Source organism: Pyxidicoccus caerfyrddinensis, assembly GCF_010894405.1.
GTDB classification, from domain to species: domain Bacteria; phylum Myxococcota; class Myxococcia; order Myxococcales; family Myxococcaceae; genus Myxococcus; species Myxococcus caerfyrddinensis.
On the sequence record NZ_JAAIYA010000028.1, the window covers coordinates 57672 to 114204 of the forward strand.

Consider the following 56533-nt stretch of genomic DNA (forward strand, 5'->3'; position numbering starts at 1 on the left):
TTCACGCCGCCGCCGCCCGCCTTCGCGGTGCCCGCGTCGTGGGTTCCCGCATCCGCGGAGCCGGAGCCGCCCGTGCCCTCGGTGCTGCCGGAGCGGTCTTCATTGCTTTTATTGCCCTGGTTGCAGCCCGTGGCGCCTCCGACCAGCGCGCCGCCCATCACCAGCACCTGGAACAGCTTCCGGTAGTCCATGTCCCGACCGAACCTTTCCGGCGGCGGATGGCACCGCGCGCCGCTTGGAGGAGACACCACCCTACCCCGGAGGCGGAGCTCGCGGCGCCTGCCCTCGCGGGCGAAGCGCGGACTGGACACTCGACGTCACGGAAGTGTTCCCCCTGCCGTCCGGGGTGGCCATGCTGTCGGCACGATGAAGCTGACGAGGCTCGTGGTCCATCACTACCGAAGCGTCACCCCCGGCACCGAGCTGGTGTTCAGCCCATCGCTCAACCTGGTGCTGGGAGAGAACGGCACCGGGAGGACCACGCTGCTGGAGCTCATCTCCACCGTCGTCGGCTCGGACTTCTCCAGCCTCGTCCATGAGACCTTCTCACTGGAATACGACCTGACCTTTCCGGGGATGAAGCTCCACGTCTTCGTCCGCAACGAGCAGACCGCCGCAACGCCAGACCCGTCCGAGCCGCCGCGCAAGGGCTCTGAGTTGCTGCCGCTGCGCACGCCGCAGACGGGCACGTCGGGGCTCCACCCCCGCATCGAGGTGGACCTCAAGCTCACGTCCCCCGCTTCAAGGTTGGTGATGCGCGCGGACGAGGCGGGCATCGACTGCAAGGTGGACGGCGAGTCCGCATGGTCGCGCACCATGCACTGGTCGCTGCTGGACCGCTCGGTGTGGACGCTGCTCTTCATGACGGCGCAGTACATCGACCGGGACATGAAGGAGCGGCTCAAGGATTTGCTGCGCCGCACCTTCCTGCTGGCGCCGCAGCGGTTCGACGAGGCGCTCGGGATGTTCGAGCGCATCGGCGGCATCCGCTACGCCATGGAGGTGCGGGACGGAGAGGTCTTCCCCCTGGGGCTGATGGCGCTGCCCACGTGGATGCCGGGGTGGCTGCGAGAGCAGGTGGAGCGCGAGGCGCCGCCGGACGTGCTGGTGTTCCGGCACGACGCGATGGAGCGGAGCTTCCTCGCGCGCTTCGTGTCCCTGGCGGGCTTCAAGGCGGGGACGTTCCGCGTGGAGGTGCAGGAGAAGCGCTCGTTCGAGAACGGCGGGCGCGTGGGCTTCGGCGGGTTCGGCTTCCACTTCACGCGCGGCGACGGCGGAGGGCTGTCACACGCGGAGCTGGGCTTCGGGCAGAAGCGGCTGCTGTCCTTCCTCTACTACCTGGATGTGAATGAGGACTTCGCCATTGCGGACGAGCTCGCCAACGGCCTGCACCCGAAGTGGGTGGAGGCGTGCATGCGGGAGCTGGGGACGCGGCAGATGTTCCTCGCCAGCCAGAACCCGCTGCCCTTCGAGCACGCGCAGTTCGCTTCCGCGGAGGAGCTGAGGTCCTCGCTCCTCCTCTGCGGCGCGGGCACCTGGGCCAACCCCACGTGGGCGGCCGCCGGGCAGCTCTTCGACGCGTACCGGCTGGGAGCGCGGCCACTGGCGGCGCTCCTGCGGGAGCAGGGCTTCTGGTGAGCTAGAAGCGCCCCGCGCGCGCCTCGTCGAAGTCCACCCGGTGCTTCATGTACAGGGTGTCCAGCATGTGGTTGCTGATGGGGTTGAGGTTGCCGTCGGTGAAGCGGTGCACCACGGCGCCCTTGCCCGCGTCCTTGAGGAAGGCCGCCGGGTCGATGCTGCCGCCCAGGCCGGTGAGGGTGGGCACGGCGTCCGCGTTGTTGACGTAGTGGACGTACTTGGGGCCGTCCGGGTAGCGCGTGGACGCGGCGCCGAAGGTCTCCACGCTGAGCTTGCTCATGAGCTGCTCGACCTGGCCCTTGGACATGCCGTCCTCGATGCGCAGCCGGCGCTCCACGTCGAACAGGGCGCGCGCGGTGATGAGGCCGCCCTGGCTGTAGCCCATGAGGTGGACCTCGCGGCCCGCCTTCAGCTCGCCGTAGACGGTGTCCGCCAGCGTGTCCACGGCGGGGTTGGTACCCTTGTCGAGCTTGTCCGTCACGCACTGGGCAAGGTCCGCCACCAGTCCCTGGGTGGCGTTGTGGATGCCGATGACACGCGCGTCCGCGGTGTCGGCGATGGACTGCATCTCGTGCAGCTGGCCCGCCGTGGGGGTCATGATGCCGTTGACGTAGAGGATGGTCTTCGACGGGTTCGGATTGTCGAGCGGCGTGACGGCGGGGATGTCCTTGAGCGGCGTGCCGGGCGGGAAGGACTGCCCCTTGGCGCCGACGAACTTCCCGTCGCTCATGCGGTCCGGCTTCGCGTCGCCCCCGAAGATGCGGCGCAGCTCGCTGAGGTGCGAGGCCTCGAAGACGTCCGCGCCCATCTTCACGAAGCGGGGGAGGTCGGCCAGGCCCTGCTTCGCGGCGTCCAACACCGAGCCAATCGGGTTCTTCAGCGCCGTCGCGGTGCTGCGGGCCGGAGTGGGGCTCGTGGGGACGGAGAGGTTGCGGCTGCGGTCGATGGGGCTCATGGGAGACCTCCAGCCCACGGGGGCGATGGGCTTGCCCACCATTGTCTACAAATGTGAGACGGAAGTTGCGCGCCCGGGGGTGAAGGCCAGACGTGCCGGCAGTGAAGAGGAGGCGTCGAGGTGGAAGGTGCGCCTGTTAACGTCCGGCCCGAACACCCGGCGGTGAGGGGGCGCCAGAACCGGGAGCTCCTCCGATGACCTTTCGTGGCGCCGTGTCGCTGTGGCTGGTGTTGCTGACGGGCTGTTCCGCCCCGCGCGTGGTGCGGCTGGAGACGGGTCAGGGGCGCCCCATCGAATACGCCCCGCCTTCCTCGGACAGGTCCGTCCTGGTGGACGAGGACGCGTTCGAGGAGGCACTTGCGCGGCTGGTGCTGGAGGTGCCGCTGTCCATCCGCGCGTCTCACGCGGGATGGCTGGTGCGGACCTCGACCTCTGGCTCTTTCGCAACTGCGGACAGGGTGATGCAGCTGGCGCTGCGCAAGGGCTACGGGCGCTGGTGCCAGGCCCACGAGGCGCCGGGAGACTGTCTCTCGCTGCTGGAAGACGGCCTGGGCTTCACGCCCATGGACAGGCTGGCGATGGCCCTGGGGCTGTCGATGGACCCCATGCACGAGAGCATCGCCGATGCGCTGGAGGACACCTTCAATCCCGCGCTCTTCAAGGCCGTGGTGGTGTCCGCCCTGGTCACATGGGTGGTGCTGGCAGCGAACCCGGAGCCGGTGTTCACCAAGGCGGCGGCGGTGCTGTCGGCTGTCATGCTGGCGTACCTGGGAGTCGACTCCTTCCTGGCGGTGGTGCGGGCTTGCATCGAGTTGAAGATTGCGGCCGACAGAGCCACCACGTTCCAGGAGTTGAATGCCGCTGGCGAGCGCTTCGGCGGGGTGATGGGCAAGGAGGGCGCCCGCGTCTTCGTGCTGGCTGCGACGATGCTGATGAGCCGGGGCGCGGCTGGGGGCGCAACGGGGCTGGCGGCGAGGCTGCCCCAGCTGCCTCGCTTCGCCGAGGCGACGGCACTGGCCGCCAGACAGGTGGGCTTGAGGCTGGAGGCCGCGGGAGCGGTGACGTCCGTGGCCGTGGTGGAAGGACAGCTCGTCATCGCCCTGGCTCCCAACGCGGTCGCCATGGCGGCCATGGGCTCGGGCGGCGGAATCCCAGGAGTGAAGGTCCTGCCTTCTGGGGGTCCTGGAGAATGGGCGCAGGTGGATGAGTCGATGCCGGAGAGCGCCCGTGCCTTCCAGGAAAGAGTGACGGGTGCTCCCAGGGGTTATGCCTACCGGGTCAAGGTGGGCGGTGACGATGTTGACTTCGACGGCTTCGACCCGAAGGACGGGGTGCTGCTGGAGGCCAAGGGACCCAATCTGGCGAAGTTCTTCGACGGAGAACTGGATCCGAAGTGGTTCTTCAGTGGAGCAAACAGGTTCATTCTTCAGGCAAGTCGTCAGCTCAGGGCTGCCAATGGAATGCGGGTCCGGTGGGTCGTCGCAGAGAAGAAGTTCGCGGACGCGTTGCGCAAGTTGTTCAGCGAAGCAGGTGTCACAGGAGTCGAAATCAGTCACCTTCCGCAGTGAGGAATGCACGACGAATGACGGAGACCTACTACTCGGCCTGTTACTGGCCACCCCGCAGCGAAACCGTTGAAGCGTGCGCCCGACGCGCGGAGGACTTCTTTCATCGAATCGGCACGCTGGAACCGACCTGGAACCGGTGGCACGAGACAGGGAGCTCCTTCGCGAAAGCCCGCGAGCGCCAAGTCCAGACGGATGCCACGGCTTTCATGAAGCGGTTTCAGAAGAAGAAGAACCGGGTCGGTGACGATGAGTTCCACTATTGGCTGTGGGCAGGTGACAACGAGAAGGAAACGTCCGGTGTTAATGGTTCATGCGGCTCGGACAACCGCTGGTCGCGGCCCGCCTGCGTGCTCAGGTCTCCTAGCCGGGGAGCTGTCGCCGAGAGAGTCCTCACCGCGCCTGTGCTGACCGAGGTGGTGCGAGCCATGGCCCTGGCCTGGGCCCCGGAATGTGGCATCGCCACCTCCCACCTTCACCGTGACACAGCCTGGCAGGGCCTCGAAGCAGGCACCTTCACCGGCTGGGTGACGTACTTCTCCCGCCAGCGCGGCACGGTGCCTCCCCTCCCCGCGCCCGTGCGCATCGAGCCCGTGGAAGACAAGGGCACCCTCATCATCCTCACTCCGGAACGCTTCACCGCCGCCAACCCGGAGCACGTCGCCCTCGCCGCGCGCGTCCAGGAGCTGCTGGACCGCGCGGGCCTGCTCCGTCCGCTGGATCAACCCGTGGCGAAGTAGCGGGCAGGAGGCCCTGAGTCCTCCCACCCGATTCTCTTCAGTACCTCAGCACCCCGGCCCGACGATTCCAGACGCCTCGCACCCGAGCAGCCCGCCCTGGATGGGGATGGGCGTCACCGCGCCGTTGTATTCGAGCCGCGCCCGCTCGAACCACTGCGCGCGAATCCACCGGTTGTCCTTCGTCAGGAAGTCCAGCTCCTTGGAGATGGGATAGCCGAGCACGGCCACCCCCTTCGCGTTGTAGTAGTCCCGGAAGGCGCCGCACACGTACTTGCCGCCTCCGGCGAACGGGCCGATGAGCGAGCAGTTGGAACCGGGCGAGCTCTGCCCCGGGTTCCAGTCATCCGGGTTGATGCCATACCGCTCGCGCGCGAGCTGGCTGCCGATGGAGCCCAGCGCCACCTGCGAGCCCGAGGGCAGCTCCGGGTGGTACTCCAGCCGGTGCCGCTGGAACCACTGCTGCCAGAGGATGCGCCCGGTGCGCGTGTCCACGCCGCAGTCTTCCTCTGCGACGGGATAGCCGAACACGCCCAGCCCGCCCTTCGAGTCATACGTGCTCAGGAACAGCCCACGCACCGTCTTCCCCGTCTCCGGGAACAGGCGCGAGGGCGAGGTGCTCTGCCGCCAGCACGCGCCCCAGCCCGTGTTCGCGTCTCCCGCGTTGAACGTGTTGGAGTTGTTCGTGAACGCCTGCCGCAATGCCGGGTAGCGCGACAGCGACTGCTGCGGCCACGCGTCGTCGTGCCACGTGTACCAGACGGCGCCGATGAGGTCGTGATTCGAGCTGCCCCCGTTCCACGCGTTCATGTCGTTGAGCGCCGTGACGATGAAGCTCGCCACGTCGCTCTCGGTGGAGGAGCCCTCGACGTTCGCCGCCCACTCGGACAGCAGCACCGGCACCTGCGAGAAGCCCAGCGCGTCAATCCACTGGAGCGCGTTCTGGTAGCCCAGCCCCGCACCCGTGGTGCCCGTGCGGAACGACGTCAGGCCCGCGGCCGCATTGCTCACCCCACCCGCGTACGCGTGGATGGCGATGCCGTCCACGTCCACCGGGTGCAGGTTGTAGAGCATCCCGGTGAGGTAGTCCCTGCCGGACGTGTAGACGTCGGAGGTGAAGTCCGTCGCGTTGGGCGACACGCCGCCAACATAGACGACGTCATTCCCATGCCCCGCCGTGCCCCGGATGAGCGCCCGCGCGGAGCGGTACACGTCGCCGTAGACGTTGTAGGGAATCCGGCCGCCGGGGAAGCCCAGCGCCTCGCCCTTCATGTTCATCTCGTTGCCGATGATCCAGGTGTGCACCGCACCGTTGTTCGGCGCGGTGAGCACGCGGCGGAGGTAGTCGAGGTAGCACTCCTTGTGGGTACCGCCCGGCGTGGTGATGTCACCCGCTCGCGCGCTCAGGTCCGGGGAGAGGAAGCAGCGGCCCCAGGAGCCGTTGTTCGTCCCGCCCTCCCACGGAATGGTGGCGCCCGCCACCGCCGCGCCCTGCGGGTTGATGTTGCCGCCGTCGCGCGCGTAATCCACGCGCACCACCGGCGTGAAGCCCTGCCCCGCCGCGATGGCCATGCCGCTCAGCAGGCCCCCAATCCAGTTCACGTCGGTGCTGTACGTCTCCTTCACAATCCAGCCCTTGCGCCCGGGGAACATCGCCGTCAGCGCGCCCAGCTGGCCTGTGACGTCGGGCGAGTGGACGCCCAGCATCACCGGCGAGCGCGGCGCCGGGTAGCTGCCACGCGTCGCGCCAATGGCCGCTGACGAGACCGCCACGTCCGCCGCGGGCGGGACGTCATCGGCCGGAGACAGTGAACCGCACGCGCTCGTCGCCACCAGCGCCGCGCCCGCGAGCGCCTGCTGGAAGAATGGACCCGCTCTCATGTGAGTGCCCCCTGCGAGCGGACGCGCGTGAAGGGGCGTCCCGGCCCGCACGCGAAGTAGCCCCGCCCGGAACACGGAAGTCAAAGTTTACAGGGCTTACCTAAAATTAAAGGATGCGCCCCCGGAGACCTCTGCGCGCCGTCCGGGTCAGTGCGAGTCTGGCGCTGGAGGCTCGCTCCGCTCCTCCGGGGTGACCTTCTGCTCCGCGCGCTTGCGGATGAGACGCTTCGTCGCGGTCTCCTCTTCTTCCGTGCGCTGGCGCCGCTTCACCAGGCCCTGCGTCTCGTCCACGAACCAGAACACCACCCGGAAGAAGGCGGCGATGACGGTGATGAGCAACGAGGAGAGAAACCAGCTCAGCACCCTGCCCGGCCAGCCGCCGACGGTGACGTCGATGGCGTACGTCCCCGTCAGCGGCACCAGCGCGAACGCGGCGTAGTGCGACACGCAATAGGAACAGGACACCAGGTACCCGAAGAAGGTGTCCTTCCCTCCGAGCCGCTCCCGCAGCGGGGCGAAGATGCGCTCCCGGGCGATGGTCTGCGACACACCCATCACCACCGCGGAGACAGCGAAGAGCTGGAAGACGTCCACCATCTCCCCAAGGTGGAGATGACGCAGGAGGTAAGAAGGAGCACACCCGCCCTGCGAGGGCTCGTCCGCCTGCCTGCCCCTCGCGGCGCGTCCCGCGCAACCTCACGTTTGCCGGTAAACGTTCGGAAGAGACTTCCTTCCGGCCCCCTGTAAAAACGACCGACTACCGCCCCTAAGCACCCTGGGGCGTTTGTGCAAACCCGCGTATCCACTCGGGAACGCTGCAGATCGGCCGTGGCACACGCATTGCGATAGGCCACCCCCGTCCGCAGTCGAGCGAACCCCCAAGTTTCGATCTCTTTACCCCGAGAGACACCATGCAGACCTCCAACTCCTTCTCTGCCTCCCCCGACTCGCTCTCCACGTACCTCTCGGAGATCAACCGCTACCCGCTGCTCACGCAGCCGCAGGAGCAGGAACTTTCCCGCCGCTTCCGCGCGGGGGACCTGGCCGCGGGCCACCAGCTCGTCACGGCCAACCTGCGCTTCGTGGTGAAGGTGTCCTACGAGTACCGCTCCTACGGCCTGAAGATGTCGGACCTCATCCAGGAGGCGAACATCGGCCTGATGAAGGCCGTGCAGAAGTTCGACCCGGACAAGGGCATCCGCCTCATCTCCTACGCGGTGTGGTGGATTCGCGCGTACATCCAGAACTGCATCCTCAAGAACTGGAGCCTGGTGAAGCTCGGCACCACGCAGGCGCAGCGCCGGCTGTTCTTCAGCCTGGCCCGCACGCGCCGCGAGCTGGAGAAGATGGGCGCCGGCAATGGCAACATCGTCAACGCCGAGGAGATTGCCCGGAAGCTGAACGTGAAGGCCTCCGAGGTGCGCGAGATGGAGCAGCGCATGGGCGGCCGTGACTTGTCGCTCGACGCGCCCATGGGCGAGGACGGTGACGCCACGCACCTGGACTTCGTCGAGTCCGAGTCCGCCTCCGCGGTGGACGAGGTCGCCGACAAGCAGCAGGCGGACCTCACCCGCGAGCTGGTGCAGCGCGCCCTGCGCCGCCTGGACCCGCGCGAGCGCTTCATCATCGAGCAGCGCGTCATGGGCGACGCGGAGATGACCCTCAGCGAGCTGGGCGAGCACTTCGGCTTCTCCCGCGAGCGCGCCCGCCAGCTGGAGATTCGCGCCAAGGACAAGCTCAAGGCCGCGCTCGCCACGCTGATGGCCGAGGCCGGCGTGGACGAGGCCACCCTCGCCGCCTGATCCACGGGCGACATGATTTCCCGGCGGTAGACCCGAGCCAGCGTGCCCATGAGAGTGGGCGCCCTGGCTCGCGGTGTTTCCAGGCCGCCTTCGCTTCACAACCGTTGATGCTACGCCGTCTCTCCGGCTGCACCCCACAGCACCTCGCGCGAGCGCGAGGTAGGAGAGATGTCCCATGGCCTCGAGTTCCGGTACTCCGCTGCACCTGGCATTGCGCGCCGTCCACCTCCACGGCGAGTCGTTTCTGAAGGACCCCAACGTCCTGGGCGTGGCCGCGGGCTACAAGCTGGCGGGCGGTCAGAACACCGGCGACCACGCGGTGACCGTCTTCGTGGCGCGGAAGGTGGCGCGCTCGATGCTCCCCTCGAGCGTGCTGCTGCCCGCCAAGCTGTCCATCTCCGGCCAGGACGTCCTCACGGACGTCGTCGAGGCGGCCGGCCCCTTCTACCAGCACACCAACATCTCCAGCGTGCTGCCGGCCCACCCGGGCACCAGCATCGGCGAGGTGAGCGTCACCGCGGGCACGTTCGGCGCGGTGGTCTACGACAACAAGGACGGCTCCAAGCGCATCCTCTCGAACAACCACGTGCTCGCCAACAACAACGCCGCGCCCATCGGCTCGCCCATCGTCTACCCGGGCTACGCGGATGGTGGCCGGGCGCCCGCGAACACCATCGCCAAGCTCTCCAAGTTCATCACCATCGTCCCCGAGGCCCAGGGCTTCAACGCGGTGGACGCGGCGGTGGCGACGCCCCTCGACTCCTCCGCCATCGACGACACGCCGCTCAACGGCGTGCCCGCGCCCAGCAAGGCGAATCCCGCCGTCGGCCTGCTGTGGGGCGGTGACAGCAAGACGCAGAGCTTCTACTCGCCCATCGACGTCGTGCTGAGCCTGCTCGACGTGCGCTTCGCGAGCGCCGACTGCAGCACGGCCGCCAGCCTCGGCCTGGAGGTGCAGAAGACGGGGCGCACCACCGAGAAGACGACGGGCAAGATCACCCACCTGAACGCCATTCTCAAGGTGGGCATCCAGGGCCTCGGCACGGCGGTGTTCAAGAACCAGTTCATCACCACCCTCATGTCCCAGGGCGGCGACAGCGGCTCGGTCGCGGTCAAGGTCTAGACTCGGAGCGCCCGCCCGGCCACCGCCGGGCGCATCCGCGAAGCGGAAGAGGAGCCACGATGGCAGACCAGGACCTGCGGGACATCATCGAGCGGCACGGCCCCGGGCTGCTGCGAAGGTCCGACGTCACCGGGCTCGCCCAGGGCAACGCACGCGAGCACGGAGGGGCTGACGCTCCCTGTCTCGTGCTCTTCGTCACCGAGGACGCGGACACCCATGGCCTTCCGGACCAGTTGGAAGGCATTCCGGTGTACGTGGTCCGGAAGCCCGTCCCCCGGCAGCAGTGACTGTCACCGCGGAGCAGACCCAGGGCCGCCCCGGCTGAACCGCGGGGCGGCCCTTCGCATTCACTCGAGTCACGACGCACGCCTGGCGCCGCACCCCTCCCCTTCCTACCGCGACGCCGCCTCCAACCTGCGCAGCGCCTGCGCCGCCGCCCGGCGCGAGCCGCACCTGTCACCGCCGCCATCACCGGGCCCGCGCTCGGCCAGCTCCCGCAGCGGCTCGCGCGCCCCGTCCACGGAGAGCCCGCCGAGCACCCGCGCGGCGGCGGCACGCACCGGACACTCCGCGTGGCCCAGCATCTCCACCAGGCGCTCCGCCGCGGCGCCATGTCCCGCCTCCGTGGCCTGGCGGTAGTCCTCCACCGCCAGGCGCGGCTCGCCCAGCAGCTCGCGCAGCTGTCCCTGATGGAAGGCGCGCACGCCCTCGTCCTCCTCCGCGCCCAGCAGCTCCTGCGCTTCGCGCGCCCTCGCGGCCCGCTCCGCCTCCGGCGCACGCGCCACGGCCTCGAGCGCGGACTCCAGGCGTGAAGGCCAGTGCCACGCCACCACCGGCACCGCCACCAACCCCACCACCAGCGCCACCCGCCTCGCCTGCTTCCACGTCACGTCGCGCACGCGGCGCACGAGTCGGTGGCACACCAGGGTCAACCGCGCCACCCCGCGCCGGGCCTCGCCGCTCCAGCCGGGGCCCCGCCCCAGCCCGCTCGCCGGCGCTCGCGCACGGAACACGCGCACGCCGCCGGGGACGACGTCGCGCAGGAAGACGCCCACCTGCTCCGTGGGGATGCGCGCCTTGTCCATCACCAGCCAGGTGGACTCGGTGAGGAACACGCCATCGCCGGTGAGCGCCTCCAGCAGCCGCTCCGCCAGGTCCGCTGGCTCACCGCCGACGTCGTCCGACTCCAGCCACACCTCGCCTGTGCTCACCACCTGCCGCAGCTCGAACCGCCCAGGTCTTGGCGCGTGCATGTCATCACGCGCACGCCGCGTCTGTATTTCCAGGGCACAGAGGACGGCCACGGTAGGGGACGCAAAGGCAACCAGGAACGAGCCACCGCGCGCGCTGAACATCCGACCTCCGCGGGCGCGACACGCCGGCACCACGCGCCACGCGTGCGCATCGCGCAGCCGTCGCTCCTCGTCGAACGTGCGAGGGTGTTCTCGCGCCGTGTCATGCACGACGCGCGTGAGAAGGATGGCGAGGTTGGCGGTCTTCACGTCATGGGGTGACGCGTGGCGCGACGCAACTGTGATGCGAATCACCGCGGCAGCGCATGTCAGCCCCTGGATCAATATTGAACATGCGGCCCCATGACCCTTCTGCTTCGGGTCAAGCGTTGAAGTGCCTTCCGTACGGCAACTCACACATTCAGGTTCCTCGCCTTCCAGTCAGCACCGGACCTGCTGATCGGATTCGCGTTGGGCCCCGCGGGCCGCGATGTCCATTTCAAGGGATAGCTTCTGGAGTGTCTGGCAATGCCATAGCGAGTACCTCTACCGGCAGAGCCTCTGCATGATGAACGGCAACCGCGCGGACGCCGAGGAGGCGTTCAGCGCGGCCATGCTCCGCGCGTGTGAAGCCGTCCACGTGCAGGAGCTCCGCGTCACCAACGAGAAGGCCTGGCTGGGCGCGGTGCTGCGCAACGTCTGCGTGGACGCGCATCGCCGTCGCCAGCGCTTTCATGACGACTCCGGCGACGACGAGGAGCCGGTAGATCGCATCGGCACCCTCGAGTCGACCGCGCCCTCCCCCGAGACGCTGGTGCTGCGCGACGAGGTGGAGAGCTGCGTCTGGGAGCGCGTCCTGGCGCTGCCACCGACGCTGCGCGAGCCCTTCATCATGCGCTTCCAGCACGACATGTCCTATGGAGACATCGCCCACCGGCTCGGGCTGACGAACTGCAACGTGCGCAAGCGCGTCCAGCTCGCGTACCGCGCCCTGCGCGACGTGCTGGCGGACCTGAAGCCGGATTCACGCCGTGAAACCCGCGCCATTCACAACGGGATGGCTCGGGCGTCCTGAAATCGTTGCCGCCGCAGCACGCAGCACGCGGCACACGCTGAAAGCCAGACACACCCTGCTTCATGTCTCACGTGTGGGGGCGCTTTTACAGGCCGGCCTCTCACGCGATTGCAGCCCCCGGCCTTCACCCCACAACGCAGGAGTCGTCATGTCCGCCATCAAGCTCGTCAACGCCGTCCCCGCCGCCAACTCCCCCACCGTGGAGTTCCGCCTGTCCCAGGGCACCAACCAGGTTGCCCGCATCGGCGTCCACGCCGGTGGGCAGGCCTCCATCCCCACCACGACCAACTACCAGGTGAAGGCCTTCACGACGATGGGCGACTTCTCGCTCACGTCCAACACGCTCTCCTTCAACAACACGTCCGCCACGCTGCTGGCGCAGGTGCTGACGGAGGACGGCTTCTACGACTTCCAGCTCGTGCAGTCCCCCGGTACCCAGCCCTCCGCGCTGGTGTGCGAGAACACCTGGCGCAACCCGGTGCAGTTCACCATCAGCCAGCCGGGCTCGCCGGTGCAGATCGTCACCGTGGTGGACGAGCACAACAACACCACCGTGAGCACCGCGCAGCAGTGGCAGTGCTACGCCATCGCCGACGGCATCACCACGGCGACGGTGACCATCACGGACCCGAACGCGACCATCACCATCACCCCGGACAACGACGACGAGAGCTACACCCTCACGGTGAGCTGAAGGCCGGTGCGCGCGGGGACGGGCGGAAGATTCCCAGCTACCGCCGTCCGCCTGTCCCCGCCTCACGGCTGCCTCTCCGGCTTCCCATTCGAAGGCGCTCGAGACGACGATGACCCTGCTCCTCATCAACGACACATCCCTGCGCGTCCAGTTCCGGCTCCGCCAGCAGGCGGGACTGTCGGGCAGCTTCACGCTCGACAAGGGGGGCAGGTACCGACAGAAGGTGGACGAGCAGTACCGCGTCCGCGTGTTCAACAGCGCGCCGGAGGCGCGGTACGACCTGCTGCTCGACGTGCTCAACGGGCCGTCCATCCGCCTCTTCGCCTTCCGCCGGAACGACGACCAGAGTCCCCTCTTCGAGGTGGTACAGGAGCCCCCGCTCCAGCCCCATCAACTGCGGTGCGAGAACAGCACCCTGCTGCCGCTGTGCTTCCAGGTGGAGCGGCTCAACCCCCATCTGGAGGGCCTGCTCCAGCTCCCGCCCCAGCACTCCGGCACGCTCGGACTGGCGGACGAGTACGAGCTGGATGCCGTCATCGGCGGCTGCATGTCCAACCGCCTGAGCCTGAAGACCCTGAACTGCACGGTGACCGCCTACCACGACAAGGAGACCGGGAAGACCGGTCTGCGCGCTACCTGACCCCATCGCGAAGAAAGACCCCATGACCAGCCCATCGACGCAGTCCTCTTCCTCCTCCATCCGGCCCCTGAATACCGGGGACACCGCAGCCGCCTCGGGAAGCTGGGAGTACTACGGCTTCTCCCTGTCCTGGGAGGCCTCGGACCCGTACTCCGTCACCCTCACCAGCAAGTGCGGAAGCAGCTCCGGCAGCTACACGCTGCAGGCCTCCGCCACCGCCTCCAGCCCTTCGAGCCAGATCGCCGAGGCGCCACTGAAGACCGAGGCCCGCCTGGACCTGGCCTCCCAGGTCCAGATGGGTTCGTCAGGGCCCATCTCCATCATCCTGAGCATCCAGCTCTCGCCGGACATCGTCCTGCGGACGAACATCGGCGGCTGGACCGTCAACAAGTCGCCCGACCATCCCGACAGCATCAGCTCCTGGTGGCCCATGCAGGCCTCGAGCGGCAGCGGCAGCGGCGGCAGCAGCGGGAGCGGCAGCGGCAGCGGCAGCGGCAGCGGCGGCAGCAGCGGGAGCGGCAGCGGCAGCGGCAGCAGCGGCGGCTACCACATTCCCTGAAAGGATGATGACAGATGGCTCTGCGCACTCCTGGACGTCCCCCGGCTCCGCTCCCCGGCACGCCCGCGTTGCCCGCGGCGCCATCTCCTTCGGCGACCCCCGCGCCCCGGGTCTCTCCGCAGCCCGCCGCCCCATCCGCAAACACCGCGGTTTCCGGCCCGGCGCCCGCGCACGTCGCGCAGTCGCCGGGCCACCTCCCCCCACCGCTTGAGCGTGGCCGGGTGGGGCGGGTGGAGCTGCCGGGAATGGGCCGCTTCACCGTGTCCTGGCATGCCAGTCCGGACGGGCTCGCCGTCGGTGGGACGGTGCGCTCCGCGACCAACGGCCAGGAGGAGCACTTCCAGCTGGACTCCGTGAATCGCCGCAAGTGGATGCAGCTCGGTCAGCCTCCCGCCACGCTGGAGCTGGAGCTGCACTTCCAGCAACTGCCGCGCGTGGACTTTCGCGCGGAGGTGCAGCTCAGCGCCTCGATGGTGCAGGAGCTCAGCATCTCCGAGTGGTGGACCGACCAGCCTGCCCCGCCCTTCCACCCCAACCACGACGAGCCCGCCGGCGTCATCATCGACAATCCGGCGGAGTCGATCGAGATCCTCTCCTACCTGGTGATGCAGTACGTGAAGAAGGGCGGCGCACCCGAGCAGGACGGCCGCTTCATCTTCCACCCCGACGACACCACCTCCTCCGCGCCGACGACGTCCCCTCCGCCCGCCGAGACTCCCCCGGCCCCGGAGGCGAGCACCGCCGCGAGCGCGCCGCCGGCCACCGCGGCCCCCGCCTCGCAGCCCTCCGAGCCGCTCCCGCCTCCACCGCCCCCAGTCACCACGGGCACGCTCGCCGGACTGCATCCCGTGCTCTCCGCCATCAAGGGCGTCTGCGAGCTCTCGAAGCTGGTGAAGACGGCGTGGGACGCGCTGATGCAGTCGCCGGGCACCTGGCTGTCCTCGCAGGAGGCGACGGACCTGCGGACGACGCTGTGGAATCAAATCATCGACCACGCCGCGAACAGCCCCGGACGCACGCAGGAAGGAGACGCCCTCATCCAGGCACTCCGAGTCTTCGCCTTCCTCCAGCGGCTCCACGGCGGCGACGCGACATTGAAGGAAGAACAGCCGCGCAAGCAGGCGCTGTCGGCGCTCGTCGTCCTGCCCCGCGCGCAGCTCCCGGACAGCGTGCCGCTGGCGGACAGCGCCATGGGCTCGCCGCTGTCCCCCCCGGGCGACGACACGGGCTGGACGCAGCTGCTCGGCTTCGGACTGCTGAAGCTCGTCCGCCAGCAGCTCCGGGGCTACGAGCCGGGAGAGATTGCCTACACCCTCAACGTGATGCCGGGTGAGAAGCGCGTCCTCTCCGAGCGCCACCAGTCCCACGCCGAGCAGCACTCCCGCCGCGAGCGCGAGTCGAAGGACGAGGAGTCGAAGTCCAACCAGACGCAGACGGACCAGGACCTGCGGCACGAGGTGGAGGCGCTGGCCGCCACGGACACCCTCACCCGCGACTTCAGCAACGTCACCTACAGCTACGGCAGCAACGGCCTGACGCTCACGCTGGGCGGCACCGCCACCGACACGCTGAAGGACCAGGACACGCTCACCACCGACGACACCCGCACCGTCCAGAAGACCCTCCAGCTCGCGGCGAACCGCCTGGAAGCGCGGCTGGGCACGCAGCGCGAGCGGCGCCTCGTGGAGGAGTCCGAGCGCGTCTCCCGCGCCGTGCACGACAACCGCGGCAAGGACCTGCGCCAGGTGGGCATCTACCAGTGGCTGAAGAAAATCTACCGGATGAGCCTCGACGAGCGGGGCGCGCGCCTCATCGTGGAGATTCTCGTCCCGCAGCCCGCCAGCGCGCTGCAGGAGCTGCTGGAGCCCTCGGGCCGCCTGCCCACTCCGCCGCTCCCGCCGGAGCGCTTCTGGATGCCCATCACCTCGCACCGCGACATCGACGACACGAACTACCAGCTGCTCGAGGCCTACTACCGCGCCGAGGGCGTGACGCCGCCTCCCGGCGGGGACACATCGCTGTCTCCACCCTCGCCGCCGTGGACCTCCATGCTGTGGGAGGTGTGGCAGCTGCGCGTCTACGAGGCCATCCTCGCCGGCTACCGGCGCTGCTGCCGCCTCTGGTACGAGGGCTGCTGGCAGCGGCTGCGGGAGTCTCCGTGGACATTGCGCGAGCTGGAGCACGAGGCGCTCAAGAGCAAGGGCCTCGCCGCGCTGCAGGCGCTCCACCCGCGCCCGGAGGACCAGCAGCCGCCCTACCTGCGATTCTTCGACGCGGCCTTCGAGTGGAAGGACATGGCCTACCGCTTCTACCCGTGGGGCACGGGGAGCAAGCCCGCGGAGCCGACCTTCGACTGGATGGGGCTGGCCACGCACGCGCAGGACTCCGACGCGCGCTTCCTGCGCTTCCTGCGGGCCGGCTCGGCGCGGATGCTCGTCCCGGTGGCGCCGAGCTACTGGCTGCCGGTGGCGTACTACTTCGCCTACGGCCAGCTCCCGCCCTGGGGGCCCGGCGAGGTGCCCGTCCCCGAGGTGCTGGTGGACCTGCTCACCGCGATGCTGGAGGCGATGGACCGCAAACACACGAGTGAGCCCCACTCCTGGCGCGTCGAGGTCCCCACGTCCCTCCTCTATCTAAGGGAGGGCTCCACCCTTCCGGAGATACGCCGATGATTCCCTTTCCTCCCCCTTCCGGCAGCGCCCCCACGGTGGTCCCCACCGCCGTCGTGTCCCCCGTGGGCTCGGTGCTGCCCTACGCGGGTCCCATCAACGCGTGCACCCAAGCCAACCTCATGGCGCAGGGCTGGCTCTTCTGCGACGGCGCCGTCGTGGACAACGCAACGTACCCCGAGCTCTACAACATCATCGGCACGCTGTATGGGGCGCCGCCCAAGTCAGGAAACGACACGGCCCCCATCCAGTTCTACCTGCCGGACTACCGGGGCTCGTTCCTGCGCGGCGTCAACCGGGACGCCACCCGCAACTTCCCCGGCGTCAGCAACACCAGCCAGCCGAGGGACCCCGACACCGACAGCCGGCTGAACGCGCGCTATTCGGCGTCGGGGAGCGACGGACAGGGCAACAGCGGAAACAGCGTCGGCTCGGTGCAGCTCGACGCCTTCCTCACGCACCAGCACGACGCCCAGCAGCCCATCAGCCCGCCACAGCCGCCGCCCACCCTGTGCGAGGAGATCCCCGCGGAAATCCTCCAGTTCCAGTCGAGCCCCACGACAAACGTGCTCGTCGGGCCGAACAACTCGACGCCCACCTACCAGGTGTCCGACAACGAGACGCGGGCCCTGAACGTCTACGTGAACTTCATCATCAAGGCCCAGTCCGCGGTGCTGCCCAACCCCGGCTTCAACTACCAGTGCCCTTCCAAGCAGGACTGCTGGGGTCCGCCCTCCGGCTCCCAGACGTGCAAGGGCGGCGGCTCGTGAGCGACGTCTTCCCACCGCGCAGTCCCTGAAAGCGACACACCCATGTCCATCCCGCTCATCTGCGGCCTCGGCGCGCTCCTGCTCGCCATCATCCATGCCATCAACGGCCGCTCGTCGCTGTGGCTGGCCATCACCCTGCTGGCGCTGGGCATGGTGCTGCCCTCCGTCGTCCGCTGGCGGTAGGAGGGCAGCACCCGGCTACTGCTGCCACTGGTAGACGCGCACCCAGTCGACTTCCATCTGCTGGGGCGCCTGGCGGATGAGGTCCAGCGTGGACTGCGGCACGCCGTAGTAGGGCGTGCTCGCGCCGTTCATCCCGAAGGGGTAGCTGCCACCGACCGCCAGGTTGAGGATGATGAAGAAGGGCTTGTCGTAGACCCACGCGCCGTACCGCTCCACCTCGCCGCGCGTCACCGTCTTCACCAGCGCGCCGTCGATGAACCACTTGATGTCCGCGGTGGAGAACTCCGTGCGGTACACGTGCCAGTCGCTGACGGGAGAGCTCGGGTAGAACTGGCCGGTGATGGGCGTGTTGCCCGAGTAGCCCGGGCCATGCAGCGCGCCGGACGTCCAGTTGCCGAAGCCGACGTTCTCCATGATGTCCAGCTCGCCGCACGCGGGCCAGCCGGCCTGGTTGATGTTGTTGCCGAGCATCCAGAACGCCGGCCACAGGCCCGGGCCCACCGGCATCTTGATGCGCGCCTCGACGCGGCCGTGGCCGAACTCCCGCTTGCCCGCACTCTCCAGCCGACCGGAGGTGAAGGGGTAGCCGTTGGACCACTCGTTGCGCGCGATGAGCTTCAGCGTGCCGTTGCTGACCTGCACGTTGCCAGGCGAGCTGGAGTACTGCTGCTGCTCGCTGTTCACATGCACGCCGGTGTTGTGGACCCAGTTGGAGGCGTTGACGGTGGTGCCGTCGAACTCGTCACTCCAGACTTGAACCCAGTTGCCGCTACCGCCCACCGAGCCCCAGGTGAAGGCCTCCCAGCACCCGCCGATGGACGCGCGGCTGGCGTACAGCGGCGCGGACGCGTTGCGGCCCAGGTCGGCGGACACATACAGCCCGTTGCTCCGCGCCTTGAGGCCGATGGAGCCGTTGCCCAGCTCCACCCACTCGAACCGCTCCCAGTCCTGGATGGTGGGACGGTTGGCGGTGAGCTGCCCGCCCACGTTGGTGTCCGCCGACACGTACAGGCCCGAACCGGTGGCACGCAGCGCGATGGTGCCGCCTCCCGCGTCGACGACCTGGAACTGCTCCCAGCCCTGCACCGTCGCGCGGTTGGCCACCAGCGGCGCGGTGGCGCCCAGGTTCTGGTCCGCCGACACGAACTGCTGCGTCGAGCACGCCTTCAGCCAGATGGTCTGCCCGACCGGCGCCGCCACTGCCTCCGCGCCCAGCAACAGACTCCCGACGGCGAGCGCCAGCATCCAGCGCTTCGCCACACTTCCGAGCTCCCAGGCCATTCAGTCCTCCCCGTGGGTCCGCAATCGCGGAACTCCGTTACCACGGGGAAAGCCTGAATTGGTGAACTTTATTCACTCACTGGAGAAACTCAGGTGCCGGGTGTCCGCGGCTCAGCGGCGCGTCAATCCGTAGATGGACATCACCATCTGCTCGAAGGTGCGCGAGGGCAGCAGCGTCTTCGCCATCAGCGCGGCGCGCTGGGACAGGTGGCCCACGGTGTAGCGCACGCGCACGCCGCGCTTCTCCGTCAGCGCCAGCACCTTGCGCGCGACGGCCTCCGGGGCGATGCCCTCACCCTCCTCCACCTCCACTGCCTGGAGCACCTTCATGAAGGCCTCGCGGTACGCGGAGCCGGGGCCGGACTGGCTCGCCTTCACGCGGTTCTCCCGCACGCGCGTGCGCACGTCGCCGGGCTGCACCAGCGTGGCCTCGATGCCGAAGGGCGCCACCTCCTGGCGGAGGCTCTCCGTGAGCCCCTCGAGCGCGAACTTGCTGGCGCTGTAGAGCCCCTGGAAGGGCAGGCCCGCCGCGCCGCCCAGCGAGCTGATGTTGACGAGGAGCCCGGACTGCTGCGCCCGCATCGACGGCAGCACCGCCTTGCACACGCGCATCACTCCGAAGAAGTTGGTGTCCAATTGCCGCCGGGCCTCGTCGATGGAGACGTCCTCCACCGCGCCCGCCATGACGAAGCCGGCGTTGTTCACCACCACGTCGATGCGCCCCTCCGCCGCCAGCACCGCCTCCACCGCGCGCTGGACGGAGTCATCCTGCGTGACGTCCATCTCCAGCATCTTGTGGTGCGCGCCATCAGGCGAGGGCCGGCGGCTGGTGCCGTACACCGTGTGACCACTCGCGCCCAGCAGCTCCGCGCAGGCCTGCCCGATTCCGGAGGACGCGCCGGTGATGAGTACCACCCTGCCTCGTGAGTCGCTCATGCATGCTCCTACTCAGGGGTGATGTCTCTATTAACGCCCTGACTCAGGAACTTGTGCACTTCCCGGCCGAAAAACAGACATTGACTGTCTTTGATGCCGGAGCACTGAAGCTTTTCACTGACGCGCGTGAAGGTTTGCGCGTGCACTGAAATGACTCAGCGCTTCACGGGGGCGGGAGCCGGGAGCTGCTCCGGGAAGCGGTTGCGCAGCGCCGCCGCCACCACCAGCGACAGCGCGGCGGAGACGACGCCGCTCACGAAGGGCGCACCGGGAGCGACTGTTGAATAGAGGAAGCCGCTCCACACCGGGCCCACCACGCGCGCGAGCCCGCCCGCGGACTGAGCGATGCCGAGCACTCCGCCCTGCAGCTCGGGGCCTGCCAGCGCGGAGGCCAGGCTGGCGAGCACCGGCTGGAGCATGCCCATGCCCGTGCCCACCAGCATCATGGCGACGACCAGCATGGCCGGGTGCGACGCCGCGGCGATGAAGGCCAGGCCCGCGCCCATCAGCGTGGCGCCCATCAGCACCAGCGTGATTCCGCGCAGCCGGCGCGTCAGCCAGCCGATGGCGAAGCCCTGCAGCACGAAGGTCATCAGCCCCAGCAGCGCGAACAGGCGCCCCACCTCGCGCTCACCCCAGCCGAACCGCGCCTGGGCGAGCAGGCCGAAGGAGACTTGAAGGTTCGTGATGCCGATGAAGGTGAGGAAGAAGAGCGCGAGCATCGGGGCGATGCCCGGCCGGGCCAGCGCCTCCGCCAGCCGCACCTTCTTCCGGCCCGGCGTGCCGCTCGCGCTCGCGCTCGCGGAGCCATGGTCGGGGTGCGTCTCGGGGAAGAGGAAGAAGACGCCCAGCATCGCCGCCGCCGCGAGCACCGCCGCCGCCATCGGTGGCGCCCACTCGCCCAGGACGTGGAGCTGGCTGCCGATGACGGGCCCCAGCACCATGCCCAGACCGATGCCGGCGCCCACGCGGCCCAGCCCGGCGGCCCGCGCCTCCGGGGCCGTCACATCCGCCACGGCGGCCTGGCACGCGGCCAGGTTGCCCGCGGTGGCGCCCGCGAGCAGCCGCGAGGTGAAGAGCACGGGCAGCAGGTGCACGTGGGTGGCGTACGCGAAGAGGGCCATGGATATCGCGTTGCCCAGCAGGCTCAGCAGGATGACGGGGCGCCGGCCCACGCGGTCCGACAGCCGCCCGAGCAGGGGCGTGGCCAGCAGCTGCGCGGAGGAGAAGAGCGCGAGCAGCACGCCCGCCGTCGTCGCCGTGCCGCCCATGGACTCCACGTAGAAGGGCAGCAGCGGGATGATGAGCCCGAAGCCCACCAGGTCCAGGAACACGGTGATGAAGACGAGCGCCCGCACGCGGCGCTGGACGAAGAGGGGCACGGGCTGCGCTGGCGAGGGCACGTCCATTGCCGGATGATTGACGGCGACGCGCGTGTAGGGAACCTCAATCGCGCGGGAGTGACGGAGCGATGAACCTCATCGAGCCCATCATCCTCGGTGAAGCGGTGTTGGGCGGCGTGGTGGGCGCGACGCTGGGCTTCTCCGCGGGCGTGCTGTGGGGCCTCGGCGGGCTGCTCGCTGGCGTCGTCCTGGGGGCCCTGGTGGGCCCCTTCGTCTTCCTCTTCCTGGGGCTGCTCTTCATCACCCTGCGCTACGGGCCGCGCCGCGGCTGGGGCCTGGTGCGCGAGCTGTTCGGCCCGCGCCCGGGGAACTAGCTCGGACGGCTCCAGATTTTCGGCCAGTCGTCGAAGTCGCTGACCGCCTGGCCGTCGATGAGGAGCGAGTACATGGACTCCTCGGGGAAGTCATTCAGGCGGATGGTCAGCGTGTGCCCATCCACCTGCGTGCGGAAGGGGTGGAGCGGATCACTGGCCTTCGCCCAGCTCAGCTTTCGAGTCATCAGCTCTTCGGCGGTCATGAATTTGTCCCCGTCTGTCCGAGGAGGTGCTGGTTCACGGTCTGATTGGTCCGGTTCGAGCTGCCGATGAGCTCCTTGAAGACGTCATCTCCGCGGAGCCCCTTGCCCTCGGCCTTCTTCACCAGCTGGTCGAAGCTCGGACCGTTGATGCTCCCGTAGGTGAAGAAGTCCCGGGCGCGCAGCATCGCGACTTCCAGCGGGCTGCTCATCATCTTCCGCGCCTCGAGCCGGGCGTCGTGACGGATGGCCACCGCGCGCTTGGCCCGCTCCTCCATGGAGACGCCCTGGGCGGCCCACTGCTTGTCGAGCTCGGGGATGGTCGCCACCTTGTCCACGTACCACTTGCGGATGTCCGCGTTGGTGGTCGGCTTCTTCGCCCCGCTCGCGTCCGGGCCGTGCACCTGCTCGGTGCTGGCGTTGGACGGACGGCGCGAGCGCGGCTTCGGAGACCCGGTGTCGAAGTCGTCGTGCTTCTTCGGCGCGGACGTGGACGGAGAAGAGACCGAGTTCGTCCGCGACGGGCCGGGCGAGGAGCCGCCCTTGACGGACGAGGTGGGCGACTTCGGCGGGGAGGCCGTCTCGATTTTGGGGGAAGGAGGGGGCGTCTTCCGGTTGAGCTTCATGGGGGAGTGCCTTCGCGGGGGCGGCGAGAAAGCCTACAAATGAGTTATCGCGGACGGCGAAGAAAGGTTGCGGACCTTTACCTACCTTCGCGCACTTTTCACTTCCTGGGAACGCGAGAGCTACCCGGAGTGCGCCTGGAGCGCCAACGCGCCAGGCCAAGGGCCAGCGCGAGCAGCGTAGCGCAGGTCTCCGCCCCGGCGGTGCCCCCCGCCAGCGAGCAGCCCCCTCCCGCGACCGTCTCCTCCGCGCAGGGCAGCCACAGCCGGCACGCGTCGCCCGCCTTCACGCAGGGCCGCGCGCCATCCGACTCGGAGCAGGGTGCGCCGAAGCGGCCCGCCTCCAGGCCCGCCACCGCGCAGGTCCGCCCTCCCCCAGGTCCGTCGACACAGGCCATGCCCAGCGGGCAGTCGGCGTGGGTCTCGCAGCGCCCCGTGCACGCATCCACCGTCGCGTCGAGCGGAGGCCGCGTGGGCGGCGCAAGGGCGACCTCTTCCATCACCTCCCGGAGGAAGTCCGCATGCACGTCCACGCGCGTGTTGGTGCCCGTCGTGCAGGCGAGGTCTCCGAACGAGGTGACGCCGACGAGGTGCTCGATGCCGTCGACCTCCAGGAATGACGGGCCGCCGCTGTCGCCACCGCATGACATGGCGGGGGCGAGCGCGATGGAAAAGGCCCCCGGGTCCACCGCCGTCACGCGCGCGGTGCCGCTGCGGCGCAGGCCCGTCCTTCCGTCGTCGTCCAGGCCGAAGCCCACCACCCGCGTCGTCCTTCCCACCACGTCCGCCGGCAGCGGGGCTCCGCGCAGGGGCACCGGCGGGACGGGCGCGTCCTCGGCCAGGATGAGCACCCCGATGTCGTGCGCCCCCGCCCGCCAGTCGGGATGGAGCCGGCCCGCGACGGCGCGCACGCGCTCCCTGCCGAGCGCCCGCGCGGTCTCCGAAGCGAACACCACCGAGAGGACCTGTGGCGCGTCGGTGTTCTCCACGCAGTGCGCCGCCGTCAGGACGACGCGAGGGGCCACCAGCGTTCCGGTGCAGGTGACGGGCGACGCCGCGTCCGGCTCGCCGCAGGTCGGTGACACCGGGACGATGGCGCCCACCGCCGGGAAGCCGGGCTCGGGTGCGCCACCCACCACCGCCTGCCGCGTCGCCGCCAGTGCGGAGACGGGCGCGTGCGGTCCATCACACGCGCCCGATGCCGCGAGGAGCAGCGCGAGGAGGAGCCCGCCCGGGTGGACGGGCCTCACTCGCGCCACCGGCTCAATCCCTCGCGAAGTCACCCTGCGGTGACTCCGAGGCCTGGCCGTCGGGGTTGAAGTACTTCCACTCCCCCGCCTTCGCGCCGTTCGCGTAGTTACCCGTCACGGCGAGCTTTCCGTTCGGGTGCCACTCCGAATAGGGGCCCTGCGCCTGGTGCCCGACGAGCGTACCCTCCGCCCACTTCTGGCCGTCGGAGCGCCACGCCGTCCACTTCAGCTCCTTCGAGCCGGCGGTGTGGACCTCCTCGCGGTTCTTCTGTCCCTCCTCGTAGTAGAGGGTCCACAGGCCCTGCTTGAGGCCGCCGCGGTACTCGCCCTCGAGCTGCTTCACGCCATCCTCGAAGTAGCTCACCCAGCGGCCTTCCATCTTCCCGTCGACGTACTGGCCTTCCGTCTTCAGCTTGCCGTTGGGGTGCCACTCCGCCCAGCGGCCATGCTTCACGCCGTCGGACTTCGCGCACCACTGCACGGTGCCGTCCGGCGGCGCGTGGCCGTGAAGCCGCGCGCCATCGGGACAGGGACCGGAGGAGGACCGGCTACAGCCTGACGCCATGCCGATGACAACGGCCAGCGCCACCCATGTCTTGAAGGAAGCCATCAGCCGCAGGTGCCCACGCCGCTGCAGCTGCAGTTGTTGCTGGCAAACGAGTAGTCATCGGACGCCGCCGCGAAGCTGCCCAGGCCGTAGTCGTGCTTGGCGCAGTCCTGCGTGTACGCCGTGGTGCCCACGCACGGAGGCGTGCTGGTGATGCCGCAGCCCTGGCCGCAGCGGCCCTTGCAACCACCACCCGAGCCGCCGGTGCAGCCGCAGCCCCGGCCCGCCTGACGGTAGTAGCCGGAGCCGATGTACTGGTTGCCGCACGTGCAGGAGAGGTGGGTCCAGCCGCGCTCGGAGACGAACTCGTAGCCCGTGAGCAGCTCGCCCACCGGGACGATCTGCATGAAGCTCGTCTGGCGCATCGCCACGTCCTCGACGCGCGTGCGCTGGGCCTCGTCCGTCTCGGCCACCAGCTTCGTGACACCCTCCAGCAGCGGCCCCATCAGCTCGGACTGCGCCGCGTCCAACGCGCCACCGCTGGGGATGAAGCTGCCCGTGCCCTGGTTGAAGTCGATGTGGAACCCGATGACCGGCTCACCGAAGTCGTACGTCACCTCGACGACCTTGGACTCGGTCTCCACCACCAGCATCCGCACCGACGCGCCACCCGCGCTGTACGTGGCCTCGAGCGTCGTCTCGTCACGCTGGAGGAGCGTGAAGCCCTGCGTCTCTTCCGCCTGCGGCTGGGGCTCGTCCGAACAGCCCGCCAACGACATCGCCAGGACCACCGTCATTCCGCACAACCACTGCGCCTTCATCTCGTTCTCGTTTCCGCGCGTCGGCTTCACACACGAACAGCGAGAAAGTAGGAAAGCACAGGAGCAGCGGTCAAACCGAAAACCCAGAAACCGAGAAACAGCGCCAACCATTGCCGCGAGGGCAGTCACGACCCATGGGCCCGGGTCCGGCGCGACTGGCGGCAAGGCCAGACGCGCACACCGGAAGCTGAGGCCGCGGCCCGGGGGCTGGCGAGGGGGAAGTGAAGCGCCCCCGGGCCGCGGTGCCTCGGGGAGGCCTTAGTGGCGTCCCCCACCTCGCTCGCCGCGCTCGGGCAGGTCCACGGCGGTGCCGTCGAGCGTCGCGTCGCCGCACTCGGGGCCGAAGGCCAGCACGTGCGTCTCACCATCGGCGGTGGCGCGCGTCAGCGTCCCGGACGTGGGCCACGGGCAGACATCGCGCGACGGCCGGACGATGGCCGCGAGCGTGACGGTGCCCTCCGAGCCATCGAGGAACGCCTCGGTGTACGCGCCGTCGATGGTGCGCACCGGCGGCGTGTCGCTGGAGAACGCGACGGACAGCGAGCCCGTCAGGTGCACCGAGCTCACCACCGCGCCCGACGCGTCCGTCCGCGTGCGCGTCACATCCGCCTGCGTGGCCTTCTGGCGCGGCGGGGCGCCCAGCGTCAGCTCCGCCGAGGAGGTGGTGGTGCCCTGCACCGTGGAGACCTCACCGTCGGAGTTCGTGCGGGAAATCAGGAAGGTGACGGACTGCTCCTGCGTCACCGCGCCCTCGCAGTTCTCCGGCGCTGTGTACGTGGTCGCGATGTCCACCGTGCCCGTGGAAGGTCCGCCGTGCGGACCGCGTCCACCCGGCGCGCCGCCATCAGCCCCTCCGGTGGAATGGGCGCGCACCGTGCCCTCGCCGCCCTCGGGCGGGGGCGCGCCACCGCCGCCACCGGGGCCACCACGGCCGCCGCCGCCACCGGGGCCACGGCCACCGGGACGCTCGGGCGCGGCGCAGTCCGTCCACTCGAGGTGAACGGTGGCCGGAAGGCTCTGGCCGCAGACCTCCACGGTGGTGATGTCCGGGCTGGCATCACAGTGGAAGCCCTCCACCGCCTGCGGGCGCAGCTTGTCCAGACCGTGCAGCAAGCTCGAGACTTCCACCGCGTCGCTCGAATCCGAGACGGCCTCCACGGCCTGCGACACATCCGAGGTGGCCTCGTCGGCCGTCTTGTCCGAGCTGCAACCCACCGTCATCGCGCCCGCGGCGAGTGCGAGTGCTCCAAGCCACTGACTGCCCCTGTTCCTGCGCATCGTTCGTGCTCCTTGGTGTTTCCGGTGCCCGGCCCGCTTCCCACTGCGCCCATGGGACGAAAGGAATTATTTTCGTGTTCCCGGCACTCGTCGCTTCCGTGCTTGCGGAGCGCGCCACGCGCACCGCTACACTGGTGGCTTGACCGGGAACGACGAGCTGCGCGCACTCATCACCGAGGCCCAGGACGGCAGCGTGCGCGCCTTCGAGCTCCTCATCGCTTCGCACATGCCGCAGGTGCGCCGCTTCGCGCGAGCCTTCGCCGCCTCGGACGCGGACGTGGACGACCTGGCGCAAGAAGCGCTGGTGAAGGTCTACAAGAGCCTGCGCTCGTTCCGCTTCCAGTCCGCCTTCAAGACGTGGCTCTACTCGGTGGTGCGCAACGTCTTCTTCGACGCCACGCGCAGCCGGGCCGGCCGGGAGCGCGCCATGGAGGAGCCGCTGGAGGTGGAGCACGTCCGGGCCCCGTCGGGCGCCGAGCCCGCCGACGAGGGAATCGCGCGGGCGGAGGAGAAGGAGCGGCTGTGGCGCGCACTGCGGGCGCTGCCGGCGGAGTTCCGCACGGCGGTGGTGCTCTTCGACGTCGAGGGGTACAGCTATGACGAGGTGGCCGCCATCGAAGGGGTACCGGTGGGCACGGTGAAGTCGCGCCTGTCACGGGGCCGGACGCAGCTTCGCACCCTGCTGGCGGGCGGGCAGGCCCCCGGGAGCCAGGATGGGGGTGGGTCGATGGGAACATTCGATGGAGATGTTTCGTCCCATGGTTCGAGGAGCGGTAAATGAGTGAGCCCGAAGAGACCGAGGGCCGCGCGCTGCGCGAGCGCCTGGGAGCACTGCGGGACGAGTCGCCCTCCTTCGACTTCCAATCCGCGCTCCATCGGCGCCTGGTGGATGCCGGACCGCCGGACCCCTCCCCCGGGTGGGATTGGGTGCGCTGGCTCTTCCGGCACCGGGCTCCCCTGGTCTGGCCCTCCGTGGGTGTCGCGGCCGGCGTCGCCGCGTTCCTGGTGCTGGGCGCGGTGTGGGAGCCCCCTGCCCCGCCGCCCTCCGTGGCGTCCCGGCCGCTCGCGGTGCCGGGCACCCAGGTGCCCGTGAGCAAGGTGGCGGTCATCAAGCTGGACTTCACGGCGGACGTGGCGGTGGCCCAGGCGGACTTCCAGGTGAGCCTTCCGGAGGGGCTCTCCTTCTGGGCGGACGGCGAGGAGCTGCCGCTGCGCTCCTTCCAGTGGACCCAGGCGCTCAGTGCGGGTAGCAACGTCATCCCCATCGCGGTGCGCGGGCAGCGGCCGGGCCGCTACCTCGTGACGGCCGAGGCTCGCGCCGGTGGCCAGCGCATCGAGCATGACGTGGTGCTGGAGGTGACGGACGGATGAACAGGTATTCGCCAGGGATTGCCGCGGCGGTCGCGGCGCTCGTCCTGTTCGTCTCCGGTGCTGCTCGGGCACAGGAGCAGGCCGCTCCCGCGCCCGCGACTCCGCCTCCTTCCACGGAGACGGGTGCGGCGCGGGCTCCGGAGGCTCCGACGAAGAACGCGCCTGCTCCGGCGCCGCCGTCCGCCGAGTATGGGGCGCGCGTGCACAGCTCCCATACGGTGGACGTCATCGCGCCTGGAGAGAAGGTCGACACCATCTTCGGCCGCATGCGGATGGAGCGCCCGGCGCCGCCTCCGCGTGGCGGGGATGCGGTGCGTCCGCCGCCCGGCTCGGAGTCCCGTGACAACAAGCCGTCGCCAGGACCGGGACGGACCGGCGGCGGGCATCCGCATCCGGAAGGTGACGGGCGTGCGCGGCCTCCTTCGTCCCCACGGACCGACGGCGCGCCGCCTCCTCCTTCGTCGCAACCCCCGCCACCGTCGCCCACTCAGCCGCGACCATGACGGTCGCCTCGGTGTTCGCGCTCGTGGCCCTGGTGGCCACGGCAGCTCCGCTTGCCTCGGCGCAGGAGGCTTCCGCTCACGGTGAGGCAGTGCCCGTGGCCCAGGGGGCCACGGCAGCTCCGCTTGCCTCGACGCAGGAGGCGTTCGCTCACGGTGAGGCAGTGCCCGTGGCCCAGGCAGCCACGGCCGACCCGCTCGTCTCCGCGCAGGAGGCGTTCGCCCGTGGGGCCTACGCAGAAGCGGAGCGACTTGCGCAGGAAGGGGCGCAGCCTCCGCGACTCGGTGCCGCGCTCTACCTCGTAGGGCTCGCCCGCTTTCGCGCGGGCCGGCCCGCCGAGGCCCTGGAGGCGCTCGATGCCGCGGGGCGCGCGGAGGACGCACCGGAGCCCGCCCTCTGGAACTTCAACCGGGGCGCCTGTCTCTACGCGCTGGGCCGCTTCGAGGAAGCCGAGCGGGTCTTCGCCGACGCGGGGACTGATGCGACGCTCGCTCGGGTCGCCTGGCTGAACGCGGGCTTCGCCGCACTCGATGCCGGCTCGCCCGAGCGCGCCGCCACGTGGGCGGACCGCGCGGCCCCCGGTGCCTCCGAGCGCGAAGCCGTCCAGGTGGAGGAGCTGCGAGCCCTCGTCGCCCAGGCCCAGGGACGCACCGTGAGCGGGAGCGACGAGGCGTACCGGCAGGGCCTGGTGTCCTTCGATGCGGGGCAGTTCGACGAAGCACGCGCGCACTTCCTCCGGGCGGCGGCCGAGGACCCGAGCTCGGGCCGCGCGCGCCTCATGGCCGGAGCCTCCGCCTGGCGGACAGGAGCACGCTCCGTCGCACGAGAAGACCTCACCGCGGCCCTCGCGCTCTCACTCGACCCGGCGGACCGGAGCACCGCGCACCAGTACTTCGACCGGCTCTCCTTCGGACTGCGCGCGAGCGGCCCGGGCCTGCAGCTGTCCGCCGGAGCCAGCGGAGGCTTCGACAGCAACGTGCTGCAAGTGGGAGTGGCGGCGCGCGACGTGTCCGGAGCGAGCAGCACCGTGGAGACCGCCAGCGCCTTCCTGGAGGCGGGAGTGGGGCTCGCGGCCCGCCTCCGTCTCTCCGATACGCTGTTCGCCCACCTCTCCTACGGTGGAAGCCAGCGCATCTACACGCTCGAGGCCGTGCGCGACTACTCCCTACAACTGCACCGCGCGGCGGCCACCGTGGAGTGGGAAGCCGCCCGCCGGGTGCGCATGGGCCTCTCCGCCGGAGGCGACCTGTTCTTCACCGGCCTCGCGGACTTCCGTGGGCTGCAGGGCTCCGTGAATGGCTGGGGCTGGCTCGCGGTGGACGAGAGCGAGCTGACCAGCACCCGCCTGGACCTGACCTTCGCCCGGAAGTCGGGACTGGCCAGCGAGTTCGACTACCTCACCGGGCCGCGCCTGGATGTGACGCTGTCCCAGGACTTCCGCCTGCCGTCGCAGAGCCTCACGGCGTGGTACCGCTATCGCGAGGACCGCATCGGCACGCTGGAGCAGGAGACCACCGCCGACACCACGGGCGCCTCGCGCGAGTACGTCATCCCCTTCGGCTGGACGGGAAGCGCGGTGGGCGCCTCCACGCGCCGGGTGTTCGGCCCGACGTTCGACGCGAGCCTCGACGCCGAGCTGGAGCGGCGCGGCTACCTGCGCGACAGCTACCTGCGCGTCACACCCTTGAATGGGAGCGAGGAGGCCTGGAACCTGCGGCGACGCCGAGACTGGCGCTTCACGCTCGGCGCCAGCGTGAGCGCGCGCCTGTCGCGGTGGCTGCAGCTCACCGCGCGCTACGAGCTGCTCGTGAATCGCTCCAACATGGACACCCGGCTCGAGGATGAGGTCGGGGCCTGCACCGCGCCGGACTACCTCTGCCATGTCTACGACTACACGAATGGCAACTACGAGAAGCACGTGCTGATGCTCGAGCTGGGCGCCTCGTGGTGAGCAGTGGTTCACGGATGTCTGACGAAACCCCTCGCATCCTTGTTCCCGGCCCCGGCACTTCGTTGAGAAGCCGAAATTGTCGCCGTGAACGTTACAGAGCGGTTTGAAGAACGGTGGAGGGCTTCTGTAACGATGGGGTCGAGAGGAGCATTCGACATTGGCCCCATCCGATGATGACTCCGACCCCAAGCCCCTGCTGCCCAAGCTCAGCCGCCGCGCCTTCTTCACCGGCGCGGGTGCCTCCGCGCTGACCGCCACCCTGGTGCAGACGGCCGCGCAGGCGGCGACCCAGGCCGGGCCCGCGGTCCTCGGCCCCGAGCCCTCCACCCTTCAGCTCGACCTCAACGGCCGCACCGTCATCGTCCAGGCCGACCCCGGCACCACGCTGGCCGAGCTGCTGCGCAACCAGCTCGGGATGACGGGGACGAAGGTGGGCTGTGACCGCGGCGCCTGCTCGGCGTGCACGGTGTGGCTCGACAGCGAGGTGGCCGCGAGCTGCATGACGCTGGCCTTCGACGCGCGCGGCCGGAAGGTCACCACCATCGAAGGGCTCGCGCGCGGGGACGAGCTGCACCCGGTGCAGCGCGCCTTCGTGGAGAACGACGCGCTCCAGTGCGGCTTCTGCACGCCCGGCATGGTGATGAGCTGCGCCGCGCTGGTGGAGCGCAACCCGAAGTGCACGCTCGACGACGTGAAGCAGGCCGTCAGCGGGCACCTGTGCCGGTGCGGCACCTATCCCAACGTCTTCAAGGCCACCCTCGCGGCTGCCCAGGCGAGCGGCAAGGGCAAGGGGAAGAGCTGATGCAGGACGTCAAGGACACCACCGGAACGCAGGGCACCGCGAAGCCTTCCGACGGCCAGAAGGCCCAGGCGGCGGGCCCACAGAAGCCGCCCCCTCCCAACCCGGGCCCCTCGCGCGAGCAGGCGATGCAGTACGGCATCGTCGGCGCCGGCATGAAGGAAGTCACGCGGCGGGTGCCGCTCGACGAGCCGCCGCCCCTGCCGGAGAACGCGAAGCTGAAGTCCATCGGCAAGCCCGTCTCCCGCCTGGACGGCGTCGAGAAGGTCACCGGCCGCGCCCGCTACACCTTCGACGTCCAGCTCCCGGGGATGCTCTGGGGCCAGCGCGTCCTCTCGCCACTGCCGCACGCGCGCATCAAGTCCATCGACACCTCGGCGGCCGAGCGCTACCCGGGCGTGCGCGCCGTCCACATCGTGGAGCGCCTGCTCGCCACGGCGAAGCTGAGGGACCCGAAGGCGGAGCAGGGCCGCTACCCCACCGTGCGCTACGCGGGCCAGCCCGTCGCCGCGGTGGCAGCGGACTCGCCCCGCGCCGCCGAGGCCGCGGCCCGCCTCATCAAGGTGGAGTACGAGCCCCTCCCGCACGTCACCACCATCGCGGAGGCGATGAAGGAGAACGCGCCGCGCGTCTTCCCCGGCCCCACCGAGCAGCCCGCCACCGCGGGAGGCGGCGGCGCACCGCCGGGCCTGCCACAGAAGGGCAACGTGCGCGGCCCCGACACGAAGCCGCGAGGCATGGGCCCGCGCGGAGACGTGGAGAAGGGCTTCCGTGAGTCCGAGGTCGTCGTCGAAGCGGAGTACCGCACCCAGGTGCAGACGCACGTGCCCATGGAGCCGCACGGGCTCGTCGCGGACTGGAAGGACGACATGCTCACCCTCTACGCGTCCACCCAGTGGGTGGCCAGCGTGCGGGACGAGGCCGCCGAGCTCTTCGAGCTTCCGAAGAACAAGGTGCGCGTCATCAGCGACTTCACCGGAGGTGGCTTCGGCGCGAAGTACGGCATCGGCAACTACGGCCTGCTCGCCATCCACCTCTCGCGCAAGGCCCGGGCCCCGGTGCGGATGGTGCTGGACCGCCGCGAGGAGCATGTATCGGGCGGCAACCGGCCCAACAGCATCCAACGGCTCAAGGTGGGCGCGAAGCGGGACGGCTCACTCGTCGCGATCCAGCTCCAGGCCTACGGCAGCGGCGGCGTGGCCGGAGGCGCGGGCGTGGGCTTCTGCCACTCCACGCTCTACGAGTGCCCCAACGTGCACGTGGAGCAGTACGACGTCTTCACCAACGCCGGCCCCTGCGCGGCCTTCCGCGCGCCCGGCCAGGTTCAGGGCATCTTCGCCCTCGAGCAGACCATCGACGAACTGGCCGAGCGCATCGGCATGGACGCGCTCGCGCTCCGCGCGAAGATTGACGTCTCCGGCACGGACGACGCACTGGCGCGTGCCCAGGAGCGCAAGCTGGGCGCCGACAAGGTCGGCTGGAGCAAGCGGCGGCCCGCGGGCTCGGACAAGGGGCCCATCAAGCGAGGCCTGGGCGTCGCCCAGTCCCAGTGGGTCTACCTCGTCCACCGCAACACCTCGTGTGAGGTGCGCGTGTCCGGGGACGGCTCCGTCGAGGCCTTCAGCGCCACGCAGGACATCGGCACGGGGACGCGCACCATCCTCGCGCAGGTGGTGGCGGAGGAGTTCGGCCTGCGGCCCGAGGACATCGGCGCGTACGTCGGTGACTCGCGCTACCCGCAGGGGCCGGCCTCGGGCGGCAGCCGCGTCACCAGCTCGCTGACGCCCGCCGCGCGCAACGCCGCCCACCGCTGTGCCCGCGAGCTGGCCGCGCGAATCGCGCCCCTGTTCGAGGCGAGCGCGGACGACATCGTCTTCGCGGACGGCAAGGTGTCGGTGAAGGGCAAGGCGTCCTCCGCGATGCCCTTCCGCGACGCGGTGAAGAAGTCCGGCGTGCGCGAGCTGTCCCACCGCGCCGACCGCCGCGACGACTACGAGGGCTACGCCATGTCCACCCCGGACATGAGCATCAGCCGGCACGGCATCGGCGGCGTGCAGTTCGCCGAAGTCGAGGTCGACACGGAGACGGGCATCGTCAAGGTGGAGCGCGTGGTCGCCGTGCACGACTGCGGGCGCCCCATCAACCCCAAGCTCACCGAGAGCCAGATTTTCGGCGGCGTGATTCAGGGCGTCAGCTACGCGCTCTACGAGGAGCGCCACCTGGACCCGGGCAGCGGCCACCAGCTCAACGCCAACGTGGACCAGTACAAGATTGTCGGCTCGCGCGAGGTGCCGAAAATCGAGGTCATCCTCCTGGAGCAGCTCGGCGCGCAGTCCTCCACGGATGCGCGCGGAGTCGCCGAGCCCGCCAACGTGGCGACGGCGGCGGCGGTGGCCAATGCCTTCTACAACGCGACGGGCAAGCGCATCCGCACGCTCCCGATGACGCCGGCGAACGTGCTCGCGGCGCTGCGCACCACCTGAGACGGATTCGGAGGAAGCATGCAGAGCTTCGAGTGGGTCGACGCGGAATCCGTGGAGCAGGCCGTCTCCCTGCTGGGAGAGTCGAGTGAGCGCCAGCCCGTCATGGCGAAGGCCGGCGGCATGGACCTGCTGGACTTGATGAAGAACGGCGTCGTCTCGCCGCACCGGGTGGTGAACCTCAAGTCCATCAAGGGCCTGGACGGCCTGCGCTTCGACGCGAAGCAGGGCCTGGAATTGGGCGCCCTGGTGACGCTGGCGCGCATTGCCCGCGAGCCCGAGGTGCGCGGGCGCTACGTGGCGCTCGCGGACGCGGCCGAGCACGCGGCCACGCCCCAGGTGCGCAACGCCGCCACCGTGGGAGGCAACCTGCTCCAGCGGCCCCGCTGCTGGTACTTCCGGAGCGAGCACTTCCACCAGACGGGCGGCAACGACGTCGAGCGGGTGCGCGAGGGCGAGAACCAGTACCACGCCATCTTCGACAACCAGCGCACGGTGATGGTGCACGCCTCCACGCCGGCCACGGCGCTGGTGGCCTACGGGGCGTCGGTGGAGCTCACCGGCCCGGGAGGCAAGACGCGGATGGTGCCCGTGTCCGAGCTGCTGCTGCCGCCAGACATGAAGCGCGCGCGCGACACCGTCATCGCCCCCAACGAGGTGCTGACGCGCGTGCGCCTCCCCGCGCTCGCGGCGGGAACGAAGGCCGCGTACCACAAGCAGGGCGAGCGCGAGAGCTACGACTGGCCCATCTGCGACGTCGCGGTGGTGCTGCGCATGGACGGCAAGGTGGTGCGCGAGGCAGCGATTGCCATGGGCTGGGTGGCGCCCACGCCCCGGCGCGCGACGGAGGCGGAGAAGCTGCTGGTGGGCAAGCCGCTGGACGAGGAGCTGGCGCGCCAGGCCGCGAAGGCGGCGGTGAGCGGCGCGACGCCACTGTCGAAGAACGCCTACAAGGTCCCCGTCCTGGAAGCCGTGGTCCGCAGGACGGTCCTCGCCGCGTCGAAGGCCTGAGGGAGGCACGCATGGACTCGAGCAGCGAGCCGAAGCCTCCCACCGTCTGCCGGCGCCTGCGCTCCAAGGGGACGCCGGGCTACCGGTACGACTCGGCGGTGGACTGGGACACGGGCTACGTGTCGACGGCGACGTTCTGGTGTGCCGCCACCGGAGAGAGTGTGGGGCCGGATGACGACCTCGTGCACCCGCACTCGTGTGGCGGAGCCCGGGCCTGCTTCCGCGAGCCCACGGAAGACTCGGAGCCTCCGCTTCTGGAGTGAGCCGGCCGAGCGGGGGTTCCCCCGACGGACTCCAGGGCCCTGGCCCCACGGACGAGACCTGCCGGGCCAGCTCAGCGCCCGGCAAGTCCCCACCGCTTCAGCTCAGCGCCTCGGCGGCGTCACGGCCCGCGTGCGGGGACGCCGCATCGCGAGACCGAGCGCCGCGAGCAGCATGACCGCGGCTCCCGGCACGGAGCCCTCCGGACCCGACGAGCAGCCCCAGCCCGGAGCCGACACCGTCACCGGCCCGCTGTCCCCGGTGACGCTCGCCGCGTCCTCCGCGCCGAGCTCGGGGGTGGGCTTGTCCAGCGGCACGGGGAAGCCCCCGGGAACGTTCCGCACCCGCACCGTCACCGACGACGGGGCGCTCACATTCACACCGTCATGGACGCGCAGCTGGAAGGTGAGGTCCGTGTCCTTCGTCACCGTCGGCGCGCGGAAGAAGGGTCGCGGCGAGTTCGAGCTGGCGAGCACCACCGCCGGCCCCGCCGTCTGCGTCCACGCGTAGGTCAGCGCGGCGAACTCGGGGTCCGTGCCGCTGCCAGCGAGCTGGACGATGAGGCCCTCATAGCGCGCCTGAGCGGGCCCCGCGTTCGCCACCGGCGGCTGGTTGATGTTGGTGCACAGGCCGCGGTGGGTGGCCAGGGTCGTGAAGGGGGTGTTCGTCAGGCCCTCGAACTGGAGGTCATCCACGTCCCAGCCCGCTGCGCCGACGCTCACGTCCGTGCCGACGCGGAAGCGGAGGCGCACCGTCTTCCCGGCGTAGGCCGTGCCGAGGTCGGCGACGCCCTGGAGGAACGCCGGGTAGTCCGCGCTCTGGCCGCTGTAGGCCATGCGGGCGGCGAGGGGGTTGTCCGAGGCCGGCTCGATTTGGGTGGTGTAGCCCGGCGACAGGGACGAGCCGATGTCCGTCCACGTCATGCCGTCGTCCTCGCTCAGCTCGATGACGGCGCCGTCGTAGAACTCCTCCAGGGCGTAGCGGTACTGGTAGGTGAAGCGGAACGGGCCCGACGCCGCCACGTGCAGTGGCGGCGACACGAGGTACACATCGGAGGTGCTGTCGTTGTCCGGGCCACGGAAGTACCAGTCCACGTCAGCCGGGGCGTGCTCCCGGGTCCACGGGAAGGTGCCCTCGTACTGCGGCTCCTCCAGGAGCCACGGGTGGTTGGCCGCGTCCACCGTCTCCACGATGCCCGTGCCCGGCACCTCGTCCGTGTTCACCCGCAGCGTCAGGGTCCGCGTCTGCACCCCGGGGACGGTCTGCTCCGCGTCCCGGTAGGTCATCGTCAGGGTGATGACGCCCGGGGTGGCCGGGCCGGAGAGCCGGACCGGCGCTTCCACGGTGACGAGCTGGAGCGGGTCGGTGGGCGGAACCGGCACCGTCGCCCCCATCGGGAAGACGACGTTCGGGGAGCTGCTGGAGAGCGTCACGCTCGTCTGCGTCAGCCGCTCGATGCCGCTGTTGCGCAGCGACATGCGCAGGAGCACCGCCTCGCCCGTGTCGAGCGTCCCGTCGTCGTCGCACGACGCCCCCGTCCCCGTCAGCTCGACCACTTCCACGCCGGACATCAGCACGTCCTTGCCGACCTCGAAGCTCTCCACCAGGCCGACATGGTCCGCGGAGTCACGCGGGGGCGCGACGGCGCGCGTCCCGGCGCCGCGCTTGGCGAAGGCCTTCGCGAAGAGGACGTAGTCCGCCCGGTCATTGGCATAGGCCGCGGCGAGCAGCGCGTCGCGCGCCTCGAGGAAGGTGGGAGCGTTGGGGGTGAGCTTCATCGACGCGACGAGGTAGTCCTTCATCCGCTGCTGGGCCTGGGCGAAGGTGAGGCGCTGCGTGTCCCGCAGCAGCGCCGCGTAGCACTCCCACAGCGTCACCGCCCACCACTCGCCCGAGGAGTGGACCTCCGCGTTGTTCACGCCGGAGCTGCCGAAGTTCACCGGGATGCCGGCGGGCAGCGGCAGGCCGTTCTGGGTGTAGCGCAGGGTGAGCGGGTTCTTCGTCAGGTCGGTGGTGTACGGGTAGCGCCGGCTGCCCCAGTAGTAGCCCTGGTTGGCCCCGCCGCTGTTGACGTAGGCGCCGCGCGCGTAGACGCCGCCGAAGTTCGCGTTGGAGGGCACCTGGTCGTCGCCCTCACGCACCACCATCAGCAGGCCCGCGAAGTCGCCCCAGCCCTCGCCCATGCTGCGGCCCTGGTTGTTCGTCAGGCCGTTGGCGTCGCCGATGAGGCGGTGGGACATGTAGTGCGTCCACTCGTGGGCGATGATGGTGTTGTCGAGCGTGCCGTCGCGGTCCGCCCCCTGCCGCTGGAGCGTCAGGCTGACGGGAAGCTGGATGCGGAACCAGGCGCCCATGTACTGCTCCACCGAGACGACGGGGATGGTGACGGAGGGCGCCCGGCCGGGCACGGGGAAGAACGGGTCTCCCTCGAACTCGGGGATGAGGACCAACCCCACGGCGCCGGCGGCCTGCGCACGCCCGGCCTTGACGGTGAAGTCGCAGCCCTGCGCGTCCACGAGGGCAATCTTCCCGGCCAGCTCAGCCGCATTCGTCAGCGGCTCGCACGCATCCGCCACGGTGCCGCCCGGGCCCGCCACGCCATCCGCGGCGAAGGCGACAGCGGCGGTGACGTCATACTGCTGGGGCCCGAAGGCGGAGACGCCCACCACCCAGCGCCCCGCGTAGGGGTGCTCCGGCGATACCTCGATGATGCGGAGCCCGCGCGTGTCGTAGACGTACATCTGCATCCGGGGCCGCGCGCCGTCCGAGGGCGTGGACATGTTCGCGTTGTTGCGGCCGACGTAGTCCTGCCCCTCGGCGCGGAGGTAGTCCCCGCCCAGGCCGCCGCGGCCGTAGTTGTCGGCCTGCGCGTTGCCCGCGGCCTCGTCGAAGCCGGAGTCGTAGTACCAGTCATGGAGGAAGTTGGTGACGAAGAAGATTTGAGCCACCGAGCTCATCTGCTGCGCGTCCGAGAAGCTCGGCGCGAGCGACAGGTCATAGCCGTCGCCGAAGATGCCCGACGGGCCGAGGCTGCCGCGCACGTCCCCCACCCCGAAGCCGCTGGGCGCGACGAGGTCGACGTACGCGTCCACGTTGTTGCCCGTCGTCTGCGTGGCGCCCACGGGCAGCCACGGGTCATTGCGGCTGTAGGGCGAGTTCTGCAGCGTCAGCACGTTGGGCGCGACGAAGGGCGCCTGGTAGCCGTCCGGCAGGCCCGTGGGGTGCGGCGTGGCCGCGTTGCCCTGGGGGCCGTCATAGGGAATGTGCGGGCTCTGCGTGTTCGCCCACACGCGGTACGAATAGCTCTGGTGGGAGGACTGGTCATGCCGGTAGAGCAGCTGGCCGTCCGCCGCGGAGATGACGTAGGCGTACTGGTCGCCGTCCGTCCCGGTGACGGGCGTGGTGTCGAGCTCCACGTACCAGGCGGGCACCAGCGCGTCGGGCAGCGGGAAGAAGACCTTCTTCACGCGCGCGGGCGAGGAGAACACCGTCCGACGAGGCCCCGGGGTGAGCGCGTAGTGGCTGTACGCGCCCTGGGCTTGCCCGGTGAGCGACAGGCTCACCGCGGGCAGCGGGTCTCCGTGCAGGTCCCTCCATGCGAGGGCAATCGCCTCGCGAGGCTCCAGCCTGAAGGCCGAAGCCTCCTTTTCCAGCCGGGGATTGGAGGCCACCGGGCTCAGATGGCCAGACATGGCGACGAGCTGGTTGTCCGAGTCCAGCAGCACCTTCAGCGACTGGCGGAAGACCTCGATGCCTTCCACCTCCTGCCCGAAGGTGACGATGCTCGCGCCGTTGCGCGTGCGGTGGACACCCCGCACGGGGATGTGCGGCGCGTCGGTGCGGCCCAGCCGATACAGTCCGGCCTGCTCGCCCAGGTACGTCCGCGCCACCTGCTCGGGCGGCACCGGCCGGAGGCTCTTCGCGCCGGGCTGCGCGGCGTGCACCCCCCAGACGAAGGTGGGGACGCCCAGCCGGGGCTCCTCGTGTGCAACGTCCACGCCCTTCGCCCGCTCACGGGCGCTCGGCTCGCTCCCGGACGGTGGGATGCGCGCAAATGCATCCACCACGGGGAGCTCCCGGGCCGCATGGGCGGGCCATCCCCCTACCGCCACAAAGATTGTCGTAGCTACCAGCAGACTGCGCATCACCTTGCACGCTCCCGTTTCCAGAGTCCGGCCCCCTCCAACTCTAGGAGAAACGGCACAATGCAAGCTCATGTCGCAATCAAACTGCAAATACCCCCGGGCTTTTACGGGGCGTACGCCTGAAATGGAGGGAGCCCCGGTTGCTTTTCGGCTGAAGACGCGCCCAAGACCTGCTCCGGCTCGACGTACGGATTGTCGTGGACCTCCACTCCGGCCAGCATGAGCCTTCCACCGCGAACGACCTGACACCTTCCGGATGAAACGCCTGTTCCGCGCCTCCCGCCTCCTCGCACTGCTCACGGTCCTGGCGGTCCTGAACCCCGTGGGCTGCCTGTTGCTGGTGGCAGTGTTCTTCGCGCCGCCCTGGGCACCCTCGCTGGTGAATCTGCTCAAGGGCATCCTGCGGGAGTACAGCCTCCTGCTGCTGCTGCCGGTGCTCGTGTCCGCGCTGCTCACCGCCTCCGTGATTCAGTCCGGGAAGTGGGGCTGGCTGCGCTGGGGCTCGGCGGCCGCCGTGCTGCTCCTGCTCTACGCAGCGTTGATGCCCGCCGCCTCCTCGTGGTGGATGGCGCGGACCCACGGCATTTCACTCAGCCTCCGCGAGTACTTCCGCCCCCTCGTGGCACAACGGCCGCTCCCGAGTCAGACGGTGCGCTTCGCCACCGTCGACGGCGTCGAGCTGCAGGCCGACCTGTTCCTCCCCGACGCCCCGTCCTCCGCCGCCCGGCCCGCGGTGCTCTACGTCCACGGAGGAGGCTGGAGCGGAGGAGAGCGCGGCTACGCCCGTGCCTGGGCCGGCTTCCTCACTTCGCTGGGCTACCCGGTCATCAGCCTCGACTACCGGCTCTTCCCGCCCGCGGCCGGACTGAAGGCCCCGGGAGACCTCCAGTGCGGCATCGCCTGGGTGAAGGCCCACGCGGCCACCTACGGCATCGACCCGAACCAGCTCGTCCTGTTCGGCGAGTCCGCGGGCGGTCACCTCGCCACCCTCGTCGGCTACGCCACGGGCGACGCGCGGCTTCCCGCCTCCTGCGACGCTCCAGACACGTCGGTGAAGGCAATCATCAGCTTCTACGCGCCCACCGACCTGGCCTCCCAAGCCGGGCACCGCGCGGGCTCGCGGCGGGTGCTGGAGGGCTTCACGGGTGTGCCCCTGGACGGGCACCGGGAGTTGTACGCGCTGCTCTCCCCGCTCACGCACGTCGGCCCGGGAAGCCCTCCCACGCTCCTCGTCCACGGAGGGGCGGACAGCGTGGTGCCGCTCCACGCCTCACAGGTGCTGGCCACCCGGCTCGCCCAGGCCGGCGTGCCGCACCAATTCTTCACGCTGCCGTACGCGGAGCACGCCTTCGACGTCTGGGACGGCGGCTTCGGCCGCCAGCTCGCGCAGGCAGTGGTGGGGCGGTTCCTCCAGCAGTACGTGCCCGTCGGCGCCCGCCCCCACCCCTGAGTCAGGGCTCCACGGCGTGGACGCCGCCTTCCGCGTCCACGTCGAAGTGGAGGGAGCCCCGGTTGCTTCCCAGGACGAAGACGACATAGCGCCCGCCGGGCTGGAGGTCCTTGGGCGCCTCCAGCACGGCGAAGCCCTGGAGCGTCTCGCCATAGGTGAACTGGCGGACGCTGGCCATGTCGCCAAACGGCTCGGCACGCACCTGCCAGAAGACCTGCCCCGCCCGGTCCACCACCTGCACGGTGTCGTAGTGGGGACGGTCCTCGTGCTCGGGGTCCTCCACCACGAAGCGGGGGGACGGAAGCCGCTCGTCCCCGGACGCCAGCGACACCGCGATTCTCGGGCGGCAGGCGGCGAAGAGCAGGAGGGTGAAGCCGAGCAGCAGCGTGGCGGCGCGTGACGACCTCATGGGCTACGGGGCTCCCTGGCCCGCGCGAATCTGGGCGAGCGCGGAGTTGAGGTAGGCGGTGTAGTCCGTGCCGTTGTAGGTGAACGTCCCTCCGCTGGTGGGGTTGAAGAAGCCCGCGCGCTGGGCCTGCTGTAGGAGCTCGGCCTGCTGCTCGGGGTTGAGCTGGCTCCAGGACTTGCCCTCCTTGATGCCCTTCTCGAACTCGTAGCCGTCCCCGACGTTCTGGGCCCACAGCGCCTCGCTCATGTAGTCCGTGCCGCCGTTCTGGTGCTGCCAGACGTGTGCGGACTCGTGCACCAGCAGGTCGGGCGTCAACGGCAGGTCGTCCGGCGGGATGTAGATGGTGTTGCCATGGGTGAAGGCCCGGCCGGAGAGGCTGAAGAGCCCCGAGTTGCCCTCCTTGATGCGCATGGACGAGTAGTCGATGCTGTCGCCGTAGACGGTGCGCAGGGTGGCGATTTCGTCGCTGCTGAGCTTGCGGCCCGGCGGCTCCACGCCAATCAGCGTCTGGATGGCACTGAGGGCCCGGCCGCCCATCATCAGCAGCGCGTCGGCGGGCGTCTGGACGAACGTCTTCACCAGACCCAGGCCCATCTGTTTGAACCCCTCGCCGAACTTCCCCTGGAAGAGCTTGCCCACGCCTCCGAAGAAGGTGCCGAGCCCCTCACCGACGTTGCGGAACGCGCCCACCACGGTGTTGAGCGCGCCCGTGGCCAGGCCGCGGACGCCGTCGAACAGGCGCACGCCGACCCACTTCGCCGCGCTGCCCACGGCCTTCGCCGCGCCGCCAATGGCGCTGCCCACGGCCTTCGCGGCACTGCCCACGGCGCTGCCCACGGCCTTCGCGGCACCGCCCACGGCGTTGCCGACGGCCGACGCCGCACTGCTGATGGCGCCCCCGACCGCCTTCACGGCGCCGCCCACGGCCTTCGCCGCGGCCTTGAAGGGGTTCCAGAACTCGACCTGCTTCGCCTTGCCGTCGACGTAGATGGTGCCCTTGTCGTTCTCGGCGCGAATCTCCGCCACCTGCGAGGGCGTCAGCTTCTCGCCGGAGAGCACGCGGCGGAACAGCTCGCCCTCGTCACCCGCCGAGTCCTTGGAGTTGAGCTTCGTGTCGAGGTGGTGGCCCGCCTCCTCCACATAGGTCGACGCGGCCAGCGCGGGGTCCAGGTCCTGGTTGATGTACACCGTGCCGGACTCGGCGTCGTAGGCGCCGTTGGCCCCGTTCAGCTGGTCGGCGGGCACCTGCTTCACCGGAGGCAGCCAGCTGAAGTCTCCGGCCTGCGCCTTCTGCCGGTACTGCTCGGCCTGGACGGCGTTGTAGCCGTCGCCGAACACCGTGCGCATGGTGTCGTGGAACTTCTTCTTGTCGGAGGCCAGCGCGCCGAACTCGCGCCGGAACTCGGACTGCACGTCGGGCTTCGGGCGGGCGAACTCACTCACCGTCGAGAAGCCGGCCCTGCGCGCCGTCGCCTCGCCCGCGGGCCGGGGCGAACCCTCCGCCCTCTTCCCCAAGAGCTCCTTCCCGGGCTCATCGGGCCTGCGTGGTGTCTGCGTCGGTATCCTGGATTGAATCTTCATTTCGACTACCCCCCTTTTCGAGACTTTCCCATTCTACTGTGAGTGCGTGTTCCCGAGTCCAGTACCTGGCGGCTCGCGGGTGGTTCGAGCAACACAGCAAGGCCGTCGAGGAGCCGCTGCATCCCGAACTCGAAGAGGGTGCCGAGGTTGAAGACGAGGTTCCGCTCCGCGGAGACGCGGGCAAGCATGGGGAAGTGGCCCTCCTGGATGATGCGGGCCATCGCCGCGTCCTGGGACTCGATCCACTCCTCACTCGTGAGACCGGTCTCCGCCTCGGCTTCGTTCTCTGCTTCGAGCTCGATGGCGGTGCCTCGCACGAAGCCCACCGCCGTGACGTACACGTGCAGCATGGTGTTCATGTCGAGCCCGAGGCCATCCACCGCGCCCAGCGCCCACTCGGCGTGGGCCATTCCGCCCGGAATGAGCTGGGGACGGGACAAGGAGATGACTCGCGGCAGCCACGGGTGCCGACGGTAGAGCGCCCACTGCAGCCGCATCATCAGCTCCAGCCGGGCCCTCCAGCCGGGAGGAGGCTCTCGCGGAAACCCGGCCTCGGCCATCGCCGCGTCGGCCATCAGCAGGACCAGCTCCTCCTTGCCGGGCACATGGCGGTACAGCGACATGGTGGGCACGCCCAGCCGGGTCGCGACGGTCCGCATCGACAAGGCCGCAATCCCCTGCGCATCAGCGATGCCCATCGCGGCGCGGACGATGCGCTCGCGCGTGAGGCTCGCGTCGGCTTCGACGGACGGGCGGCGCCGGGGGGACGGTGCCGCGGGCCCGGCCGGTGCCACCACGGTGCCGACGCGGGGAATGGCGCGGGTGAGTCCTTCCCTGCCCAGTGCGTCGAGCGCCCTGGCGGCGGTCGCCAGCGCGACGCCCCACTCCTTCGCCACCTGCCGCGTCGAGGGCACCCTCGCGCCCGGGCGAAGCTCGCCGGCCGCGATGCGGCGCCGCAACTCAGTGACGATTCGGACGGAGGGCGGGTCGGCTCGGCTCATCGGTGTCTCCTTCGCGCTGTACTAGTACAGCTGCCCCCGTCGCGGCAGCGGGCCCCGGAGGAAGGCTCGCGTGTACTAGTACAGATGACGCCTCACACCCGTCAATTTGCATTGGGGAGATGCGGGCGCTATGGCTTGCCCACCTGACGCGTACACCGTACGCATCAGTTGCGTACGGCGTACCGAGACGCCAGGACATTCCAGGAGAGTCCCCATGAAGACCCAGAACATCCTCATCTCCGGCGCGAGCGTCGCCGGGCCAGCGCTGGCGTACTGGCTGCACCGCCACGGCTTCCACGTCACCGTGGTGGAGCGAGCGCCGAGCCTGCGCGGAGGAGGACAGGCCATCGACGTCCGCGGCGCCGCGCTCACCGTCATCGAGCGGATGGGGCTCCTCGCCGAGGTCCGGGAGGCGCACACCCGGATGCGGGGCATGTCCTTCGTGGACAGCGAGGGCAACACCCTGATGTCCACCACCGAGGAGACGCTCACGGGCGGGCCCACCGACAGCGAGGACGTCGAGCTGATGCGCGACGACCTCGCGCACATCCTCCACCGGGCGACGTGCGACGACGTCGAGTACCGCTTCGGCGACTCCCTCACCTCACTCACGCAGGATGACGGCGGCATCCACGTCACCTTCGAGCGCGGCCAGCCCCGCACCTTCGACCTGGTGGTGGGCGCGGACGGACTGCACTCCCAGGTGCGCGCGCTCGTCTTCGGCGAGGAGGCGCGCTTCATCCAGCATCTCGGCATGAGCCTGTCGGTCTTCACCGCGCCCAACCACCTGGGGCTGGACCACTGGCAGGTGTTCCACCAGGTGCCTGGGAAGCTGGTCGGCGTCTACAGCGCCCGGCGGAACACCGAGGCGCGGGTGATGTTCGGCTTCGGCTCCCCGCCGCTGGACTTCGACCGCCGCGACACCGCACGGCAGAAGCAATTCATAGCGGACCAGTTCGCGGACATGGGCTGGGAGACACCCCGGCTGCTGAAGGCCATGTGGGACGCGCCCGACTTCTACTTCGACTCCATGAGCCAGATTCACCTGGAGCGCTGGTGGAGCGGCCGCACGGTGCTCGTCGGGGACGCGGGCTACTGCGGCTCACCCATGACGGGCCAGGGGACGAGCATGGCGCTGGTGGGGGCGTACGTGCTGGCCGGAGAGCTGAAGGCCGCGGCCGGGGACTTCCGCACGGCGCTGCCCGCCTACGAGCAGCGGCTGCGCGGCTTCGTCCAGCGAAACCAGCAGCTCGCGTCGCCGGACATGAAGGGCCCGCCGCCCCGGGAGCGGGTGGTGGAAGCGGCCAACGCCATCACCCTCGTGGACTACCGGAGCTGACGGCGGGCCCTACTGCCGCCACGCGGCGGGCACGCGCTTCTCGGTGGCGTACTGCTCCAGGTCCGCGAGCTGTCCCTGGGCGAGCTTCAGCTCCACCTCCACCTCCCAGCGGCGCTTGGTGGAGGGGCCTCCCGCGGCCTCGGCCTCCAGCAGCTTGCGCTTCTCCTCCTCCAGCGTGGCGATGCGGGCCCGCGCCCGGCTGAAGTTGTTGCGCCACTCGTCGGCCGCCTGCAGCGAGCGGTTCGCCTCCTCACGCCGCTGCCACAGGGACTGCTGCCACATCTGGATGCCGCCCTTGTTGCGCTTCCACTCCTCACGCGAGGCGTGGAAGTCCTTCATCGGGAAGTCGAAGCGCTCGGCGTCCTTGCCCGCGCCCTCCAGCTTCAGCGAGGCATTCCCCGCCCCGGTGAGCGAGCAGTCCTCCACCGGCAGCCGCGCCGCGCCCACGTGGATGCCCTCCGACAGCCCTCGCGCCGCGAACCAGCGCAGGCGCCGCGAGTCCTCCGCCGCGGACATCGTGTCGCGCACCGGCCGCCAGTACTCGAAGTCCACCGTCAGCGAGCACGTCTTCCCCTCGGACTCCAGCTCCATCCGGCGCAATACGCGGCGCGGGGGCGCGTCGAAGCGCTCGATGAGCAGCGCCACCAGGCCCAGCTGCTCGACGTGGCGGACCGACAGGAGCACCGGCTCCGCCGTCTCCTGCTGGTAGCGCTGGATTTCCCGCTGCTCGTCACGCGCCACCCGCGCCAGCAGCGCGTCCCAGCGCGCCGTCGACTCGGGCGTGGTGGGAACGGTGATGAGCTTGCTGGCATACGGAATGGGCAGCGCCAGCCCCATGCCGTCCGCGTCGTTGACCTTCATGGAGACGACGCCCACCACCTCGCCGCGCCCGTTGAGCAGCGGCCCGCCGCTGTTGCCGGGATTCACCGACGCGTTGAACTGCACGTAGCCGTTGCCCAGGTACTCGCGGCCCACGAAGCCCACCTTCCCCTCGTGCACGGTGAAGTCCAGCCCCTTGGGGCTGCCGATGAAGACGAGCCTGTCTCCCGGCTCCAGGCGCGTGACGTCGCCCACCTTCAGCGGCGCCGCCTTGGCCCCCACCACGCGCACGGTGGCGAGGTCCAGGTCCACGTCGGTCTTCAGCGTCTCCCCGAGGAGCTGGCGCCCGTCCGGCAGCATCACCGTCATCATCTTCCCGGCCGGGCAGACCACGTGCTCATTGGTCAGCACCAGCTCCGCGTCCACGAAGAAGCCGGAGCCCGTCTTGCCCTCGCACCGCAGGCTCACCGTGCTCGGCGAGGCGAGCCGGGCGATGTCCTGCGTGGAGAGGGCCGCTTCCTCGGCGGCCTTCACGGCCTCCTGCGCGGAGGTGCCCGGGTCCAAGCCGGAGAGCTGCCGAAGCATGGGCGAGCGGGTCCCCCACGCGCCGAACGCAACACCGCCCAGCACGAGGACGCCGAGCGCCGCGGCGAGGGCGGCTCGCGATGAGCGCCGGGGCGTGGCCTCGGGCACCTCCGAGGGCTGGAGGTACGCGTCGGCGCCATGCGTGGAGAGCACCGCCAGGAGCTTCTGCGCGAAGACACTGGAGACGCCGCGTGCCACGCGGTTGCCCGGAATCGCCAGCACCACCCGGGCCTCGGAGAACGAGGGCGCCGGAGGGCCGAGCAGGGCCAGCGCTCTCGCGAGCCCGAAGCGCTGACGCTCGTCCCCCACGGCACCCTTCAACACCACGTCCATCAGGAGGCTGGCACCACAGACGCAGCGCGCACGCTCCCCCGCATCCGGCGCACCGCACCGGAGGCACCTCACCTCGACCGATTCCGACATCTTCGCAATGTCCCCGCTGCCACCTGCTCCGCGCCGCCGCGTCAGGTCCGTGAGAGACCATACCGCGCCAGCGGTCCCCCCGGCAGGGATTGCCGGCCCATGCGGCAAGACCTGCCGGCCATTCCAGGCAATGCCTGCCTGCCCGGCTCCTCCTTCCCAGTGGCGCCGTGTCGTCCACCCGCTGGCATGTGCCGTGCTCTGCGCCAGCGCCAGCAAGTGAATCATCACCTGCCCTGGAGGCCACGATGAAGCGAGTCATGATTGCGATGTGCGCTGCCACCACGCTGCTGGTCGGGTGCGGCGTGGATAACGAGGACGCCGAGGTCGCCACCGCCGAGGTGGACACCGTCACCCAGCCCATCCTGCTGGGGACCACCATCGACCAGTGCAGCTCGGTGCTGAAGGTGCTCAACAGCAGCGGCTCGTACGTCACCATTCCTCGCGGAACGACGACGCGCGTGTACGTGTCCGACAACCGCTTCCGCTGGCTGTGTGGGAGCTCGACGGAATACACGACGTGCGACGTGGGGACGACGTACGTCGACGTGTATCACTCGACGACGTCGCGGCAGATCACCTGGTACTGCAAGGCCTGAGCGGCCGCTCCAGCGTGGATGCGTGAGCACTGCCGCATCACACCTGCCCATCGCGCAAGGACAGACATGCCGCCCGCGCGTCGGGTCCCCGGCCGGTCGCCGGGGACCCTGGGCCCGTGCCTACCGGGCCGCCCGCGCCCGCCCCTGCGTGGCCGGCTTCGGCGGCTGCCCCGAAGCGACGGCCGCCGCCACGCCGAAGACGACGTCATCGTTCTCGTCGTAGAGGCCGAAGGTGCAGCTCGTCAGCGGGCTGCTGGCCTCCACGAACTGGGCCCGGAGGGCGTGCTGACCGACACCGCTGCCCACGGTGAACGTGTGGCTGAACGTCTTCGCGCCGCTTCCGGTGCACGTCAGTCCCGTGGCGAGGGTGCTCCACAACGGGAGGGCCGGGTTCGTCGTGTAGTAGAGGTTCAGCCGGTCCGTCGCGTCGTAGCACCACACCGTCACGTCCACCTTCACCTGCTTGCCCGGGGTGATGGGGCCGCCGTCCACGCTCTTCAGCACGACGCGGTCGATGCTCTCGTCGAAGTGGTAGAAGCCGAAGGGCCCATCCGGGCAGCCGTCGAGCGCGTTGGGCTGGTTGGGCTCGGCGGTGGGGAACTGGCTTCCGCGGCTCGTCACCAGCGTGCCCGTGTCACACCCGCACCCGTTGCCGCAGGCCGGCGTCCCGCGCGAGGCGTCATAGGCCGCGAGCGACGCCTGGCACGTCCCACCGCCCGTCTGGGTGGTGAAGCGGAAGGCGCCGCTGTAGCTGCCCGCGCCGCAGCCATTCACCGCGCGCGCCCGCCAGAAGTACTGCGTGTTGGCGGAGAGCGCGGGAGACACCGTCCACGTGCTGGCGCCGAGCCCCGTGGCCGAGCGCGCCACGCTGGTGAAGGCGCTGTCGGTGGCCACCTGCACCTCGTAGGAGGTGGCGCCCGACACGTCACCCCAGTCGAGCACCGGGGAGAGCGCGACCCCCGTCGCCGCGTCCGAGGGGCTCGCCAGCGCGGGCGCCACCGGCGGCTGGCACGTCGTCTCCGTGGTGTTGAAGCTGAAGTGGGTGCTGTAGGCGCCGTTGGCGCAGTTGTTCACCGCGCGGACGCGCCAGTAGTACCGGGTGCCATTGGCGAGCGCGGGAGACACGGTCCACGTGCTGGCCCCCAGCGCCGTGGCCGAGCGCACCACGCTGGTGAAGGCGCCGTCCGTGGCCACCTGCACCTCGTAGGACGTGGCCCCCGCCACGTCGGCCCAGTCGAGCACCGGCGCCAGCGCTACGTCCATCGCCGTGTCCGCGGGCAGGGAGAGCGTGGCCACGCCCGGCGGCGTGCAGGGGCCGCCCGGCGTCGCGCAGACACAGGCGGCGGCGCGGCCGAAGCAGGCGCTGGAGCTGGCGGGCACCACCGAGTAGCAGTAGCGCCTGTCGTTGGCGACCTCGCCGTCGGTGTAGCTGGTGCCGGTGACGGTGGCCACCTTCGCCTTGCCGAAGTCACAGCCGGCGTAGCCCTCCGTCTTCATCACCCAGTACTCGCTGGCATTCGGCACCGCGTTCCAGCTCAGCGCCACCTGACCGTCGCTGCCGGTGGCCGTGGCGGTGGGCGCCGTGCCCGGGCCGCTCGCGCAGCCGGCGTTGGCGGGCGCGGGCGTGGAGCAGGCGATGCCGTGGCGGTTGAAGGCGGCGTGGATGGCCGTCATGTGCGGCGTGCCGTCGTTCAGGTTGCCGTTGTCGTCATCCGCGGCCAGCCACTGCATGTAGCCATGGCTCGCGCCGCAGCCGTCGGACGTGCCCGCGGTGCAGTTGCAGGCGTGCCACGCGCCGATGTTGCCGCTGCCCTGGTAGAAGAGCTTGTTGCCGAGGATGAAGGCGGTGTTGGAGTCGTAGTTGAACGGCGCCGCCTGCAAGTCCCTCGCGACCAGGTCCCACGCGGCCTGGCGGGCGGGCGCGGCGGCGCAGTGCACCTGCCGACCGCAGGGCCCCGTGCTGGAGCTGCACTTGGGGCACACGAAGTTCTGCGGCGTGGCCGGCGTCTGGTTGGCGTGCGCCAGGTAGTCCGCGTCACGCACTCCCGAGCAGCGGCTGTTGCACCAGGCCGCGCCCGTCTGGGCCTCGTTCTGGTTGTAGCCGGTGCCGTCCGGCGTCTTGCCGCAGCCGCGGTCACTGGTGTGGAAGAAGCCGTAGCCCACGCAGGAGGCCTGCAGCCGGTAGATGGACGCGATGTCCGCGTAGCCCTCGCTGGAGTTGCTGAGCGCGCCGCCGGAGTCGAAGTCGTCCATGCCGTGGCCCCACTCGTGGTCGAACACCGCGGCAATCTCACCCGTGTTCCGGCACCCGCCGCCGCTCCGGTAGAAGTTGATGGTGGAGCCGTTCCAGAAGGCATTGCAGGTGCTGTTGATGTTGACGTTGGCGGTGACCTGCCCCTTCAGCCAGGTGTTGCTGGGGAGCCAGCCGCGCGCCAGCTCGGCAATCCGGTTCACCTCGTAGAAGGCGGAGCGCGAGGCCGGCGTGTTGCCCGCCCCGCCGCCGCCAGTGGTGCAGTCGTGCTGACCGTTGGTGCCGCCCAGCTGCACGTTGCCGGTAGAGGAGCTGGAGGTGACGGCGCCGCAGGTGTCGCTGACGCGCACGTACTTGCCGGCCAGCGTGGTGGTGACGCTGCCGGAGCTGTAGGCGAAGACGCCAGCGCCGTCCGTGAAGTTGTTGGGGGCGGCGAGCCCCGTGTTGGCCCACGGCATGGGCGTGTCGACCTGCATGGTTCCGCACGCCTCGTTCGCGGTGCAGATTTCCGTGCTGGTCAGCGGGTAGATGCCGCCCTTGATGGTGGCGTCCAGGTAGTGGTTGTCGTCCTCGAGCGCGAGCACCTCGCCGGTGTCGGCGTCCACCGTCACCTTCCAGCGCTCCTGCTCCCCCGGGTTCTGGAAGCCGTAGGTCCACACGAGCTGATGGCGATAGCCCTCGCCAAAGCCCTTCGCGTCGGCCTGGGCCAGCGGGGCGAGCTCCAGCGCGGGCTGCATCCAGAGCTGCCCGGGAGACTCCAGGAGCCCGAAGCGCTCGCCGCCGGCCGTGAGTGCCTGCTGCGCGTCGAGCGTGGGCCGGGTGGGCGCGGTGACGTTGCTCCAGGCCTCGGTGCCCAGCAGCACGAGGTTGCCATGATTGATGGTGGCCACGAGGCGGCCATGGCGGACCGGGATTCCGTCCACCTGCTGGGGAATCAGCACCTGCCACAGCGAGTCCGTGACTTGCGTCACGCGGGGCTCGCCCAACTGCAGCATGTCCACGCCGAGCGCGGCCTGGTTGTCGCTGATGAACTTGAAGAGCAGGTCCGCGACGACGGCCTCGTCCACCTGCCCCACGGAGCGGCCCAACTGCTGCTGCACGCCACCGAGGCTGACCTTGTTGCCCACGCCCGTGCCGGGGATGAGCGGGATGGAGCCCTGGATGGCGGAGGGCATGCCCGTCAGCGGGTCCAGGTACACGTGGAAGTCACGCCCGTTGCGGGCGAAGAAGTCGTCCCACGCGCTCGGCCCCACGCCCTTCAGCTTCGAGCGGGCCTGCTCCAGCGGCATGTTGGAGATGGGGAGGTACAGCTCGGGCTTGAAGAAGGCCTGGCTCGCCAGCGTGCTCTGCTGGGAGGGCTGGAAGGCCCACCCCACGGCGCTGAGACACAACACGAGACAGGCGACCCACTTCGACGGATGGCGCATACGGTCCCCCCAGGAGTCCGGTGGCGATGGGTTGGCTTCGACGCCCCACACCGGGAGCGCGTCGCCAGTCAAACCCGCGGTGCGCCCTCCGTGGGTCGTTGATTTCCGGATATGTTTTATTTCCAAGTATTACGACTTGGTCGGGCCTGCACTTCTGTCCACTGGTGGATGGTTCCCCGGCAGCAGGGCGTGCGACCAGGGGCCGCATCTGACGCGCGCACCGTGCGCATCACAGGGCCCTCTCGTGCCCTCCATCGCTTTGAGGGACGCGGAAGGCCACTCCCGGCCACCGCGACCTCGACTCAAACCCAAACATGAGGAGTGCATCCCATGCAGAACCAGAACGAGCAGATCTCCTTCGAGCTGAAGGAGACCCAGCTGAAGTCCATCGAGGAGTCGCGCCAGTCGTCGAGCGGCAAGCTGAACATCAAGACCGCGGTGCGCGCCGGCCTCGCCACGGGGTTCGACTGCATCTACTTCGCGCGCAACGCTCCGTTCGCGCCTGAGCACGTGTAACCGGAACCCGTGAAGGGAAGACAGGGAGGATGCGTCCATGAACGTCGTTGCTGAAATCACCCTCGAATCGCTCGGACAACACGGAGTCGGACCGCTCGAGCATTACAGTGAATGCCTCAGGAGCACCTTCGAGGCGCATCCTCCCCCCTTCAGCGCCGACTGGTACGGCGACCAGTTCCGCGAGATGGCGCGAAATCGCGAGTGGTTCGCGAACATCATCGTGGGCAATGCGTCCACGGAAGGCTGGGGCTCCGGGAAGCTCTGGTACCTGGCCGGAAAGACGCCCGACGAGAGCATCTCGTCGCTCATCCAGCAGCACGCCATGGATGAGGCGCGGCACTCGCGGATGTACCAGAGCATGGTGGAGCGCATCTTCCCCGGCACGGTGACCGAGGCGCTCCGGGCCGACTTCAAGACGCTCGCGCCCATCTACCGCTTCGGCGACAAACCGGAGCGACTGCCGCCGTACAGCGGACAGGACATCCTGGACAACCTGCTCCAGATGAATGTCGCGGAGATTCGCACCCTGGTGAACCAGTTGCTGGCCCGCCCGGTGCTCATGACGTACTGCCCGGAGGAGTCGCGGGAGCGCCTGACGCGCATGCTCGACCGGCTCATGTGGGACGAGTCGCGGCACGTGGGCTACACGGCGCGACTCATCGACCGGGCCCTGGCGACGGAGGACGCCAACTTCATCCTCGACATCGCGCCCACCCGCATCGTCCAGCTCAACGAGCTGACGCTGGAAGAGGTCGGCCGCGCGAAGGGCAATCCGCAGACCGCGTTCGCCTGAGCTTTGTCGTGAGGGGGGAAGACATCGTGAGCCCGCTTGTCATCAGTCCGCGCATCCTGGAGCTGCGCCGTCGCGTCGAGGCGGGGGACACCGCCGCCATCGAGACCTTCTGGCACCAGCTCACCCGCGAGGGGACGCCGCTGCTCGAGCCGCTGGAGGGGGACCGGGAGCACGTGCTCCTCACCCTCGTCTGGAGGGCGGAGGCGCCGGTGCGCAACGTGGTGGTGGTGCCCGGCCTGGAGTGCATCTGGAACCCGGGGCCCAACCAGTTGGAGCAGATGCCCGGCACGGACCTGTGGCACCGCACCTGGCGCGTGCGGCGAGACCTGCGCACGACGTACTGCTTCTCCCCCGACGAGCCGCTCCGCGCGCTCCACGAGCTGACGCCCGACGAGGAGGCCCGCTACCTCCAGGAGCGGATGAAGGTCTGGCGCCCCGACGCGCTCAACCCCCGCCACTTCTCACCCAACCCCTCGTTGCCGCCCATGTCGGTCATCGAGCTGCCGGACGCGCCGGGCGGACACTGGGCCGCGCGCCGTCCGGACGTGCCGGAGGGCCGGCTCGAGCAGGGCCTGTTCCGCGACGCCCGCTCCGGCCGCGAGCGCACCTTCTGGCTGTACCGCGCCCTCGGTGACTCCACGACGGCGGAGCCCGCGCTGCTGGTGCTCTGCGACGGCGAGGGCCACCTGGAGCTCGGCGTCATGGACGTCCTCGACAACCTCGTCGCCGACGGGCGCATCCCCCCGCTGGTCTGCCTGTTGCTGCACCACCCCGACCGGGAGGTGGAGCTGACGTGCAACGACGCCTTCGCGGAGGAGCTGGCCACGCAGCTGCTGCCGCGCGTGTGCGGCGAGCTGTGCATTCCCGCCCTGCCCTCCCGGACGGTGATTGGAGGCTGGAGCTACGGAGGGCTCGCGGCGGCGTTCGCGGCGCTGCGCCACCCGGAGGTCTTCGGCAATGTGCTGTCGCAGTCCGGCTCGTTCTGGTGGGCGCCGGAAGCCGCGGAGGAGCACGAGTGGCTCACCTCCCGCTTCGCCTCCGCGCCCCGCCGGGACGTCCGCTTCTATCTCAACGTCGGGCTGCTGGAGCGCGGCCCCTCCCCCAGGAACAGCCCGAGCCAGCTCGTCGCCAACCGCCACCTTCGCGACGTGCTGCGGGCCCGGGACTACGACGTCACCTATCGCGAGCTCAACGGTGGCCATGACTACATCGGCTGGCCGGGTGGCCTGGCCGACGGGTTGATGTCCCTGCTGGGACGGGAGGCCTGACATGGCGGCGGACTTCTCCCACTCGCTGCGCGCCCTTCGTGAGGACGGCTTCCGGCGGCCCGGCCGGGCCCTCGTCTTCCTGGCGCTGCTGGTGTGCGGCTGGCTCGCGTGGTTCGTCTTCGCGCGCGTCACCGTGTACGAGGTCTCCGAGAACGCGCGGCTCGAGGTGGACAGTGCAGTGTTCCCGGTGGAGGCCCAGGTGGACGGGCGCGTCCTCACCAGCCGCCTGGACATCGGCCGGCAGGTCGAGAAGGGCGAGGTGCTCCTCGAGCTCGACTCGAATGCCCAGCGACTGAAGCTCCAGGAGGAGCAGGCCCGCCTCGACACCCTGCTCCCGCAGCTGGAGACGCTCCGGAGCGAGCTGGCGGCCCAACAGAAGGCGCTCGGCGCGGAAGGGCTGGCGTCGAGCTCGGGGCTGAGCGAGGCCCGGGCCCGGCAGCGGGAGGCCCAGGCCGCGCTGTCCTACGCCGACGAGGAGCAGTCCCGGCTCGCGCCGCTCATGAAGAGCCAGGCGATTGGAGAGCTGGAGTACCTCAAGGTGAAGTCGGAGCGCGAGAAGCGGCGCGCCGCCCTGGACGCCGTCGAGCAGGAGGGTGACCGCCTCAAGTCGGAGCGCCTGAACCGGCAGAGCCAGGGCCTGGCACAGGTGGCACGGCTGGAGCGGGAGCAGGCCGCCATGGAGGGGCTCATCACCACGTCCAAGGCACGCATCGCCTCCCTCACCCACGACCTGGAGCAGTTCGTGGTGAGGGCGCCTGCTAGCGGCCAGGTGGGCGAGGTAGCGCGGCTCCAGTCCGGCTCGGAGGTGCGGCGCGGGGACAAGCTGGCGGTGCTGGTGCCGCCCGGGAAGCTGCGCATCGTGGCGGACTTCGCGCCCTCGGACGCGCTGGGCCGCATCCGCCCCGGGCAGACGGCCCGGCTGCGCCTCCAGGGCTTTCCCTGGGCGGAGTACGGCGCCCTCACCGCCACGGTGAGCCGACTCGCATCGGAAGCACGGGACGGGAAGGTCCGCGTGGAGTGCGAATTGCGGCCCGACGACACCTCGCGCATTCCGCGGCAGCACGGCCTGCCCGGCACGCTGGAGGTCGCGGTGGATGACCTCTCACCCGCGACGCTGATTCTCCGCGACGCGGGACAGCGACTGGGCACGCCATCGACGCCGCGTCCGCCCACGGCGGGAGGTGCTTCATGATTCGCCGTCGCCCCACGGACGGTCCCCGGCGCTTCGCTCCGGAGGTCATCCAGTCCTCGTGGATGGACTGCGGTCCCGCGGCCCTCAAGTGCCTGCTGGAGGGCTTCGACATCCCCGTCAGCTACGGCCGGCTGCGCGAGGCCTGCCAGACGGATGTGGACGGCACCTCCATCGACACGCTGGAGGAGGTCGCCCGGCGCTGCGGCCTCGACGCCGAGCAGCAGCTCCTTCCCGCCGACCACCTGCTCGAACCGGCCTCCGGGGCGCTGCCCGCCATCGTCGTAGTGCAGCTTCCCAGCGGGGCCACCCACTTCGTGGTGGTGTGGCGCCGTCACGGCAAGCTGGTGCAGGTCATGGACCCCAGCCGGGGCCGCCGCTGGGTGTCGCTCCGCGCGCTCATCGGAGAGCTGTACCTGCACACCACCGCGCTCCCCGCGCCCGCGTGGCGCGACTGGGCCGGCTCGGAGACGATGCTCGCGGTGCTCCGGGGCCAGCTGCGCGCGCTGGGGCTGGAGGATGGCGAGATTGACGGGCACCTGCGCGAGGCGCTCGCGGACGCGGGGTGGCACCCGCTCGCGGCGCTGGATGCCACGCGGAAGATGGTCGGCTACCTCGTGCGCTCCGGCGGACTGACGGCGGGACGCGCGGCGGCGCGGGCCGTCGACACGTTCTTCCACCAGGCGCTGCGGGAATCACCGCTGGAGCCCATCACCGTCTCCCGCCCCTACTGGCCGGTGATGCCCCTGCCGGGCGAGAGCGAGGCGGACACGCGGCTCGTCTTCCGTGGCGCGGTGCTGGTGCATGCCTCCCGTCGGAGTCAGGGCGCGCACACGGAGGGCCTGCCCGAGGAGCTTGCCGCCGCGCTGGCCGAGCCCCCGCCCCGCCCTGGACGAGAGCTGCTGCGCATGCTGCGCACCGATGGCGTCCTCGCGCCGGCCGCGCTGCTCGCGGGCCTGGGGCTTGCCGCCTTCGGCACCGTCGGCGAGGCGCTCCTCCTGCGCGGACTGATGGAGGTCGGCGGCCGGCTCAGCCTCCTCTCGCAGTGGCTCCAGGCGCTGCTCGCGCTCTGCGTCTTCCTCTCCATCTGCCTGGGGTTGGACTTGCTCAACGGCCTGTCCATGCGGCGGCTGGGCCGGCGGCTCGAGGTCCGCTTCCGGATGGCCTTCCTCGAGAAGCTCCCCCGGATGCATGACCGGTACTTCAGCAGCCGGCCCCACTCCGACATGGCCGAGCGCTGCCACAGCCTGCATCGGCTGCGCCTGCTGCCCGGGCTGGGCGGGCAGCTCGTCCTCGGCATCTTCGAGCTGCTGCTCACCACCGTGGGCCTCATCTGGTTGGACCCTGGCAGTGCGCTCCTGGCCGTGGGGCTGATGCTCACCGCGCTGCTGACGCCGCTCGCGATTCAGCCGGTGCTCGCCGAGCGCGAGCTGCGGGTGCGCAGTCACGCCGCCGCGCTCTCCCGGTTCTATCTCGACGCGCTGCTCGGCCTGGTGTCGGTGCGGGCGCACGGCGCGGAGCGCTCGCTCCGGCGCGAGCACGAGGGACACGTGGTGGAGTGGGCCCGCTCGTCGGCGGCGCTCCAGCGGGTGTCGGTGGTGGTGGAGGGGCTGCTGTCGCTGGCCACCCTGGGCTTCGCGGTGGCGCTCGTCTTCGGGCACCTGTCGCGGAACGGGGCGCAGAGCAGCTCGCTGCTGTTCCTCTATTGGACGCTCAACCTGCCGCTGCTGGGACAGGAGCTCGCGCAGCTCGCCCGGCAGTACCCGATGCACCGGAACGTAACGCTGCGCCTGATGGAGCCGCTCGGGGCGCGCGACGAGACGGGCCACATCCCGGGCGACGCGGAAGCGTCCAGGTCCGCCGCGCCCGAGCACCCGGGCGTGGCCGTGGACTTCCAGGGCGTGAGCATCAAGGCGGGCGGGCACACCGTGCTCGAGGACGTGGCGCTGTCCATCGCTCCCGGCACCCACGTGGGCATCGTGGGCCCTTCGGGCGCCGGCAAGTCGAGCCTCGTGGGCCTGCTCGTCGGCTGGCATCACGCCTCCGAGGGGACACTGCTCGTGGACGGCGCGCCGCTCGACGGTGCGCGGCTGGAGCGACTGCGGCGGGAGACCGCATGGGTGGACCCGGCCGTCCAGCTCTGGAACCGCTCCTTCCTGGACAACCTCACGTATGGCGCGGCGTCGGAGCT

Annotated in this window: 49 protein-coding genes (2 of these 49 only partly in view); 29 read left to right on the top strand and 20 right to left on the bottom strand. The window is 70.1% G+C overall.

Annotation, left to right across the window (positions count from 1 at the left end):
• Positions 1–191 carry the 5' portion of a hypothetical protein gene (locus G4D86_RS43040; protein WP_164000553.1) on the bottom strand. It extends 10 nt beyond the left edge of the window, so 191 of the gene's 201 nt are visible here — the first part of the coding sequence; the start codon lies at positions 189–191; the stop codon falls past the left edge of the window.
• 175 nt (positions 192–366) lie between these two features.
• On the opposite strand from G4D86_RS43040, the gene G4D86_RS43045 reads away from it, so the two are divergent.
• The gene (locus tag G4D86_RS43045; RefSeq protein ID WP_164000555.1) at positions 367–1638 is read left to right on the top strand and encodes an AAA family ATPase; all 1272 of its coding nucleotides are present in this window, start codon (positions 367–369) and stop codon (positions 1636–1638) included.
• A gap of 1 nt (position 1639) precedes the next feature.
• Here the strand turns inward: G4D86_RS43045 and G4D86_RS43050 are convergent, their stop codons facing one another.
• Positions 1640–2593, bottom strand: a complete 954-nt coding sequence (locus G4D86_RS43050) for a hypothetical protein (protein ID WP_164000557.1) — start codon at positions 2591–2593, stop codon at positions 1640–1642.
• A gap of 194 nt (positions 2594–2787) precedes the next feature.
• On the opposite strand from G4D86_RS43050, the gene sitA5 reads away from it, so the two are divergent.
• Both sitA5 and G4D86_RS43060 read left to right on the top strand, forming a co-directional pair.
• Entirely contained in the window at positions 2788–4161 is a 1374-nt protein-coding gene (gene sitA5, locus G4D86_RS43055) for a SitA5 family polymorphic toxin (protein ID WP_164000559.1), read from the top strand.
• Between the two features lie 14 nt (positions 4162–4175).
• The gene (locus G4D86_RS43060; RefSeq protein WP_164000561.1) at positions 4176–4898 is read left to right on the top strand and encodes an immunity 52 family protein; all 723 of its coding nucleotides are present in this window, start codon (positions 4176–4178) and stop codon (positions 4896–4898) included.
• Positions 4899–4943: 45 nt separating this feature from the next.
• Here the strand turns inward: G4D86_RS43060 and G4D86_RS43065 are convergent, their stop codons facing one another.
• Together G4D86_RS43065 and G4D86_RS43070 are read right to left on the bottom strand one after the other, a co-directional pair.
• A complete protein-coding gene (locus tag G4D86_RS43065; protein ID WP_164000563.1) occupies positions 4944–6776 on the bottom strand; it encodes a hypothetical protein in 1833 nt (610 codons plus the stop codon).
• Positions 6777–6923: 147 nt separating this feature from the next.
• Positions 6924–7373, bottom strand: a complete 450-nt coding sequence (locus tag G4D86_RS43070) for a hypothetical protein (RefSeq protein WP_164000565.1) — start codon at positions 7371–7373, stop codon at positions 6924–6926.
• A 314-nt stretch (positions 7374–7687) separates the two neighbouring features.
• On the opposite strand from G4D86_RS43070, the gene G4D86_RS43075 reads away from it, so the two are divergent.
• The 3 genes from G4D86_RS43075 to G4D86_RS43085 all read left to right on the top strand — a co-directional run bounded on the left by G4D86_RS43075 (position 7688) and on the right by G4D86_RS43085 (position 9988).
• Positions 7688–8578, top strand: a complete 891-nt coding sequence (locus G4D86_RS43075) for an RNA polymerase factor sigma-32 (protein WP_164000567.1) — start codon at positions 7688–7690, stop codon at positions 8576–8578.
• Between the two features lie 175 nt (positions 8579–8753).
• On the top strand, positions 8754–9701 hold the full coding sequence (locus G4D86_RS43080; RefSeq protein ID WP_164000569.1) for a chymotrypsin family serine protease: 948 nt from the start codon (positions 8754–8756) through the stop codon (positions 9699–9701).
• Between the two features lie 59 nt (positions 9702–9760).
• Positions 9761–9988, top strand: coding sequence for a hypothetical protein (locus G4D86_RS43085; protein ID WP_164000571.1), 228 nt, complete (start codon positions 9761–9763; stop codon positions 9986–9988).
• A 105-nt stretch (positions 9989–10093) separates the two neighbouring features.
• On the opposite strand, the gene G4D86_RS43090 is transcribed toward G4D86_RS43085, so the two are convergent.
• Complete coding sequence (locus G4D86_RS43090) at positions 10094–10912, bottom strand: hypothetical protein (RefSeq protein ID WP_164000573.1); 819 nt, start codon at positions 10910–10912, stop codon at positions 10094–10096.
• A 511-nt stretch (positions 10913–11423) separates the two neighbouring features.
• On the opposite strand from G4D86_RS43090, the gene G4D86_RS43095 reads away from it, so the two are divergent.
• From G4D86_RS43095 to G4D86_RS43125, 7 genes are all read left to right on the top strand, one after another.
• On the top strand, positions 11424–12008 hold the full coding sequence (locus G4D86_RS43095; RefSeq protein WP_275899214.1) for an RNA polymerase sigma factor: 585 nt from the start codon (positions 11424–11426) through the stop codon (positions 12006–12008).
• 148 nt (positions 12009–12156) lie between these two features.
• Positions 12157–12702, top strand: coding sequence for a hypothetical protein (locus tag G4D86_RS43100; RefSeq protein ID WP_164000579.1), 546 nt, complete (start codon positions 12157–12159; stop codon positions 12700–12702).
• A gap of 109 nt (positions 12703–12811) precedes the next feature.
• Positions 12812–13342: a hypothetical protein gene (locus G4D86_RS43105; RefSeq protein WP_164000581.1), complete on the top strand. Its 531-nt coding sequence runs from the start codon at positions 12812–12814 to the stop codon at positions 13340–13342.
• Positions 13343–13364: 22 nt separating this feature from the next.
• Positions 13365–13901 (top strand): hypothetical protein, encoded by a 537-nt coding sequence (locus G4D86_RS52365; protein WP_205520307.1) that lies wholly within the window; start codon positions 13365–13367, stop codon positions 13899–13901.
• Between the two features lie 245 nt (positions 13902–14146).
• Positions 14147–16573, top strand: a complete 2427-nt coding sequence (locus G4D86_RS43115) for a hypothetical protein (RefSeq protein ID WP_164000583.1) — start codon at positions 14147–14149, stop codon at positions 16571–16573.
• A complete protein-coding gene (locus G4D86_RS43120) occupies positions 16570–17340 on the top strand; it encodes a phage tail protein (RefSeq protein WP_164000585.1) in 771 nt (256 codons plus the stop codon). The genes G4D86_RS43115 and G4D86_RS43120 overlap by 4 nt, the downstream gene beginning before the upstream one ends.
• 42 nt (positions 17341–17382) lie before the next feature.
• On the top strand, positions 17383–17523 hold the full coding sequence (locus G4D86_RS43125) for a hypothetical protein (protein ID WP_164000587.1): 141 nt from the start codon (positions 17383–17385) through the stop codon (positions 17521–17523).
• A 15-nt stretch (positions 17524–17538) separates the two neighbouring features.
• Here G4D86_RS43125 and G4D86_RS43130 read toward each other — a convergent pair whose 3' ends face one another.
• The 3 genes from G4D86_RS43130 to G4D86_RS43140 form a co-directional block, all read right to left on the bottom strand.
• The gene (locus G4D86_RS43130) at positions 17539–18804 is read right to left on the bottom strand and encodes a family 16 glycosylhydrolase (RefSeq protein WP_164000589.1); all 1266 of its coding nucleotides are present in this window, start codon (positions 18802–18804) and stop codon (positions 17539–17541) included.
• A gap of 111 nt (positions 18805–18915) precedes the next feature.
• Positions 18916–19740, bottom strand: a complete 825-nt coding sequence (locus tag G4D86_RS43135; RefSeq protein WP_164000591.1) for an SDR family oxidoreductase — start codon at positions 19738–19740, stop codon at positions 18916–18918.
• Positions 19741–19895: 155 nt separating this feature from the next.
• The gene (locus G4D86_RS43140; RefSeq protein ID WP_240360803.1) at positions 19896–21143 is read right to left on the bottom strand and encodes an MFS transporter; all 1248 of its coding nucleotides are present in this window, start codon (positions 21141–21143) and stop codon (positions 19896–19898) included.
• Between the two features lie 68 nt (positions 21144–21211).
• On the opposite strand from G4D86_RS43140, the gene G4D86_RS43145 reads away from it, so the two are divergent.
• Positions 21212–21457: a hypothetical protein gene (locus tag G4D86_RS43145; RefSeq protein WP_164000593.1), complete on the top strand. Its 246-nt coding sequence runs from the start codon at positions 21212–21214 to the stop codon at positions 21455–21457.
• Here G4D86_RS43145 and G4D86_RS43150 read toward each other — a convergent pair.
• From G4D86_RS43150 to G4D86_RS43175, 6 genes are all read right to left on the bottom strand, one after another.
• Positions 21454–21660: a hypothetical protein gene (locus tag G4D86_RS43150; protein ID WP_164000595.1), complete on the bottom strand. Its 207-nt coding sequence runs from the start codon at positions 21658–21660 to the stop codon at positions 21454–21456. The two genes, G4D86_RS43145 and G4D86_RS43150, sit on opposite strands and share 4 nt — an antisense overlap.
• The gene (locus tag G4D86_RS53440; protein ID WP_240360804.1) at positions 21657–22283 is read right to left on the bottom strand and encodes a hypothetical protein; all 627 of its coding nucleotides are present in this window, start codon (positions 22281–22283) and stop codon (positions 21657–21659) included. Before G4D86_RS53440 ends, G4D86_RS43150 begins: the two co-directional genes overlap by 4 nt.
• A 98-nt stretch (positions 22284–22381) precedes the next feature.
• Positions 22382–23539 (bottom strand): S1 family peptidase, encoded by a 1158-nt coding sequence (locus G4D86_RS43160; RefSeq protein ID WP_240360805.1) that lies wholly within the window; start codon positions 23537–23539, stop codon positions 22382–22384.
• Positions 23540–23543: 4 nt separating this feature from the next.
• Positions 23544–24140, bottom strand: coding sequence for a toxin-antitoxin system YwqK family antitoxin (locus G4D86_RS43165; protein WP_164000597.1), 597 nt, complete (start codon positions 24138–24140; stop codon positions 23544–23546).
• Positions 24140–24898: a hypothetical protein gene (locus G4D86_RS43170; RefSeq protein ID WP_164000599.1), complete on the bottom strand. Its 759-nt coding sequence runs from the start codon at positions 24896–24898 to the stop codon at positions 24140–24142. Before G4D86_RS43170 ends, G4D86_RS43165 begins: the two co-directional genes overlap by 1 nt.
• Before the next feature lie 258 nt (positions 24899–25156).
• Positions 25157–26176, bottom strand: a complete 1020-nt coding sequence (locus G4D86_RS43175) for a hypothetical protein (RefSeq protein WP_164000485.1) — start codon at positions 26174–26176, stop codon at positions 25157–25159.
• A 139-nt stretch (positions 26177–26315) separates the two neighbouring features.
• Between G4D86_RS43175 and G4D86_RS43180 the strand changes: the two genes are divergently transcribed.
• The 7 genes from G4D86_RS43180 (at position 26316) to G4D86_RS43210 (ending at position 34552) form a co-directional block, all read left to right on the top strand.
• Positions 26316–26957: an RNA polymerase sigma factor gene (locus tag G4D86_RS43180; RefSeq protein WP_164000601.1), complete on the top strand. Its 642-nt coding sequence runs from the start codon at positions 26316–26318 to the stop codon at positions 26955–26957.
• Positions 26954–27547, top strand: a complete 594-nt coding sequence (locus G4D86_RS43185; RefSeq protein WP_164000603.1) for a PH domain-containing protein — start codon at positions 26954–26956, stop codon at positions 27545–27547. The genes G4D86_RS43180 and G4D86_RS43185 overlap by 4 nt, the downstream gene beginning before the upstream one ends.
• A 499-nt stretch (positions 27548–28046) precedes the next feature.
• Positions 28047–29999, top strand: a complete 1953-nt coding sequence (locus G4D86_RS43190) for a tetratricopeptide repeat protein (protein WP_205520309.1) — start codon at positions 28047–28049, stop codon at positions 29997–29999.
• 157 nt (positions 30000–30156) lie between these two features.
• On the top strand, positions 30157–30801 hold the full coding sequence (locus G4D86_RS43195; RefSeq protein WP_164000607.1) for a (2Fe-2S)-binding protein: 645 nt from the start codon (positions 30157–30159) through the stop codon (positions 30799–30801).
• Entirely contained in the window at positions 30801–33281 is a 2481-nt protein-coding gene (locus G4D86_RS43200; protein ID WP_240360806.1) for a xanthine dehydrogenase family protein molybdopterin-binding subunit, read from the top strand. The genes G4D86_RS43195 and G4D86_RS43200 overlap by 1 nt, the downstream gene beginning before the upstream one ends.
• A gap of 18 nt (positions 33282–33299) precedes the next feature.
• Positions 33300–34289, top strand: coding sequence for an FAD binding domain-containing protein (locus G4D86_RS43205; RefSeq protein ID WP_164000609.1), 990 nt, complete (start codon positions 33300–33302; stop codon positions 34287–34289).
• A gap of 11 nt (positions 34290–34300) precedes the next feature.
• A complete protein-coding gene (locus G4D86_RS43210; RefSeq protein ID WP_164000612.1) occupies positions 34301–34552 on the top strand; it encodes a hypothetical protein in 252 nt (83 codons plus the stop codon).
• A 102-nt stretch (positions 34553–34654) separates the two neighbouring features.
• Here G4D86_RS43210 and G4D86_RS43215 read toward each other — a convergent pair whose 3' ends face one another.
• Positions 34655–38767 carry a myxosortase-dependent M36 family metallopeptidase gene (locus G4D86_RS43215; protein WP_338050648.1) on the bottom strand — a complete coding sequence of 1371 codons (4113 nt, stop codon included), beginning with the start codon at positions 38765–38767 and terminating at the stop codon, positions 34655–34657.
• A 184-nt stretch (positions 38768–38951) separates the two neighbouring features.
• Here G4D86_RS43215 and G4D86_RS43220 point away from each other — a divergent pair, with 184 nt between their 5' ends.
• Entirely contained in the window at positions 38952–40145 is a 1194-nt protein-coding gene (locus G4D86_RS43220; protein ID WP_164000616.1) for an alpha/beta hydrolase, read from the top strand.
• A gap of 1 nt (position 40146) precedes the next feature.
• Here G4D86_RS43220 and G4D86_RS43225 read toward each other — a convergent pair whose 3' ends face one another.
• The 3 genes from G4D86_RS43225 to G4D86_RS43235 all read right to left on the bottom strand — a co-directional run bounded on the left by G4D86_RS43225 (position 40147) and on the right by G4D86_RS43235 (position 43136).
• Entirely contained in the window at positions 40147–40554 is a 408-nt protein-coding gene (locus G4D86_RS43225) for a hypothetical protein (protein WP_164000618.1), read from the bottom strand.
• Positions 40555–40557: 3 nt separating this feature from the next.
• A complete protein-coding gene (locus tag G4D86_RS53445) occupies positions 40558–42069 on the bottom strand; it encodes an eCIS core domain-containing protein (RefSeq protein WP_240360807.1) in 1512 nt (503 codons plus the stop codon).
• Positions 42070–42140: 71 nt separating this feature from the next.
• Positions 42141–43136 carry a TetR/AcrR family transcriptional regulator C-terminal domain-containing protein gene (locus tag G4D86_RS43235; RefSeq protein ID WP_164000619.1) on the bottom strand — a complete coding sequence of 332 codons (996 nt, stop codon included), beginning with the start codon at positions 43134–43136 and terminating at the stop codon, positions 42141–42143.
• A gap of 214 nt (positions 43137–43350) precedes the next feature.
• On the opposite strand from G4D86_RS43235, the gene G4D86_RS43240 reads away from it, so the two are divergent.
• On the top strand, positions 43351–44475 hold the full coding sequence (locus G4D86_RS43240; protein ID WP_164000621.1) for an FAD-dependent monooxygenase: 1125 nt from the start codon (positions 43351–43353) through the stop codon (positions 44473–44475).
• Positions 44476–44484: 9 nt separating this feature from the next.
• Here the strand turns inward: G4D86_RS43240 and G4D86_RS43245 are convergent, their stop codons facing one another.
• On the bottom strand, positions 44485–46212 hold the full coding sequence (locus tag G4D86_RS43245; RefSeq protein ID WP_164000623.1) for a S1C family serine protease: 1728 nt from the start codon (positions 46210–46212) through the stop codon (positions 44485–44487).
• A 335-nt stretch (positions 46213–46547) separates the two neighbouring features.
• Between G4D86_RS43245 and G4D86_RS43250 the strand changes: the two genes are divergently transcribed.
• On the top strand, positions 46548–46898 hold the full coding sequence (locus G4D86_RS43250; RefSeq protein WP_164000625.1) for a hypothetical protein: 351 nt from the start codon (positions 46548–46550) through the stop codon (positions 46896–46898).
• Between the two features lie 120 nt (positions 46899–47018).
• Here the strand turns inward: G4D86_RS43250 and G4D86_RS43255 are convergent, their stop codons facing one another.
• The gene (locus tag G4D86_RS43255; RefSeq protein WP_164000627.1) at positions 47019–50576 is read right to left on the bottom strand and encodes an endopeptidase; all 3558 of its coding nucleotides are present in this window, start codon (positions 50574–50576) and stop codon (positions 47019–47021) included.
• Positions 50577–50906: 330 nt separating this feature from the next.
• On the opposite strand from G4D86_RS43255, the gene G4D86_RS43260 reads away from it, so the two are divergent.
• The 5 genes in view from G4D86_RS43260 to G4D86_RS43280 are tightly spaced (at most 37 nt apart) and all read left to right on the top strand, a layout consistent with a single transcriptional unit that may run on beyond the window.
• The gene (locus tag G4D86_RS43260; protein ID WP_164000628.1) at positions 50907–51092 is read left to right on the top strand and encodes a hypothetical protein; all 186 of its coding nucleotides are present in this window, start codon (positions 50907–50909) and stop codon (positions 51090–51092) included.
• 37 nt (positions 51093–51129) lie between these two features.
• On the top strand, positions 51130–51885 hold the full coding sequence (locus G4D86_RS43265) for a ferritin-like domain-containing protein (RefSeq protein WP_164000630.1): 756 nt from the start codon (positions 51130–51132) through the stop codon (positions 51883–51885).
• A 26-nt stretch (positions 51886–51911) separates the two neighbouring features.
• Positions 51912–53153 (top strand): enterochelin esterase, encoded by a 1242-nt coding sequence (gene fes, locus G4D86_RS43270; RefSeq protein ID WP_164000632.1) that lies wholly within the window; start codon positions 51912–51914, stop codon positions 53151–53153.
• 1 nt (position 53154) lies between these two features.
• Positions 53155–54345 carry an HlyD family secretion protein gene (locus G4D86_RS43275; protein WP_164000634.1) on the top strand — a complete coding sequence of 397 codons (1191 nt, stop codon included), beginning with the start codon at positions 53155–53157 and terminating at the stop codon, positions 54343–54345.
• Positions 54342–56533 carry the 5' portion of an ATP-binding cassette domain-containing protein gene (locus G4D86_RS43280; protein WP_164000636.1) on the top strand. The gene runs 535 nt beyond the window's last position, so 2192 of the gene's 2727 nt are visible here — the first part of the coding sequence; it begins with the start codon at positions 54342–54344; its stop codon lies off the right edge, out of view. The genes G4D86_RS43275 and G4D86_RS43280 overlap by 4 nt, the downstream gene beginning before the upstream one ends.

Excerpts from the sequence above, each read along its gene's own strand:
- G4D86_RS43045 (WP_164000555.1), top strand. The coding sequence starts at position 367 with ATGAAGCTGACGAGGCTCGTGGTCCATCACTACCGAAGCGTCACCCCC.
- G4D86_RS43050 (WP_164000557.1), bottom strand. The coding sequence starts at position 2,593 with ATGAGCCCCATCGACCGCAGCCGCAACCTCTCCGTCCCCACGAGCCCC.
- sitA5 (WP_164000559.1), top strand. The coding sequence starts at position 2,788 with ATGACCTTTCGTGGCGCCGTGTCGCTGTGGCTGGTGTTGCTGACGGGC.
- G4D86_RS43060 (WP_164000561.1), top strand. The coding sequence starts at position 4,176 with ATGACGGAGACCTACTACTCGGCCTGTTACTGGCCACCCCGCAGCGAA.
- G4D86_RS43065 (WP_164000563.1), bottom strand. The coding sequence starts at position 6,776 with ATGAGAGCGGGTCCATTCTTCCAGCAGGCGCTCGCGGGCGCGGCGCTG.
- G4D86_RS43070 (WP_164000565.1), bottom strand. The coding sequence starts at position 7,373 with ATGGTGGACGTCTTCCAGCTCTTCGCTGTCTCCGCGGTGGTGATGGGT.
- G4D86_RS43075 (WP_164000567.1), top strand. The coding sequence starts at position 7,688 with ATGCAGACCTCCAACTCCTTCTCTGCCTCCCCCGACTCGCTCTCCACG.
- G4D86_RS43080 (WP_164000569.1), top strand. The coding sequence starts at position 8,754 with ATGGCCTCGAGTTCCGGTACTCCGCTGCACCTGGCATTGCGCGCCGTC.
- G4D86_RS43085 (WP_164000571.1), top strand. The coding sequence starts at position 9,761 with ATGGCAGACCAGGACCTGCGGGACATCATCGAGCGGCACGGCCCCGGG.
- G4D86_RS43095 (WP_275899214.1), top strand. The coding sequence starts at position 11,424 with ATGTCCATTTCAAGGGATAGCTTCTGGAGTGTCTGGCAATGCCATAGC.
- G4D86_RS43100 (WP_164000579.1), top strand. The coding sequence starts at position 12,157 with ATGTCCGCCATCAAGCTCGTCAACGCCGTCCCCGCCGCCAACTCCCCC.
- G4D86_RS43105 (WP_164000581.1), top strand. The coding sequence starts at position 12,812 with ATGACCCTGCTCCTCATCAACGACACATCCCTGCGCGTCCAGTTCCGG.
- G4D86_RS52365 (WP_205520307.1), top strand. The coding sequence starts at position 13,365 with ATGACCAGCCCATCGACGCAGTCCTCTTCCTCCTCCATCCGGCCCCTG.
- G4D86_RS43115 (WP_164000583.1), top strand. The coding sequence starts at position 14,147 with ATGGGCCGCTTCACCGTGTCCTGGCATGCCAGTCCGGACGGGCTCGCC.
- G4D86_RS43120 (WP_164000585.1), top strand. The coding sequence starts at position 16,570 with ATGATTCCCTTTCCTCCCCCTTCCGGCAGCGCCCCCACGGTGGTCCCC.
- G4D86_RS43125 (WP_164000587.1), top strand. The coding sequence starts at position 17,383 with ATGTCCATCCCGCTCATCTGCGGCCTCGGCGCGCTCCTGCTCGCCATC.
- G4D86_RS43130 (WP_164000589.1), bottom strand. The coding sequence starts at position 18,804 with ATGGCCTGGGAGCTCGGAAGTGTGGCGAAGCGCTGGATGCTGGCGCTC.
- G4D86_RS43135 (WP_164000591.1), bottom strand. The coding sequence starts at position 19,740 with ATGAGCGACTCACGAGGCAGGGTGGTACTCATCACCGGCGCGTCCTCC.
- G4D86_RS43145 (WP_164000593.1), top strand. The coding sequence starts at position 21,212 with ATGAACCTCATCGAGCCCATCATCCTCGGTGAAGCGGTGTTGGGCGGC.
- G4D86_RS43150 (WP_164000595.1), bottom strand. The coding sequence starts at position 21,660 with ATGACCGCCGAAGAGCTGATGACTCGAAAGCTGAGCTGGGCGAAGGCC.
- G4D86_RS53440 (WP_240360804.1), bottom strand. The coding sequence starts at position 22,283 with ATGAAGCTCAACCGGAAGACGCCCCCTCCTTCCCCCAAAATCGAGACG.
- G4D86_RS43165 (WP_164000597.1), bottom strand. The coding sequence starts at position 24,140 with ATGGCTTCCTTCAAGACATGGGTGGCGCTGGCCGTTGTCATCGGCATG.
- G4D86_RS43170 (WP_164000599.1), bottom strand. The coding sequence starts at position 24,898 with ATGAAGGCGCAGTGGTTGTGCGGAATGACGGTGGTCCTGGCGATGTCG.
- G4D86_RS43175 (WP_164000485.1), bottom strand. The coding sequence starts at position 26,176 with ATGCGCAGGAACAGGGGCAGTCAGTGGCTTGGAGCACTCGCACTCGCC.
- G4D86_RS43185 (WP_164000603.1), top strand. The coding sequence starts at position 26,954 with ATGAGTGAGCCCGAAGAGACCGAGGGCCGCGCGCTGCGCGAGCGCCTG.
- G4D86_RS43190 (WP_205520309.1), top strand. The coding sequence starts at position 28,047 with ATGACGGTCGCCTCGGTGTTCGCGCTCGTGGCCCTGGTGGCCACGGCA.
- G4D86_RS43200 (WP_240360806.1), top strand. The coding sequence starts at position 30,801 with ATGCAGGACGTCAAGGACACCACCGGAACGCAGGGCACCGCGAAGCCT.
- G4D86_RS43205 (WP_164000609.1), top strand. The coding sequence starts at position 33,300 with ATGCAGAGCTTCGAGTGGGTCGACGCGGAATCCGTGGAGCAGGCCGTC.
- G4D86_RS43210 (WP_164000612.1), top strand. The coding sequence starts at position 34,301 with ATGGACTCGAGCAGCGAGCCGAAGCCTCCCACCGTCTGCCGGCGCCTG.
- G4D86_RS43215 (WP_338050648.1), bottom strand. The coding sequence starts at position 38,767 with ATGAGCTTGCATTGTGCCGTTTCTCCTAGAGTTGGAGGGGGCCGGACT.
- G4D86_RS43220 (WP_164000616.1), top strand. The coding sequence starts at position 38,952 with ATGAAACGCCTGTTCCGCGCCTCCCGCCTCCTCGCACTGCTCACGGTC.
- G4D86_RS43225 (WP_164000618.1), bottom strand. The coding sequence starts at position 40,554 with ATGAGGTCGTCACGCGCCGCCACGCTGCTGCTCGGCTTCACCCTCCTG.
- G4D86_RS43235 (WP_164000619.1), bottom strand. The coding sequence starts at position 43,136 with ATGAGCCGAGCCGACCCGCCCTCCGTCCGAATCGTCACTGAGTTGCGG.
- G4D86_RS43240 (WP_164000621.1), top strand. The coding sequence starts at position 43,351 with ATGAAGACCCAGAACATCCTCATCTCCGGCGCGAGCGTCGCCGGGCCA.
- G4D86_RS43245 (WP_164000623.1), bottom strand. The coding sequence starts at position 46,212 with ATGGACGTGGTGTTGAAGGGTGCCGTGGGGGACGAGCGTCAGCGCTTC.
- G4D86_RS43250 (WP_164000625.1), top strand. The coding sequence starts at position 46,548 with ATGAAGCGAGTCATGATTGCGATGTGCGCTGCCACCACGCTGCTGGTC.
- G4D86_RS43255 (WP_164000627.1), bottom strand. The coding sequence starts at position 50,576 with ATGCGCCATCCGTCGAAGTGGGTCGCCTGTCTCGTGTTGTGTCTCAGC.
- G4D86_RS43260 (WP_164000628.1), top strand. The coding sequence starts at position 50,907 with ATGCAGAACCAGAACGAGCAGATCTCCTTCGAGCTGAAGGAGACCCAG.
- G4D86_RS43265 (WP_164000630.1), top strand. The coding sequence starts at position 51,130 with ATGAACGTCGTTGCTGAAATCACCCTCGAATCGCTCGGACAACACGGA.
- G4D86_RS43275 (WP_164000634.1), top strand. The coding sequence starts at position 53,155 with ATGGCGGCGGACTTCTCCCACTCGCTGCGCGCCCTTCGTGAGGACGGC.